This is a genomic window from Aurantimicrobium minutum (genome assembly GCF_029892845.1).
Taxonomy (GTDB): Bacteria; Actinomycetota; Actinomycetes; order Actinomycetales; family Microbacteriaceae; genus Aurantimicrobium; species Aurantimicrobium minutum_B.
This window is the reverse complement of record NZ_JARXVT010000007.1, coordinates 1-57052: the sequence shown is the minus strand read 5'-3', so window position 1 is coordinate 57052 and position 57052 is coordinate 1. Positions and strand designations below refer to the sequence as shown.

Annotated in this window: 57 protein-coding genes (1 of these 57 cut by a window edge); 34 read left to right on the top strand and 23 right to left on the bottom strand. The window is 54.4% G+C overall.

Annotated features, from left to right (window positions below; all coding sequences use genetic code 11):
• Positions 1–418, bottom strand: the 5' portion of a protein-coding gene (locus tag M2118_RS08415) for a Maf family protein (protein WP_280795502.1). 209 nt of this gene lie to the left of the window's left edge; only the first 418 of its 627 coding nucleotides appear in the window; its start codon is at positions 416–418; the stop codon falls past the left edge of the window.
• 33 nt (positions 419–451) lie between these two features.
• On the opposite strand from M2118_RS08415, the gene M2118_RS08410 reads away from it, so the two are divergent.
• On the top strand, positions 452–1753 hold the full coding sequence (locus M2118_RS08410) for a class I SAM-dependent RNA methyltransferase (protein WP_280795501.1): 1302 nt from the start codon (positions 452–454) through the stop codon (positions 1751–1753).
• Here the strand turns inward: M2118_RS08410 and M2118_RS08405 are convergent, their stop codons facing one another.
• Both M2118_RS08405 and M2118_RS08400 read right to left on the bottom strand, forming a co-directional pair.
• The gene (locus M2118_RS08405; RefSeq protein WP_280795500.1) at positions 1754–1969 is read right to left on the bottom strand and encodes an acyl-CoA carboxylase subunit epsilon; all 216 of its coding nucleotides are present in this window, start codon (positions 1967–1969) and stop codon (positions 1754–1756) included. It lies immediately after the preceding gene.
• Complete coding sequence (locus tag M2118_RS08400) at positions 1966–3564, bottom strand: acyl-CoA carboxylase subunit beta (RefSeq protein ID WP_432418402.1); 1599 nt, start codon at positions 3562–3564, stop codon at positions 1966–1968. The genes M2118_RS08405 and M2118_RS08400 overlap by 4 nt, the downstream gene beginning before the upstream one ends.
• Positions 3565–3641: 77 nt before the next feature.
• On the opposite strand from M2118_RS08400, the gene M2118_RS08395 reads away from it, so the two are divergent.
• Together M2118_RS08395 and M2118_RS08390 are read left to right on the top strand one after the other, a co-directional pair.
• Positions 3642–4451, top strand: coding sequence for a biotin--[acetyl-CoA-carboxylase] ligase (locus tag M2118_RS08395; RefSeq protein WP_280795498.1), 810 nt, complete (start codon positions 3642–3644; stop codon positions 4449–4451).
• Positions 4452–4518: 67 nt separating this feature from the next.
• A complete protein-coding gene (locus tag M2118_RS08390; protein WP_280795497.1) occupies positions 4519–5058 on the top strand; it encodes a PH domain-containing protein in 540 nt (179 codons plus the stop codon).
• On the opposite strand, the gene M2118_RS08385 is transcribed toward M2118_RS08390, so the two are convergent.
• Together M2118_RS08385 and M2118_RS08380 are read right to left on the bottom strand one after the other, a co-directional pair.
• A complete protein-coding gene (locus tag M2118_RS08385; protein WP_280795496.1) occupies positions 5055–5807 on the bottom strand; it encodes a polyprenol monophosphomannose synthase in 753 nt (250 codons plus the stop codon). The two genes, M2118_RS08390 and M2118_RS08385, sit on opposite strands and share 4 nt — an antisense overlap.
• Positions 5804–6280: a GtrA family protein gene (locus tag M2118_RS08380; RefSeq protein ID WP_280795495.1), complete on the bottom strand. Its 477-nt coding sequence runs from the start codon at positions 6278–6280 to the stop codon at positions 5804–5806. The genes M2118_RS08385 and M2118_RS08380 overlap by 4 nt, the downstream gene beginning before the upstream one ends.
• Between M2118_RS08380 and M2118_RS08375 the strand changes: the two genes are divergently transcribed.
• From M2118_RS08375 to M2118_RS08365, 3 genes are read left to right on the top strand one after another with little or no spacing between them, the layout of a single operon-like run.
• A complete protein-coding gene (locus M2118_RS08375; RefSeq protein ID WP_280795494.1) occupies positions 6279–7463 on the top strand; it encodes a 5-(carboxyamino)imidazole ribonucleotide synthase in 1185 nt (394 codons plus the stop codon). The genes M2118_RS08380 and M2118_RS08375 overlap by 2 nt on opposite strands.
• A 16-nt stretch (positions 7464–7479) precedes the next feature.
• A complete protein-coding gene (gene purE / locus M2118_RS08370; protein WP_280795493.1) occupies positions 7480–7980 on the top strand; it encodes a 5-(carboxyamino)imidazole ribonucleotide mutase in 501 nt (166 codons plus the stop codon).
• The gene (locus tag M2118_RS08365) at positions 7977–9359 is read left to right on the top strand and encodes an LCP family protein (protein ID WP_280795492.1); all 1383 of its coding nucleotides are present in this window, start codon (positions 7977–7979) and stop codon (positions 9357–9359) included. Before purE ends, M2118_RS08365 begins: the two co-directional genes overlap by 4 nt.
• A 13-nt stretch (positions 9360–9372) precedes the next feature.
• On the opposite strand, the gene M2118_RS08360 is transcribed toward M2118_RS08365, so the two are convergent.
• The 3 genes from M2118_RS08360 to M2118_RS08350 are packed head-to-tail and all read right to left on the bottom strand — an operon-like array spanning position 9373 to position 13146.
• Positions 9373–10644, bottom strand: a complete 1272-nt coding sequence (locus M2118_RS08360) for an O-antigen ligase family protein (protein ID WP_280795491.1) — start codon at positions 10642–10644, stop codon at positions 9373–9375.
• A gap of 9 nt (positions 10645–10653) precedes the next feature.
• Positions 10654–11958: an O-antigen ligase family protein gene (locus M2118_RS08355; protein ID WP_280795490.1), complete on the bottom strand. Its 1305-nt coding sequence runs from the start codon at positions 11956–11958 to the stop codon at positions 10654–10656.
• 9 nt (positions 11959–11967) lie between these two features.
• Positions 11968–13146, bottom strand: coding sequence for an acyl-CoA dehydrogenase family protein (locus tag M2118_RS08350; RefSeq protein ID WP_280795489.1), 1179 nt, complete (start codon positions 13144–13146; stop codon positions 11968–11970).
• Between the two features lie 21 nt (positions 13147–13167).
• Here M2118_RS08350 and manA point away from each other — a divergent pair, with 21 nt between their 5' ends.
• The 4 genes from manA to M2118_RS08330 all read left to right on the top strand — a co-directional run bounded on the left by manA (position 13168) and on the right by M2118_RS08330 (position 19261).
• Entirely contained in the window at positions 13168–14328 is a 1161-nt protein-coding gene (gene manA, locus M2118_RS08345; protein ID WP_348519961.1) for a mannose-6-phosphate isomerase, class I, read from the top strand.
• Positions 14329–14471: 143 nt separating this feature from the next.
• Positions 14472–14795, top strand: a complete 324-nt coding sequence (locus M2118_RS08340; protein ID WP_110232887.1) for a WhiB family transcriptional regulator — start codon at positions 14472–14474, stop codon at positions 14793–14795.
• A 79-nt stretch (positions 14796–14874) separates the two neighbouring features.
• Entirely contained in the window at positions 14875–17772 is a 2898-nt protein-coding gene (locus tag M2118_RS08335; protein ID WP_280795487.1) for a glycosyltransferase, read from the top strand.
• Complete coding sequence (locus tag M2118_RS08330; protein WP_280795486.1) at positions 17756–19261, top strand: DUF5719 family protein; 1506 nt, start codon at positions 17756–17758, stop codon at positions 19259–19261. The genes M2118_RS08335 and M2118_RS08330 overlap by 17 nt, the downstream gene beginning before the upstream one ends.
• A 7-nt stretch (positions 19262–19268) precedes the next feature.
• Here the strand turns inward: M2118_RS08330 and M2118_RS08325 are convergent, their stop codons facing one another.
• Complete coding sequence (locus M2118_RS08325; protein WP_280795485.1) at positions 19269–19703, bottom strand: metallopeptidase family protein; 435 nt, start codon at positions 19701–19703, stop codon at positions 19269–19271.
• Between M2118_RS08325 and M2118_RS08320 the strand changes: the two genes are divergently transcribed.
• From M2118_RS08320 to secA, 9 genes are all read left to right on the top strand, one after another.
• Complete coding sequence (locus tag M2118_RS08320; protein ID WP_348519959.1) at positions 19702–19956, top strand: DUF3499 family protein; 255 nt, start codon at positions 19702–19704, stop codon at positions 19954–19956. The genes M2118_RS08325 and M2118_RS08320 overlap by 2 nt on opposite strands.
• Positions 19937–21361, top strand: coding sequence for a phosphomannomutase/phosphoglucomutase (locus tag M2118_RS08315; RefSeq protein WP_280795483.1), 1425 nt, complete (start codon positions 19937–19939; stop codon positions 21359–21361). Before M2118_RS08320 ends, M2118_RS08315 begins: the two co-directional genes overlap by 20 nt.
• A gap of 58 nt (positions 21362–21419) precedes the next feature.
• Positions 21420–22907, top strand: coding sequence for an adenosylhomocysteinase (gene ahcY / locus M2118_RS08310; protein ID WP_280795527.1), 1488 nt, complete (start codon positions 21420–21422; stop codon positions 22905–22907).
• Positions 22908–22931: 24 nt separating this feature from the next.
• Complete coding sequence (gene mtrA, locus M2118_RS08305; RefSeq protein WP_280795482.1) at positions 22932–23618, top strand: MtrAB system response regulator MtrA; 687 nt, start codon at positions 22932–22934, stop codon at positions 23616–23618.
• Between the two features lie 7 nt (positions 23619–23625).
• Positions 23626–25215: an MtrAB system histidine kinase MtrB gene (mtrB, locus tag M2118_RS08300; protein WP_280795481.1), complete on the top strand. Its 1590-nt coding sequence runs from the start codon at positions 23626–23628 to the stop codon at positions 25213–25215.
• Complete coding sequence (locus tag M2118_RS08295) at positions 25215–26909, top strand: GerMN domain-containing protein (protein WP_280795480.1); 1695 nt, start codon at positions 25215–25217, stop codon at positions 26907–26909. The genes mtrB and M2118_RS08295 overlap by 1 nt, the downstream gene beginning before the upstream one ends.
• A gap of 200 nt (positions 26910–27109) precedes the next feature.
• Entirely contained in the window at positions 27110–27688 is a 579-nt protein-coding gene (locus M2118_RS08290; RefSeq protein ID WP_280795479.1) for a ComF family protein, read from the top strand.
• Between the two features lie 97 nt (positions 27689–27785).
• The gene (gene hpf / locus M2118_RS08285) at positions 27786–28232 is read left to right on the top strand and encodes a ribosome hibernation-promoting factor, HPF/YfiA family (RefSeq protein WP_280795478.1); all 447 of its coding nucleotides are present in this window, start codon (positions 27786–27788) and stop codon (positions 28230–28232) included.
• A gap of 136 nt (positions 28233–28368) precedes the next feature.
• Positions 28369–31173 carry a preprotein translocase subunit SecA gene (gene secA, locus M2118_RS08280; protein WP_280795477.1) on the top strand — a complete coding sequence of 935 codons (2805 nt, stop codon included), beginning with the start codon at positions 28369–28371 and terminating at the stop codon, positions 31171–31173.
• Positions 31174–31264: 91 nt separating this feature from the next.
• On the opposite strand, the gene M2118_RS08275 is transcribed toward secA, so the two are convergent.
• The 3 genes from M2118_RS08275 to M2118_RS08265 form a co-directional block, all read right to left on the bottom strand.
• Positions 31265–31681 (bottom strand): hypothetical protein, encoded by a 417-nt coding sequence (locus M2118_RS08275; RefSeq protein WP_280795476.1) that lies wholly within the window; start codon positions 31679–31681, stop codon positions 31265–31267.
• Positions 31674–32081, bottom strand: a complete 408-nt coding sequence (locus tag M2118_RS08270) for a hypothetical protein (RefSeq protein WP_280795475.1) — start codon at positions 32079–32081, stop codon at positions 31674–31676. The genes M2118_RS08275 and M2118_RS08270 overlap by 8 nt, the downstream gene beginning before the upstream one ends.
• An 84-nt stretch (positions 32082–32165) precedes the next feature.
• A complete protein-coding gene (locus M2118_RS08265) occupies positions 32166–32591 on the bottom strand; it encodes an Rv3235 family protein (RefSeq protein WP_280795474.1) in 426 nt (141 codons plus the stop codon).
• Between the two features lie 101 nt (positions 32592–32692).
• Between M2118_RS08265 and M2118_RS08260 the strand changes: the two genes are divergently transcribed.
• Positions 32693–33283 carry a hypothetical protein gene (locus M2118_RS08260; protein WP_280795473.1) on the top strand — a complete coding sequence of 197 codons (591 nt, stop codon included), beginning with the start codon at positions 32693–32695 and terminating at the stop codon, positions 33281–33283.
• Between the two features lie 70 nt (positions 33284–33353).
• Here M2118_RS08260 and M2118_RS08255 read toward each other — a convergent pair whose 3' ends face one another.
• The gene (locus M2118_RS08255) at positions 33354–33623 is read right to left on the bottom strand and encodes a helix-turn-helix domain-containing protein (RefSeq protein ID WP_280795472.1); all 270 of its coding nucleotides are present in this window, start codon (positions 33621–33623) and stop codon (positions 33354–33356) included.
• 99 nt (positions 33624–33722) lie between these two features.
• On the opposite strand from M2118_RS08255, the gene M2118_RS08250 reads away from it, so the two are divergent.
• Positions 33723–34343, top strand: coding sequence for an SAF domain-containing protein (locus tag M2118_RS08250; RefSeq protein ID WP_280795471.1), 621 nt, complete (start codon positions 33723–33725; stop codon positions 34341–34343).
• Positions 34343–35197 carry an AAA family ATPase gene (locus M2118_RS08245; protein ID WP_280795470.1) on the top strand — a complete coding sequence of 285 codons (855 nt, stop codon included), beginning with the start codon at positions 34343–34345 and terminating at the stop codon, positions 35195–35197. Before M2118_RS08250 ends, M2118_RS08245 begins: the two co-directional genes overlap by 1 nt.
• Before the next feature lie 87 nt (positions 35198–35284).
• Here M2118_RS08245 and M2118_RS08240 read toward each other — a convergent pair whose 3' ends face one another.
• Positions 35285–36319: an alpha/beta hydrolase gene (locus M2118_RS08240; RefSeq protein WP_280795469.1), complete on the bottom strand. Its 1035-nt coding sequence runs from the start codon at positions 36317–36319 to the stop codon at positions 35285–35287.
• A 17-nt stretch (positions 36320–36336) separates the two neighbouring features.
• Between M2118_RS08240 and M2118_RS08235 the strand changes: the two genes are divergently transcribed.
• Positions 36337–37836 carry a sensor histidine kinase gene (locus M2118_RS08235; protein WP_280795468.1) on the top strand — a complete coding sequence of 500 codons (1500 nt, stop codon included), beginning with the start codon at positions 36337–36339 and terminating at the stop codon, positions 37834–37836.
• Positions 37837–37844: 8 nt separating this feature from the next.
• Here the strand turns inward: M2118_RS08235 and M2118_RS08230 are convergent, their stop codons facing one another.
• Both M2118_RS08230 and M2118_RS08225 read right to left on the bottom strand, forming a co-directional pair.
• Positions 37845–38231: a hypothetical protein gene (locus M2118_RS08230; protein WP_280795467.1), complete on the bottom strand. Its 387-nt coding sequence runs from the start codon at positions 38229–38231 to the stop codon at positions 37845–37847.
• 5 nt (positions 38232–38236) lie between these two features.
• Positions 38237–38851, bottom strand: coding sequence for a nucleotidyltransferase domain-containing protein (locus M2118_RS08225; RefSeq protein ID WP_280795466.1), 615 nt, complete (start codon positions 38849–38851; stop codon positions 38237–38239).
• 185 nt (positions 38852–39036) lie between these two features.
• Between M2118_RS08225 and M2118_RS08220 the strand changes: the two genes are divergently transcribed.
• From M2118_RS08220 to M2118_RS08200, 5 genes are read left to right on the top strand one after another with little or no spacing between them, the layout of a single operon-like run.
• Positions 39037–40359: a hemolysin family protein gene (locus M2118_RS08220; protein WP_280795465.1), complete on the top strand. Its 1323-nt coding sequence runs from the start codon at positions 39037–39039 to the stop codon at positions 40357–40359.
• Positions 40352–41404, top strand: coding sequence for a hemolysin family protein (locus M2118_RS08215; RefSeq protein WP_280795464.1), 1053 nt, complete (start codon positions 40352–40354; stop codon positions 41402–41404). Before M2118_RS08220 ends, M2118_RS08215 begins: the two co-directional genes overlap by 8 nt.
• 14 nt (positions 41405–41418) lie before the next feature.
• Positions 41419–42255, top strand: coding sequence for an ADP-dependent NAD(P)H-hydrate dehydratase (locus M2118_RS08210; protein ID WP_280795463.1), 837 nt, complete (start codon positions 41419–41421; stop codon positions 42253–42255).
• A gap of 2 nt (positions 42256–42257) precedes the next feature.
• Entirely contained in the window at positions 42258–43508 is a 1251-nt protein-coding gene (locus M2118_RS08205; protein WP_280795462.1) for a hypothetical protein, read from the top strand.
• A gap of 33 nt (positions 43509–43541) precedes the next feature.
• Positions 43542–43952 (top strand): hypothetical protein, encoded by a 411-nt coding sequence (locus tag M2118_RS08200; RefSeq protein ID WP_280795461.1) that lies wholly within the window; start codon positions 43542–43544, stop codon positions 43950–43952.
• A 63-nt stretch (positions 43953–44015) separates the two neighbouring features.
• Here M2118_RS08200 and M2118_RS08195 read toward each other — a convergent pair whose 3' ends face one another.
• Entirely contained in the window at positions 44016–44264 is a 249-nt protein-coding gene (locus M2118_RS08195) for a WhiB family transcriptional regulator (protein ID WP_096380259.1), read from the bottom strand.
• Positions 44265–44413: 149 nt separating this feature from the next.
• On the opposite strand from M2118_RS08195, the gene M2118_RS08190 reads away from it, so the two are divergent.
• Positions 44414–44908 (top strand): hypothetical protein, encoded by a 495-nt coding sequence (locus tag M2118_RS08190; protein WP_280795460.1) that lies wholly within the window; start codon positions 44414–44416, stop codon positions 44906–44908.
• A 3-nt stretch (positions 44909–44911) separates the two neighbouring features.
• Here M2118_RS08190 and bcp read toward each other — a convergent pair whose 3' ends face one another.
• The gene (gene bcp, locus M2118_RS08185) at positions 44912–45382 is read right to left on the bottom strand and encodes a thioredoxin-dependent thiol peroxidase (protein WP_280795459.1); all 471 of its coding nucleotides are present in this window, start codon (positions 45380–45382) and stop codon (positions 44912–44914) included.
• Positions 45383–45476: 94 nt separating this feature from the next.
• On the opposite strand from bcp, the gene rfbB reads away from it, so the two are divergent.
• Together rfbB and M2118_RS08175 are read left to right on the top strand one after the other, a co-directional pair.
• On the top strand, positions 45477–46475 hold the full coding sequence (rfbB, locus tag M2118_RS08180; protein ID WP_280795458.1) for a dTDP-glucose 4,6-dehydratase: 999 nt from the start codon (positions 45477–45479) through the stop codon (positions 46473–46475).
• Positions 46475–47872 (top strand): bifunctional dTDP-4-dehydrorhamnose 3,5-epimerase family protein/NAD(P)-dependent oxidoreductase, encoded by a 1398-nt coding sequence (locus M2118_RS08175; protein ID WP_280795457.1) that lies wholly within the window; start codon positions 46475–46477, stop codon positions 47870–47872. The genes rfbB and M2118_RS08175 overlap by 1 nt, the downstream gene beginning before the upstream one ends.
• On the opposite strand, the gene galE is transcribed toward M2118_RS08175, so the two are convergent.
• The 3 genes from galE to aroA are packed head-to-tail and all read right to left on the bottom strand — an operon-like array spanning position 47873 to position 51313.
• The gene (gene galE / locus M2118_RS08170; protein ID WP_280795456.1) at positions 47873–48889 is read right to left on the bottom strand and encodes a UDP-glucose 4-epimerase GalE; all 1017 of its coding nucleotides are present in this window, start codon (positions 48887–48889) and stop codon (positions 47873–47875) included.
• A 13-nt stretch (positions 48890–48902) separates the two neighbouring features.
• Positions 48903–49937: a ribosome small subunit-dependent GTPase A gene (rsgA, locus tag M2118_RS08165; protein WP_280795455.1), complete on the bottom strand. Its 1035-nt coding sequence runs from the start codon at positions 49935–49937 to the stop codon at positions 48903–48905.
• On the bottom strand, positions 49934–51313 hold the full coding sequence (gene aroA / locus M2118_RS08160) for a 3-phosphoshikimate 1-carboxyvinyltransferase (RefSeq protein ID WP_280795454.1): 1380 nt from the start codon (positions 51311–51313) through the stop codon (positions 49934–49936). Before aroA ends, rsgA begins: the two co-directional genes overlap by 4 nt.
• A 90-nt stretch (positions 51314–51403) precedes the next feature.
• Between aroA and M2118_RS08155 the strand changes: the two genes are divergently transcribed.
• From M2118_RS08155 to M2118_RS08145, 3 genes are read left to right on the top strand one after another with little or no spacing between them, the layout of a single operon-like run.
• Positions 51404–51979: a sigma-70 family RNA polymerase sigma factor gene (locus tag M2118_RS08155; protein WP_280795453.1), complete on the top strand. Its 576-nt coding sequence runs from the start codon at positions 51404–51406 to the stop codon at positions 51977–51979.
• Positions 51979–52218 (top strand): zf-HC2 domain-containing protein, encoded by a 240-nt coding sequence (locus tag M2118_RS08150; protein WP_280795452.1) that lies wholly within the window; start codon positions 51979–51981, stop codon positions 52216–52218. Before M2118_RS08155 ends, M2118_RS08150 begins: the two co-directional genes overlap by 1 nt.
• A 9-nt stretch (positions 52219–52227) precedes the next feature.
• Positions 52228–52974, top strand: a complete 747-nt coding sequence (locus tag M2118_RS08145) for a hypothetical protein (RefSeq protein ID WP_280795451.1) — start codon at positions 52228–52230, stop codon at positions 52972–52974.
• Positions 52975–53156: 182 nt separating this feature from the next.
• On the opposite strand, the gene M2118_RS08140 is transcribed toward M2118_RS08145, so the two are convergent.
• Positions 53157–56795 (bottom strand): multifunctional oxoglutarate decarboxylase/oxoglutarate dehydrogenase thiamine pyrophosphate-binding subunit/dihydrolipoyllysine-residue succinyltransferase subunit, encoded by a 3639-nt coding sequence (locus tag M2118_RS08140; protein ID WP_432418404.1) that lies wholly within the window; start codon positions 56793–56795, stop codon positions 53157–53159.
• A gap of 152 nt (positions 56796–56947) precedes the next feature.
• Positions 56948–57052, bottom strand: a 105-nt coding sequence (locus tag M2118_RS08890) for a hypothetical protein (protein ID WP_432418403.1), incomplete at its 5' end; no start/stop codon positions are given.

Here is a 57052-nt window from a genome sequence, read left to right as displayed (position 1 = left end):
AGGAGAAGGTCACCTCAGCAACAGTGACTTCTCCCACGGCAGAGTTCAGTTGCCCGCCACGGTGATCAATCATCCAGTGGCCTGAATACAACTGTCCGGTGCGACCACGCTGTTTGTGCCAACGCTCAAGAGCAACCTCGGGTGTGTGTGGCTTGCCATAGGTGACGCCATCGAGCACGAAAGCAGAGTCACCACCGAGAACCAAGCCATCAATCTCTGCAGAAAGAACTGCTTCAGCTTTAGCTTGAGCAAGCAATTGCACCATCTCAGCAGGAGCTAAAGCGCCGCCTGCAGCTGCCTCGGCAGCGGCAACAGCGGCGTCTTCATCCACTTCGCTGGGCACGACCACTGGTTCGATTCCCGAGCTGCGCAGGGTCATCAAACGTGCGGGTGAGGTGGAAGCGAGGTAGAAGCGCACGTGCACTCCTTTCAGATATGGAAAGCTCGAAGTATGGCTCAGGCAAAAACACAACGAAATGCATCCACCTCTCGAGGATCCGAGTTTGTGGGCACACTCTGTGAGCTCGACATTACCAATGTCGCTCACGGTGGTGTTTTTGTCGCACGTCACGACGGCCGTGTCATCTTTGTTGCGGACACCCTTCCGGGCGAACGTGTTCTGGCTCGCATCACTGATGCATCCCAGAAAAGCTTCTGGCGTGCCGACACTGTTGAGGTGCTCAAGGCATCGCCAGACCGTCAAGAACACATCTGGTCTGCCGCCAGTGTGACCCGCGATCCGGCCGAGCGGGCAGGTGGTGCAGAGTTTGGTCATATCAAGCTGGCCACCCAGCGGGACCTCAAAGCTTTCGTTCTTGAAGATTCCCTTTCCCGGATGGGCAAGATTGAGCGCCGTGTCGAGGTTGAAGCTCTCGAAGGCGACAACGAATCTCAGGGCACAGGTTGGCGCACGCGTGTGCGCCTGCATGTTGATGCTGAAGGCAAGGTTGGCCCCTATGCTTCCCGCAGTCACAACATCATTGAGGTGGATGACCTGCCGCTGGCAGCATCTCGTATTGCTGAGCTAGCTCCGTTTGGTCAGCGCATCCCTGGCATTGATTTCATTGACCTGGTTGGCCCCAGCGGAGACTCTGCTCGTGCGATTGCCGGCAACATTGACAACGGCAAGAACAAGAAGCGTCCCGCTCCTGAACCCATTACTGAAATGGTGGGCAAGCGTGCCTTCAAGGTTGACGTGCGTGGTTTCTGGCAGGTGCACCGTCATGCTGCGGCAACACTGTCAGATGCCGTGAGCTCTGTCATTGACGAAGCTCTCTTTGACCCTCGTGCTGCGAACCATGACCTCTATGGCGGCGTCGGATTGTTCGCTGCCGCCGTCGGTGACCGCTTTGGTTCGACCACTCGGATGACCTCGGTTGAGTCAGATGAAATGGCTACTGAGTATGCGCTGGATAACTTGGCTGAATGGGTCGGAGTACGTGCTGTCACAGCACGTGTGGACCGCTACTTGGCCAGTGTTCTCAGTGATCTCAACGCGGTGGAGAAGGCACGTTACGCCGCAGCCACGATTGTGCTCGACCCACCTCGTGCAGGTGCAGGCAAGGACGTCGTGAACTCTCTAGCTGAGCTCTCACCAGTGCAGCTGGTTTATGTTGCATGCGACCCTGTGGCACTGTCGCGCGACGTCGCACTGTTTGCAGAACGTGGCTACCAGCTCGAAGAGCTGCGTGCGTTCGATCTCTTCCCGAACACGCACCACGTGGAAGCGGTTGCCCGCTTCGTCAGAAGCTAGCTACTTCCCGAAATCCCAACCAAAGCGGCGTGAGCCGCCCTTGATGTCTTCGCGGATCCCGCGCTGAGACACCTGCCAGGCACTCATCCCTGCGCCTTGCACCTCGTGCTCGATTGCTGACTCTTCAGCAATCTGCGCGTCGAGGATGGCGAGCACAGCAGCTTTCTCCTCAGGGGTGACACCCTGAGTGAGGAAGCGCACGTTCTCGATTGTCACAGTGGGATGTTTCCGTGCTTCTTGGGAGGCAATGATGCACGCTTGCCTCGCAAAGCCCGAAGTGCCTTGGTCACGGCAACACGGGTCTGAGCTGGCTCAATCACGCCGTCTAGCTCTCCACGCTCTGCAGCGAGGAAGGGGCTGGCCACGTTGTAGGTGTATTCGTTGGCGAGCTTGGTGCGGACGGCATTGACGTCAGCGCCTTCCTCTTCCGCCTTCTTGATCTCACCGCGGTAGAGAATGTTGACAGCACCCTGTCCGCCCATCACGGCGATTTCTGCCGTGGGCCAGGCCAGGTTGATGTCAGCACCGAGCTGCTTCGAGCCCATCACGATGTATGCGCCACCGTAAGCCTTGCGGGTGATGACGGTTACGAGGGGAACGGTTGCTTCGGAATATGCATAGAGCAGCTTGGCTCCACGACGAATCACACCAGCCCACTCCTGGTCGGTACCAGGAAGGTATCCGGGAACATCCACAAGGGTGAGGATGGGGATAGAGAACGCGTCACAGAAGCGAACAAAACGTGACGCCTTTTCACCGGCTTCGATGTTGAGCGTTCCCGCCATCTGTGAAGGCTGGTTAGCCACGATGCCGACGGTGCGGCCTTCAACGCGGGAGAAGCCGATCACGATGTTGGGCGCAAACAGGGCCTGAACCTCGAGGAAGTCACCGTTGTCTGCAACGCCACGAATCACTTCGTGCACGTCGTAGGGCTGGTTGGTGCTGTCGGGAATAAGGGTGTTGAGCTTCTTGTCTTCGTCGGTAATCTCGAGTTCAACTTCGGACTCATAGACGGGAAGCTCAGCCATGTTGTTATCGGGCAGGAAGCCGACCAGTGTGCGGGCGTAGTCGAGAGCATCGCTCTCGTCAGCTGCGAGGTAGTGAGAAACACCGGAGACGGTGTTGTGAGTCAGTGCGCCACCAAGCTCCTCGAAGCCCACCTCTTCACCGGTCACGGTCTTGATCACGTCAGGGCCGGTCACGAACATGTGGCTGGTCTTATCCACCATGATCACAAAGTCAGTCAGAGCAGGGGAGTAGACAGCACCACCGGCAGCGGGGCCCATGATGATGGAGATCTGAGGGATGACACCAGAAGCTGCGGTGTTGCGTCGGAAGATTTCTCCGTACTTACCCAGGGCAACAACACCCTCTTGAATACGAGCTCCACCCGAGTCCAGGATGCCGAGGATCGGAACACCAGTCTTGAGAGCAAGGTCCATGACCTTGATGATCTTTTCACCGGCAACTTCACCGAGAGATCCACCGAAGACGGTGAAGTCCTGGGAGTAGACAGCAACCTGGCGACCGTGGATTGTTCCCGTACCCGTGACGACAGCATCACCGTAGGGACGGTTCTTGTCCATGCCAAAAGCAGTGGTGCGGTGACGCACATATTCGTCCAGTTCGACGAAGGAGCCGGGGTCAAGAAGTTCTTCGATGCGCTCGCGGGCAGTCATTTTGCCCTTGGCGTGCTGCTTCTCAGCTGCCTTGGCACCGTTCTCAATTACTGCTTCATTGAAGCGGGCCTTCAGATCGGCGAGCTTTCCGGCAGTAGTAAAGGGGTCGATAGATTTCGCGTTTTCAGTCACGCTTTTCACTCTACTTGCCATAGGTATCGAAAAAGGGTTAGAGCTTCCCTACAAAAAACTCCTGCCAAACTGTTCTTATGGACCTTTCGCTGAGCACCCCCCTGACTCCCCGCCTACTCTGGCTGGACGAAGTGGGCTCGACCAATACCCACCTGGTTGCGGCAGTGAACTCCAGCGAAGGGCATCAGTGGGAAGACTTTTCTGTCGTTGCCACCGACAACCAGGTCGCTGGCAAAGGCAGGCTTGGCCGCAACTGGACAGCACCGGCTGGTGCATCTCTAGCGGTTTCTGTATTACTTCGGCCGCAGACCCCTGCAGGACGTCCTCTGCCTCCAGAGTCGCTGGGCTGGTTTGGATTACTCGCGGGTCTGGCTATGGCACGAGCCTGTAACTCTGTTCTTCCTGAGGGGAAGAAAGCAAATATCAAATGGCCCAATGATGTGCTTATTGGTGAGAAGAAAGTGTGTGGTGTGCTGAGCGAACTCGTCGTTACACCACAGGGGCCGGCCATCGTGGTGGGAACGGGCGTCAACATTGCGCTCGCCGAAGAAGACCTTCCGGTACCGACGGCAACATCGCTCGCTCTTGAAGGGGCACAGACAACCCTTGATGCCCTCCTTGCTGCGTATCTCACTGAGTTCTCGCGCATTACGCGGGTGTTCGTTTCGGCTGCCGGGAACGTCCGCAGCTCAGGACTCCTCGACCAGGTGACGGAAGCCTGCAGCACTTTGGGAAAGTCAGTTCGAGTTGAGCTTCCCTCGGGGGAGAACCCCGTGGGAACTGCCATCGGCATCAACGAGGCCGGGTCACTCGTGGTGGAGATGAGTAACTGTGCTGAACCGCTGGTTGTCTCTGCCGGAGATGTCACTCATCTGCGTGTGATCTAGCTCTGTACCACCCACTACCCAGCGCGTCACCGGGATCAGCCCGGTTCCGCCGACAATAATTGACCTAATGTCTAACCCCACTGTTGCTTATGAGCCTGCGCCCACAGAAGCAGCAGAACCCGTCGTCGTGCGACTTCGTCGCCACGGACGTGTTCTGTTCATGCCCACCATGGCGCTGATCGGTGTTGCAACGGCATGGGGTTTCTTCTCTGAAGGTTTTCCTGAACTCTGGATGAACTTGGTGTTCTGGCTACTCAGCGCACTGCTCCTCATTGTGTTGTGGGTATTCCCGTTGGTGACCTGGTTGGGCAACCGTGTGATCATCACCACCCGCCGCGTGATTATTTATCGCGGAATCTTCACCCGCACCAAGCAAGAGGTTCTCTTTGGTCGCATCCACGATGTGACAGTGCGCCAGAACGCTGTTCAGGCTGTTTTTGGTGCCGGTGATTTACTCCTCAACACCGGTGCAGAAGCTCCCATTCGACTTTTTGATTTACCTAAGGCAAACCTGGTTCTGTCTGCTCTGTCCGAGTTGGTGGATTCTCAAGCACCGCTGTCTGCGCAGCTGCGCCGCGATGACCAGCGCTGGACGAATGAATACTAAGAAGCTCTAGAAGTCTTCTTGCCGAAGCGGCGTTGCCAACCCCACGCGGTCACGCTCTTCATCGCTTCGATCACGATGTTCTTGCTCATCTTGGATTCTCCTGTTTCGCGTTCTTTGAACTCGATGGGCAGCTCCACAACGGTGTAACCTGCATCGAGAACGCGCAAGGTGAGATCAACTTGGAAGCAGTAGCCGTGAGAGTTGACTTGTTCGAGGTGGATTCCGCGCAGTACTTCCGCGCGGAAGGCGCGGAACCCTGCAGTGGAATCTTTGACGTCGATGTTCAAAGCAATGCGGGCATAGGAATTTGCTCCGCGACTGAGGAATAAGCGGTGTGCTGGCCAGTTCACGACCGATCCACCCGCGACCCAGCGAGAACCAATAGCAAGACCTGGGTAGTGAGCACCAGGAACGGTGGGGGCAGAGACCGCACCGATTAGTGCACCGAGACGATTGGCAGGGTGGGAACCATCAGCATCCATCTCGACAATGATTTCGAAGCCATGCTCGAGCGCCCACTCGAAGCCAGCGAGATAGGCATCGCCGAGACCAGTCTTCTCAGCGCGGTGGAGAACGTGAACAAACGGATCAGCACTGGCTAACGCATCCGCTTTGGCGCCAGTGCCATCAGGGCTGCTGTCGTCCACGATCAAAATGTTCGCTTCAGGGACTGCTGCACGAACTGCTTTCACTGCCTCCGGCAGCGTCTCGAGTTCGTTATAGGTCGGAATGATGACGACGGTGCTCATCGCTTCACGTTCCAGACCCACCAGCGATAGAGAGCAAAGCGAACCAGGGTTCCAAGACCCAGACCAATGACGTTGGCAGAAATATTGTCAGCCAACAATGAATCAAAACCGAGAACGTAGTGCGTGAACCAGAGTGTGGCCAAGGTCACGAGCATGCCGGCAACAGAAGCCAGAACAAATTCAACGAGCTCACGAACAACATCAGAACGCTTGTCGCGGCGGAAGGTCCAGTAGCGGTTGCCCAACCAGTTGACCACGATAGCCACCGAGGTGCTGATGAACTTTGCCTGTAGAGGCTCTGACCACCAACCGGTTCCAGAGAGGGAGAGTAGATTAAAGAGAGAAACGTCGACAACTAAGCCGACCAAACCGACCAGTCCAAACTTGACGAAGTAGCCCAACAGGCCTCTTCGCAAGCGAGTAAACAGGCTCGGGGAAGACTCGGTTGCGATTGCTCGCTCCGATGTGGTCATGTTTCTCCCCGTAAGTGCACTCTCAAACCCGTTCAACCACGCGAAAGATGAGCCGTTGACAACTGTAGTTGGCGTTATAGGTGGCGGCCAATTGGCCCGCATGATGGTGCCTCCTGCAATCAATCTAGGCCTAGATATCCGAGTGCTGGCTGAGAACGAAGGTTCCTCCGCACAGATCGCCGCAACCATGGTGGGCGACTACACCGACATTGACACCGTCCTTGCTTTTGCAGCAGGCTGCGACGTCATTACCTTTGACCACGAACACGTCCCGGCACATGTTCTGGCAGAGCTGATCACACGCGGCTACTCGGCCCAGCCAGGTCCTCACGCGCTTGAGTTTGCTCAAGACAAACTCCGCATGCGTGAACGCCTCGGTGAACTCGGTATCCCTGTTCCAGGCTGGACGCAAGCGTCCACTGCAGAGCACGTCACTGACTTCTTGGCTGAGTGGGGTGGCCGTGCCGTGGCGAAGACGGCTCGTGGCGGCTATGACGGTAAAGGTGTTCGTGTCATCACCGCAGTTTCAGATGTGGCGGACTGGCTTGATCTTCTGCAGCCCGGTGAATCACTGCTCTTGGAAGAATTCGTCGAGTTCCGCCGTGAGCTTTCACAGCTCATTGCTCGTCGCCCCAGCGGTGAAATGGCGCTCTGGCCTGTGGTGGAGAGCATCCAAGCAGATGGTGTCTGCAGCGAGGTTATTGCTCCAGCTCCTCACTCGCAGGGCAAGATAGCTGACATGGCTGGCTCCATAGCCACCCAAATTGCAGCGGAGCTTGATGTCACCGGCGTGATGGCTGTGGAACTGTTCGAGACCACCGATGACCGCATCCTGGTCAACGAACTTGCCATGCGTCCTCACAACTCCGGCCACTGGACCCAAGATGGCAGCACCACCAGCCAGTTCGAGCAGCACTTACGTGCTGTGCTCGACCTGCCACTGGGTGCTACAGGGTTGACTGCACCATTTACGGTGATGGTCAACATCTTGGGTGGCCCTGCCTCTGGCGACATGCTTTCTCCTTTCCCCCACGCGATGGCAGATCACCCCACCGTGAAAATCCACACCTATGGCAAAGAACCACGCCCAGGCCGCAAGGTGGGGCACGTCAACGCATCTGGTGATGATCTGCCCGAGGTTGCCTATCAGGCGCGTGGCGCAGCAGGATTCTTTCAGGTCTGAGCCCTAGCCTTGAACAATGGCTGAAACGCACCCACTCGTCGCCGTTGTAATGGGCTCTGACTCTGACTGGACTGTCATGAGTTCGGCCGCCAACGTCTTGAACGACTTTGGCATCCCCTTCGAGGTTGAGGTGCTTTCTGCGCACCGCACGCCAGAGAAAATGATTGCTTTTGGTAAGGCAGCTGCAGGCCGTGGCCTGAAGGTCATCATCGCTGGTGCCGGTGGTGCTGCGCACCTCCCCGGCATGCTCGCGAGTGTGACCCCACTTCCTGTTGTGGGAGTGCCTGTTCCCCTGTCCAAGCTCGATGGCATGGACTCTCTGCTGTCGATCGTGCAGATGCCTGCCGGCGTTCCCGTGGCAACCGTGTCTATCGGCGGTGCCACCAACGCGGCGCTTCTGGCTGTCAAGATTCTTGCCACCAGTAACCCTGAACTACTCAGGGCCGTGGAAGCGTATGCTTCCGGCCTTGCCGACCTGGTCGAAGAAAAGAACAAGGCTCTCAAGTCTCAGTTATGAGTCAAACCAGCCCACTGAGGTATCCCGACACCAGTTCGCAGAAGGTCATGACCACCCGCGCCTGGTGGTTGGTTGTACTCAACTTCGTGCTGCCGGGTTCGGTGCAGGCATTGGCTGGAAACAAGCGCTTGGGCAAATTTGGTCTGGGCGCCACGTTGGTCCTTGTTGGATTCCTGCTTATCACAGGCCTGATCGGACTGCTGTGGCCAACGGCAGTGTTCTTCCTTGCAACCTGGGGTCCTACGTTGTTTGTGGGCCAGATTGCGCTGTTTTTTTACGCCATATTGTGGGCAGTGCTCACTCTGGACACCCTGCGTTTAGTTCGCGTTGTAAAGACGGGTCCTCGTGCCAGGTGGTGGGTTGCTGGCGTCACAGTATTGGCCATGGTCTTCATTTCTGGCGGAGCTGCCTATGCAGCCACATTGACCGGTAGCTTGAACAGCGCATTAGGCAAGATCTTCGTAGCTGGTCCTAGCCAGCCACCGATTGACGGTCAATACAACTTCTTGCTTCTCGGCGGTGACGCAGGAGAAGACCGTGACGGCTTGCGTCCAGACACAGCTCAGGTTGTCAGCGTCAATGCAGATACCGGTGCAGCCACCATTATTGGTATGCCTCGTGACCTGCAGGCCATTCCATTCAATGAAGACTCACCGATGTATTCGGTCTATCCCAACGGGTACACCCAGGAAACCGGTGAATACTGCACCCGCTGGGCCTGCTTGAACACGGTCTATGTTGCCGCAGAGGTTGACCACCCTGATCTCTATCCCAATGCCGCAGCTGAAGGTAGCTCACCCGGTATTGAAGCAATGCGTGATGCAGCTGAAGCGATTACCGGACTGGACATTCAGTACTACGTCCTTATCGACATGCAAGGTTTACAGAACCTCATTGATTCTCTAGGTGGGGTAACAATCAATGTGGAAGAACGCATCGCTATTGCTGAGCCTGAGACGCCGGAAGAAGAAGTCGGTGAGTGGATTGAAATTGGCGAGCAAGCTTTAGACGGCTACCACGCCATGATGTACATGCGCTCACGCTGGTCGGGCACAGGTGACTACGACCGCATGGCTCGTCAGCAGCAGGTTCAAGAAGCTTTGCTTCGTCAGATGAACCCTGCCAACGTTTTGACCAAGTTCCAAGAGATTGCGGCGGCTGGAACGCAGGTTGTGAAAACTGATATTCCTCAGTCGATGCTCGGCTACTTTGTGAACCTTGGTTTGAAAACTAAGGAACTGCCAATTAACCACGTTGAGCTCACTCCCTACTACGAGCCCTTCCCGGTCGACACCGAATACCCTGACTACGCCGGTATTCACGGTTATATCAACTCTGTGATCCACCCACCAGAGCCCACTGAGACTCCTGTTCCGTAAGGAACAGTCAGAGTTAGTCCTTGGTGCGGCGCCAGCTCAGCTCAGCTGAGCTTCGGGCCACAATTAGGACAACAAAGAACCAACCCCACTCAGTGAGGGCAGTGCTTTCTGCAAGCCCTGAGACCAACAGAAGACTCAGCACAAGTGGAGACCAGAGATAGATCTCACTCTTCTTTGACGTGGCCAAGCTCCAGCTACGTGCAAAGGCAAAGCCCAAAAGAATCAGCAACAGGGCTAAGCCCACGATGCCAACCTGAAGCCACGCATCCAGGTAGATGTTGAGTCCAGAGTTGTGAATGTCACCACTGCCGGAATTCATCACCGTGAATGGTTGAGTCTTGCGTGGCCAGAGGCCAACCCAGCCCCAGCCTTCGAGGGGCTTCATCGTGGCCAAGCGAAGTTCTTCGCTCCAGAGGGAGAGGCGATATTGCAGAACTGGTGAAGTACTCAGCGCCTCAAGAATGCTTCCGCGCAATGCCCAGGCAACGATCAAACCCAGACCAGCAGCACTCGCTGCAGCAATTTCGGTTCCTCGACGAACGGCGGGTTCCATCTTGCGCAGGGAAGCTAACAGCACCGCAATCACAGCGACGGCAATTGCGGTTACAAATCCCACGGGGGAGGCGGCTAACAGGACACAGAGCGCAGCTCCCAGAACAGACCAGCCTGCAACCTGCCGGGTCACACTCTTGGTTCGCCATTCAATGAGGAAGGTCACAAGCGCGATAAGTGAGACAAGCATGAAAGCATTACGCGAGCCAAAGACTCCCTGTATTCCTTCGCCAGTAACCAAGTTCCCTCGGATGCCCAGGAATTCAATGGGACCATCAATCAAAACCCCGGCAACAACCTCTAGAGCTAAAGACGCGGCAAGAAATACCCGGAGGACATCACCAATGGCGCGGATGAGCTGAATGGTGTCACGCGTGGACGAGATGGCCAGCGCCAGCACAGCGAAGCTGAGCTGGGATGCGATGCCAACCAAACTGGCCTTGGGGTAATACGACCAGAAATAACTGACTGCACACCACACTAAAAAGACAGCCAGCGAAATAGGCAGAAACGCGTTCCAGCGCACCACGCGTCGGCGGGCAATCACCATCAGAACACACAGCACCAGCTCGGTGACCACGATGGCGGTGAGACCTGCAGTTCCCGTGAGGGAACGCAAAAGGTGTGTGCCCAAGGCAGTAGCGATCGCAAGAATGCTCATGGCCCGAGCAAAGCGGGCATGTGAGAAGAAAGCGTAGGCAGCTTCTGCGACGGTGGCAGTTGTTGGACTCATGGTGAGGGCCTAGTTCAGAGCTTTAGTAATGCGAGTGGGAACCATCACTGTCAGTGACAGAATCACTACGAGTGCCCAGCCAGATTGAACAACCAGCTGGCTTTCAGAAAAGCTCTGGGTCAACAGCGCCACGGTCACGAGTAAAGGCAAGAGCGAACTGGCGCTGTAGGGACGAGTCTCTACGAGGTCCCACTGTGGACGGTCAACGGCTATGAACCAGGAGCGCGAAAGCAACGTAAACATGGCCACAGCGAGAGCAATCACACCAACATAACCGAGCTGCATCCAGACATCCAGCCAGACATTGTGCGCCTGGAGATAGTGCACGCCTGAGCGCACTGCAAGGTTGTTGAAAGGTTCGAGCCAGGGAACCCAAGGGCTTAGCCAACCCCAACCGAAGACAGGGCGTTGTTCAGCAAGAGCAGTCACGGCTGCCCAAATTTCTGTGCGACCGGTCAGGTCAGAACCTTTACCCAGCAGGGAAAGTAACTGCTCACGCGCGACAGAAATCGTTACGATGCCGGCAACTCCTAGCCCCAACATAGTGAGGTAGACAGGGCGGCGCTGTGTGGCCGGACGTGCACGCAACCAGAGTGCGAACAAGGCAACTACAGCGACGGCAAGTAATGCAATGAGGTCTGTGGCTGAACGAGTGAGGCCAATCGTTGCCACAGCAATAACGACCCAGACAATGCCCCAGTTATGCCAGACCGTTTTCTGTGCGAGCTGAATAGAAAACACGATGAGTGCGATGACGGCAATAAATCCCAGTTGGTTCCGGTTGCCGACAACACCTTGGATGGGCCCGCCTTCCATCAAGAGGTTGCGGCTCCACTGGTAGACAGCAGGAACTTTGTCGCCTGAGGTGTCAATAAATACCGGGTAGATGGCGTGACCGACAAACACGCTGACCCACAGTTCAAACAGCAGCGATGCTCCAAGAATCCAGCGCAGTGTCGTGCCGAGGGCGCGGATGAAGTCGTTCCACGGCAGTGTGAGTGCGATACCCACACCCCCAATTGTCACCTCAATAAAGGGCCACAGTGTCAGCGCTGTATTGGCAGGGGAGTATGCCCACGTGACAGAAGCCACAGCAAAGAGCGCGAAGAAAGCTAGCCAGAAGGGAATGCTGCGCCAGTGAATAAGGTGGCGAGCGCGAATAATGACCACGACATAAATCGCAGTGATGAGCACACCCAGCCCCATGAAGATTTCCCAACCAAGAAGGTTGCGAATGGCTTCGCCAGCAAAGAGCATAAACAGCGTGACAACGGCAAGGCCGGTCTTCGCTTTTCTATATTCTTTGGTGGGCATGTATCAAGGCTAGACGAATGCGGCGTGGCCTGTGATGGCCCTACCCACAATGAGGGTGTTCATCTCCCTTGTGCCCTCGTAGCTATAGATTGCCTCGGCATCGGCAAAGAAGCGTGCCACGTCATAGTCGAGCACAATTCCGTTGCCGCCCAAGATCTCTCGACACCACGCAACAGACTCACGCATGCGGGCAGTGGCGACCGCTTTAGCCAGAGCTGCGTGCTCGTCTTTCAGCTTGCCAGCATCCTGCATGCGCGAGGTTTCTAGCACGAGTGAGAGGCTCGAGGTGATGTTGCCCAAGCTCTTGACCAACAGGTCTTGCACCATCTGGTGGGCTGCAATGGGCTTACCGAACTGAATACGTTCCTTGGCATACGCCAGGGCAGCCTCATAGGCGCCAACCGCAATACCTACTGCTGCCCAGGCAACCTCAGCACGGGTGAGGCGGAGCACGGTGGCGGTGTCCGCAAAGCTCTTAGCTTTCTGCAGGCGGTTCGCTTCAGGGATGCGCACATCCGTCAGCGTGATGTCGGCGTTTTGAACAACTCGAAGAGATTGCTTGCGCTCGATCTTGGTGGCGACATAACCCTGAGTGTCGGTTGGAACAATGAAGCCCTTGACCTGACCATCTGCAGTGTCTTTAGCCCAGACCACACAGATATCTGCCCACGTGGCATTACCAATCCAGCGCTTGGAGCCATTGAGAATCCAGTCGTCCCCGTCGCGGGTGGCCGTTGTGCGCAGGCCCTGTGCAGAGTCAGAACCAGAGAGTGGTTCTGTCAGACCAAAGGAGCCCACAATTTCACCGGAGTGCATCTTGGGAAGCCAATATGCACGCTGCTCGTCGGAGCCACAGACGCCGACAGAGCCCATGGCCAAACCGTTCTGCACGCCCACATAGGTAGCAACACTGGCATCAATGCGAGCCAGTTCAAGCGCCACCCAACCACGGAAGACAGCAGTGGTCTCAAATGGCTGTGTTTCAGCCCACGCCATACCGATCAACTTTGTATCAGCTAGGCCCTTGACCAGTGTCTTGGGGAACTCAGCACGGTCCCAGTGATCATTGATCACAGGTTTGATCTCAGTCTCGAGATAGGTACGCAGTTCCATCAACTTGTCGAGTTCAACAGGAGACAGACTCGCCTCAAGGTGGAAGAAGTCGCTTGGCAGGGTCTCAAAGGTCATGTGGATAGGCTAATCCTCGTGATGATTCGTGTCGATAACACCCCGAGAGATTATGCCTGGGGTTCTTTGACCGACATTGCCGAACTCCGAGGAAAAGCACCCTCTGGAAAGCCAGAAGCAGAGCTCTGGCTGGGTACACACCCAGGATCACCCACGCAGATCGTGAATCCTGAAGATGTTGCTGGAGCAGCAACGATTGCGGAGTACCTCGAAGCACGTGGAGAGCAGCCTCTTCCATTTTTGCTCAAGGTACTTGCGGCAGCGCACCCGCTATCTATTCAGGCACACCCGTCACCAGAGCAAGCCGAGGAAGGTTTTGCTCGCGAGAACGCTTTGGGTATTGCCCTTGACGCACCGAACCGCAACTACCGCGACGATGCACACAAGCCAGAACTGATCTATGCCCTCAGTGACACTTTCGAAGCACTCTGTGGTTTCAGAGATGTTGACCACACAATTTCAGAACTAGAAAACTTGGCTGCAGCAAATGCGCAGGCCTGTGCTGCGACCTCCGCGCTCGCCGAATTCACGAGTCAGCTCAGCAGCCGGGGGGATGGTGCCATCCGTTGGGCACTGGACTGGGCACTGACAGGCGAAAACGCAGCTGCACTTGTTGCTGAAATTTCTCTCGCGGGCAAGCTCGTCAAGGATGCACTCCTGGTCGAACTGGCCGAGGACTATCCCGGTGACCCGGGAATTGTGGTTGCACTGCTACTCAACCGAGTGACGCTGACTAAAGGCCAGGCGCTGTATTTGCCTGCCGGGAATATGCACGCCTATATCCGTGGACTCGGTATTGAGCTCATGGCGGCCAGCGACAATGTGCTGCGCGGGGGACTGACCTCCAAGCACGTCGATGTCCCAGAACTACTCTCAGTTGTCAGCGACAAAGTTGTTCCCGTGCCCATCCTTGAACCACGGAATGTTGCTCAGGGCATTGATCTTTTCGTTCCTGATGTGCCGGACTTTGTGCTTGCACACGTCGTCGTCACAGCTGGCATGAGTCAATCTGACTCACTTTCACTGACACGTCACGCAATTGTTACGTGCACGGCAGGAAATGTGACAGTAGAAGGTTCTGACAGCTCTGTCGAGCTTGAACAAGGCCAAAATGCCTTTATTTCCGCGGAAGAACGGTCACTTTCCTTCGCTGGTGAGGGCGAACTCTTCATTGCTCTCTAGGGGATAACCCCTTATTTGTTCGCAAAGTCTCCAGCGCGTCTTCAAAGTTTTCAAATCTCGACTTGACGTAAACGAATGACAACGGTGTAATTACTTAGACACGCCATGGTGGCGTGCGTAAGACACCGGGGTGGGAGTTCTTTATGGCACCGGAATATCGCGCAAGCGTTCCAGAGAATTGGTTTGTAGATCCAGTTCGATTGGGAGTTCCAGGAACCCCTTCTTCTCGCAACATTGATGTTGACGACAACCCCCTCGCATGGCAGGCAGATGCACTCTGTGCACAGACCGACCCCGAGTCCTTCTTCCCTGAAAAGGGTGGCTCCACTCGCGACGCCAAGAAGATTTGCACCTCCTGCGAAGTTCGCAGCGAATGCCTCGAGTACGCCCTCTCTAACGACGAGCGTTTCGGTATCTGGGGTGGCCTGAGCGAGCGCGAACGTCGCAAGCTCCGCCGTCGCGCCTAAGACACAAACTCCCTGAGTTTCCCAGCCACGCCCGCCCAATTGGGCGGGTTTTTGGCTTCTCCTGCCTAGGCTGGCAAGGATGAAAACGAGAGTTACTGCGATCATCGTTGCCCGCCAGGGCGGCGAGCACCTCGCGCGAACCCTCGACGCCCTGTCTAAGCAAACCAGGCGTCCAGATATCGTCCTTGCCGTCGACAATTCATCCAAGAACAACGCAGCTGCGCAGCTGCAAGCATTCGGTGCCAGCCAGGTCTTGACCGGTGGCGGTCGTCTCAGCTTCGGTGAAGCTCTCGACGTGGCCGCCAGGGCATTCCCTGCCGTATCGGGACCTGACGAATTCTTGTGGTTCCTCGCCCAGGACAGTGCCCCAGAACCTACTGCTCTGGCAGAACTAGTTGGTGCGCTCGAAGTCTCTCCTTCGGTAGCGGTCGTTGGTCCTAAGCAAATGGACTGGGAACGCCCCGACTACATCCGTGAATACGGTTTGACCCTGGCACAGGGTGGTCGCACGATTTCTCTCGTCGTGGACGAGCTCGACCAGGCACAACATGACCTCGTTTCTGACGTGATGGGTGTGGGCGCCAACGGCATGCTGGTGCGTCAGCAGGTATGGGAAGAACTCGCAGGTTTTGATCACCACCTCCGCGTTGTTGATGACGCTTTAGATTTCTGTGTTCGGGCACGCCTTGCTGGACACCGCGTTTCTGTGGTTCCCACCGCACGGGTATTGAACGCTGGCGATGGTGTCATTGGTCCTGTTGGAACCGACAGTTACCGTGCGCGTAAGAAGCGTGCTCGTCAGTATCGCTCCGCGGAGCTGTATCGCCGCTTGGTCTATTCCAACGGTGGAGCTTTGTTCTGGCATTGGCTCGGGCTCTTGCCTTCGGCCGTCCTGCGCTCAATGGGTCAACTCCTTGCCAAACGTCCAGGTGCGGTCTCGGGTGAATTCCGTGCTGCTTTGTCCGCAGCGTTCTCTGGTGGATCAGTAGGGCGTGCACGCAAGCTTCTGAAATCAACCCGAGTGGCATCGTGGGGCTCGCTTGCCTCACTTCGTGTCACCCGTGCTGATGTTCGTCGCCGTGAGTCCCTCGCACGCGAAGCTATACAGTTGCGCGTGCATGGTGAAAAGAAACCATTGCACTTCTTCTCCTCTGGTGGCGCCTGGGTCACGTTGATTTTGGCCTTCCTTTCTGTCGGTGGATTCTCTACCTTGGTGGGTGCCAATGCCATTGCCGGTGGTGCACTTCTCCCACTGGGAACTTCGGTTTCTGAACTGTGGTCACAGGCCCTGTGGGGTTGGCGTGAAGGGGCCTTTAGTGTCGTTGGTCCTGCTGACGGATTTGCTGGCGTCGTGGCAGTTCTCGGAACACTGACGTTCTGGCAGCCCAGCTTCTCACTCGTCATGTTGTGGTTCTTGGCCATGCCATTGGCAGGACTTGGTGCGTGGTTGCTGGCAGCGCGTCTGACCCAACGCTCCGGTATTCGTGCCTTCATTGGTTTGGGTTATGGACTTAGCCCTGCATTGCTCGGAGCACTCACTGAGGGTCGTCCCGCAGCCGTCATTGCTCACATCCTTCTTCCCTTCCTCTTCTTCGCAGGTATTCGTGCTGCACGATCCTGGTCTGCCTCAGCAACAACCGCGCTGCTGTTCGCTGCGATTGTTGCCTGTGCTCCGTCTCTGACGCCAGCGCTTCTGGTGATGTGGATCGGCACGCTGCTCCTGACCGGACGCTACGTCCCCCGCTTCCTCGCCATACCCATCCCCGCACTCGCGCTTGTTGCACCCATTGTGATCATTCAGGTCTTTGGCCTGAACCTCTTTGGTCTCGCAGCGGATCCTGGTCCAGCCGTCGACAGCGCGGTCGCTCCACACTGGCAGCTTGCTTTGGGATTCCCCACAGAAGGTCTCGGCGGTTGGCCGCAAGCTGCAGGATTCTTACCCTGGGCTAATCCTGTCGCCAGTGTCTGGGTTGCAATCCTTGTTGGTGTTCTTGTTGCTTTGGCCTTTGTTGGTTTGTTTTCGCAATACCCCATACGAGCTCAACTGGCTGTTTTGGTTATGGTGCTGGGCATTGTCACCGCAGTCTTTGCCTCGGGTCTCTTCGTCTCGTTCAACGGTGGTGAACCAGTTGCAGTGTGGCCAGGTAACGGACTCAGTTTGGCGTGGCTAGGTCTCATGGTTGCCGCTGGAACCGGCGCATCCATCTTGCGTCGCTTCTCCTTCTATCCCGCGGTTGCCGGCATTGCAGCTGTGACCTTGCTGGCATTGCCTGCGCTGGCCGCTTCTAGCTTGGGAAACTCGAAGGTTGTTCCCGGAAATGGCCAGACCCTTCCTGCCTATGTCGTTGCACAGGCTGCTATTGATCCTCAGGTTGGAACCCTCGTTCTAACCCCACAACCAGATGGTGGGCTTGGTGCTGTCCTGGTTCGTGGAACAGGAATGACGCTGGAAGCCACGTCCACATTCGTCACCACCGGTGCTGGCTTTGCTCCTGAGGAGAAGATCCTCGCTGACACCGTGAGTAACTTAGCTTCCGTCAGCGGTAATGACTCAACCGAAGAACTCACTTCGCTTGGTGTTGCTTTCGTTGTACTCACCCCCTCGCTTGCTGAAGTCGGCGAGAAGGTTTCTCCTCAAGCGCAGAACATGTCAGCGCGCGTGAAGGCCACACTGGATGCCAATGCAGGTGTGGAAATCGTGGGAAAGACCGATGCAGGTTTGCTTTGGCGTTTCCCTGGCTATGACGCAGCTTCCATAGTCCCACTGCAGTCGGCAATGCCTCTTGAGCCCTGGCGCATCATGTTTGCGTCCGTACAGGCACTTGTGATCATTCTCACCTTGCTCTTGGCCATCCCCACCGGAGCTGTCATGCCTGACGCTCGCCCTAAGCGTTACCTCCCCGGCCTCATCGAAAGCGATGACGAACTGGCAAACATCGACCCTCTGGCAGGTGATCAAGATGTCGAAAACAACTAAAGCTCTGCGTGCAGGTGTGACAGGTGTCACCGGCATCGTCAGCGCAGCTGCTGTGGCGCTGGGCATCGCTGCGCTGGTGACATTGCCACTCCCCGAATATGTCGGTACGGCTCCTGCTCTGAGCATTGCCCCCGTTCCTGCAGTGCAGCAGCGTGTGTGTCCTGGGCCTCTGGTTGAAGTCTCCCCACAATCAACCGAAGACATTTCCTTCTACTCAACCGGTCAGGCTCAATACTCGGAAGAATCCAGCGAGAAGAACTTCGATACCTCCTGGCTAGATGCGCTCGATAACCAGAACGACTCCCTTTCCGCAGCTCCCAAGGTGATCTCTGTTCCACCAACCTCTGATTCAGAGGCTGCCCCACTGCTGGCGGGCAACCAGGTGGAGCAGGCTGCAACTGAGGCCCTTTCGGGCCTGGCAGCTGCTGCCTGCACCGAGCCTGCAAATGATTTGTGGCTCGTGGGTGGCTCCACTGAAATTGGTCGTACCACGTTGGTGACGCTGGCTAACCCCACGGACGTGACATCAACCGTCACTATCGAAGTGTTCTCCGAGAAGGGCTACATCGACGCAGTTTCTTCCGAAGGCATCATTGTGATGCCCGGTGAACAGCGCATTGTGTCCCTGGCTGGATATGCGCCAGATGCGATTGCCCCGGTTGTTCGCGTGATGAGCAACGGTGGTCAGGTTCTAGCGAACCTGCAGCAATCCGTCACTCGCACGCTGATGCCCTCTGGCGTTGAGTGGGTAGCACCCGGCTCAGGCTTGGCAACACAGCAAATCATTCCAGGCGTCTTTGTTGCAGGTCAGGCAGAACATGATCGTTCTGAAGTCGGCAACGTGGTCAGTGACCTCGAGCCTGCTATTCGCGTTTTGATTCCTGGCGAGAAGGACAGCAAGGTCAATGTGACCCTGCTCTCAAGCACTGGCAAGACGGTTGAGTTCAACGCCACCCTCAAGGCCAAGAAAGTTACTCAGCTTCCTCTTGCGGGAGTCAAGGACGGTACCTACACCGTCATCCTGACCGCTCAAGAGCCACTTGTTGCCGGCATCCGCACCATTCAAGGTGCTGATTCAGCAACGGCAGTTCCCACTGCACCTGTTGACCCCGCGGCACCAGTTGCCCCTGTTGCACCTGGTGCAGCTGAAACAGGCGGGGACTTCACCTGGTTGAGCTCAGCTAGTTTCTTGACTGACCAGATCTTGATTCCTGTTCCAGCCGGCCCTGCGCCCACAGTGACTTTCTATAACCCTGCCAACAGAACAGCCGAGGTAACCCTCTCTGCTCAAGGAAAGAAGGACATCACACTCAAGGTGAAGGCTGGAGAAATGGTCACCACGCCACTTGTTGCAGATGCCAAATACACCGCAAAGGGTGTTGAAGGTCTGGTGGGTGGTTTGACTTTCACCGGTTCTGGAATCGGTTCTGCAATTGCGTTGAACCCAGCCAACGTGTTGGGCTCCAGCATTACTGTTTACCCGCGCTAAAAAGCTATTAGGGGCGCAAGCGCTCAGGGCCAAGATCCCAGGGGTCTTTACCAAGGAGTTCTGCCACTGCCCTGAAAACAACGCTTTCAATCATCATTTGACGGTGCAGCGGGTCATCCTTGTGGAGCTTGCTCATGCGCTGGATGGGAACGCGATAGAGAACAATGCGTCGACGTTCGTGGTCAACTTTCCAGCGCTCCACCACTCCGTTGACTTCAACACGAGGAGGGGTGGGGGCCACATCAAAGTGCACATCAGCCAACTCTTCTGCCCACATGCTGCGCAGGTAATCCACGGTGTGAGCAATGGTGAGCATGAAGGTTTCGTAACGCCCGCGAAGCTGAGGCAGGTGGGGGCCGGTGACCGGTCCACGCATTCCTCGGCCGTGACGATCACGGCTCAAGCCACGGTTAGGAACCGTCGTGGGGAATGTGCTGTCCATGCGCCCATGCTACCTCCGCGCTACCCTGAAAACCATGGAACGTGTCTGCACCAAGGGCCGCTGCAAGCAGCCGGCTCTCTTCACGCTGACCTATGACTATGACGACAAGCTGGCTGTCCTGGGTCCGCTCTCTCCGGAACCAGAGTCAGCAGCCCATGATTTGTGTCGAAAGCATGCTCTCGGTTTCACTGCGCCTCAGGGCTGGAACGAGATGCGCCATTTAGACTTATTGAATGAGCAAAAACGCAATTGAGAGCCTTCGTTCCATCGTTAAGGCATATGACGTTCGTGGTTTAGTGGGCGAACAGCTCACCGAAGAGATGGTCGAAGCACTCGCTGCCGGCTTCATCGATGAGATCAACGGCGCTGGTTCAGAAGTTGTTGTCGGTCACGATATGCGTGACTCGTCACCTGGCTTTGCCGCCGCCTTTGCCCGCGGTGCTCAGGCACGAGGTGCAAACGTAGTCAACCTCGGTCTCTGTTCCACAGATGAGACGTACTTCGCATCAGGTTCCTGGAATGCCCCTGCTGCCATGTTTACGGCAAGCCACAACCCTGCCGCCTATAACGGCATCAAGTTCTCCCGCGCGGGAGCTCAAGGCATCAGCCTGGACACTGGCTTGGCAGCTATCCGTGACCGTGCCTGCGATTACCTCGAGAACGGACTAGAAACAGTTGCAACCCCTGGTTCTTACCGCGAGGTAGATGTCCTGGCCGACTATGCCGGCTACCTGCGCACACTGGTTGATCTCTCCGGCATCAAGCCCATCCGCGTTGTTGTTGATGCGGGCAACGGCATGGGCGGTATGACCGTTCCTGCCGTGCTCGGAACAGCAGCAGGTCTTCCAGCTCTTCCCATCGAGATCATTCCGATGTATTTCGAACTGGACGGCAACTTCCCCAACCACGAAGCCAACCCTCTTGAGCCCAAGAACTTGGTCGACCTGCAAAAGGCAGTCGTTGAGCACGGTGCTGATCTGGGTCTGGCATTTGATGGTGACGCCGACCGTTGCTTCGTTATCGATGAGAAGGGTGCTCCTGTCACTCCTTCGGCAGTTTCGGCCATTGTTGCTCTGCGTGAGATTGCACGGGCTAAGGCAGCAACTCCGAATGACGAGATCTTTGTTATTCACAACCTCATCTCTTCGAACATTGTGAAAGAGACCATCCTTGGTGCGGGGGCTACGCCAGTCCGCACCCGTGTGGGTCACTCACTGATCAAAGACCAGATGGCTGCCACCGGTGCTGTCTTCGGCGGAGAGCACTCTGCTCACTACTACTTCAGTAACTTCTGGGGTGCTGATAACGGCATGCTTGCCGCTATGCACGTGCTGGCAGAGTTTGGTCACCAGCCCAAGTCGCTCTCTGCCTTTGCGGCAGAGTTCATGCCCTATGCCAGCAGCGGTGAGATCAACTCCACCGTCAACGACGTGAAGGCTGCAACGCAGCGCGTGCGCGAAGCGTTTGCTTCCCGCGGTTCGGAAGATGGTCTGGATGGCATGACTATCACCGGGAACACCGCAGAAGGCGATGCCTTCTGGTGGTTCTCAGTGCGCCCCTCCAACACTGAGCCTCTGTTGCGCTTGAACGTGGAAGCAGCGGATGAGCAGACGATGTCTGCCATCCGGGACGAAGTCCTTTCTCTCATCCGTTCCTAGATCTCAGCGGCGTTTTGGCTAGCAGATCCGGCTCTAAACTTGAGTCATGACTGTGCTGATGCCCACTGCAACTTTTGATGCTCGTTCCGGCCTGGAATTCAAGGTCGCTGACCTGAGCTTGGCCGAAGCTGGCCGTCATCAGATCCGTCTGGCTGAAAATGAAATGCCTGGCCTGATGGCTCTGCGCGAAGAATTTGGCCCAACCCAGCCTCTCAAGGGTGCTCGCATTGCCGGAAGTTTGCACATGACAGTGCAGACAGCTGTTCTCATTGAAACCTTGGTTGCACTCGGTGCGCAGGTTCGCTGGGCAAGCTGCAACATCTTCTCCACCCAAGACGAAGCAGCATCTGCTATTGCAGTTGGCCCCACCGGAACAGTGGAAGCACCTGCCGGTGCTCCCGTATTCGCGTGGAAGGGTGAAACCCTCGACGAGTACTGGTGGTGCACAGAACGCATCTTTGATTGGTCAACCGAAGCTTCAGCTGCAGGTGCTGACTGGATCGGCCCCAACCTCATCCTCGATGACGGTGGCGATGCCACCCTTTTGGTCCACAAGGGTCGCGAGTTCGAACTCGCTGGTGCTGTTCCAGCAACTGCTGCATCAGACAGCCACGAATATGGCGTCATCCTTGAGCTCCTCCGCAAGACTGTGGCTGAGACCCCGTCACGCTGGCAGACCGTCGCTGGTGAACTCATCGGTGTCACCGAAGAAACCACCACGGGTGTTCACCGCCTGTATGAACTCTTTGCCAAGCAGGAACTGCTCTTCCCCGCTATCAACGTCAACGACTCAGTAACCAAGAGCAAGTTTGATAACAAATACGGCATCCGTCACTCCCTGCCAGATGGTCTCAACCGTGCCACCGATGTTCTCATCGGCGGCAAGATTGCCTTCGTTGCCGGCTATGGCGATGTGGGCAAGGGTTCTGCTGAGGCATTGCGTGGCCAGGGTGCTCGCGTGATTGTCAGCGAGATCGACCCCATTTGCGCTCTTCAGGCAGCCATGGACGGCTACCAGGTCGACACTCTTGAGAACGTTGTGGACCAAGTCGACATCTTTGTCACCACCACTGGCAACAAAGACGTGATTCGTCTTGAGCACTTGCTGGAGATGAAGCACCAGGCCATCGTGGCCAACGTGGGACACTTCGACAACGAAATCGACATGGTCTCACTGGAGAACCTTGCTGGTGCAGAGAAGGTCGAAATCAAGCCTCAGGTTCACGAATGGCGCATGCCTAACGGTCGCAGCATCTTGGTGCTCTCCGAAGGTCGCCTGATGAACCTCGGTAATGCAACAGGTCACCCCTCCTTCGTGATGAGTAACTCCTTTGCGAACCAGGTGCTTGCGCAGATGGAACTCTTCGTTCGCCGTGAGAACTACCCGGTAGGTGTTTTCGTACTCCCCAAGCACCTAGACGAGAAGGTGGCGCGTCTGCACTTGGACGCTCTCGGAGTAAAAATGACCACCTTGTCACCTGAGCAGGCTGCCTACATTGGCGTGCCTGTCGAAGGTCCTTACAAGGTTGACCATTACCGCTACTAGTCCTTGGAGACTAGGCTCTAACGCATGAGTGCACGCATTCTGGTTGTAGACGATGACGCCGCGTTGGCGGAGATGGTCGGTATCGTCCTGGAAGGCGAAGGCTTTACGCCTTCGTTCTGCGCCGATGGCGCAGAAGCACTTGCTGCATTCCGCGAACATAAGCCTGACCTCGTTCTACTTGACCTCATGCTTCCTGGCTTTGACGGTATTGAAGTGTGTGGTCAGATTCGCCAGGAATCTGGCGTGCCCATCATCATGCTCACTGCCAAGGGTGACGCGGCAGATGTTGTTGCAGGTCTTGAAGCAGGTGCTGATGACTACATGGTCAAGCCCTTCAATCCAGGAGAGCTAGCCGCACGTATTCGTACGCGTCTGCGCTCCATGGCCCCTGGCGTGACCACAGCGCAGACTCTGCGTATTGGTGACTTGAGTATTGATGTGGATGGCCACGAAGTGAAGCGTGGAGATTCCACCATCAACCTCACACCGCTGGAGTTTGACCTGCTCGTTGCCTTAGCTTCCAAGCCTCAGCAGGTATTCACGCGTGAAATGTTGCTGGAGAAGGTCTGGGGCTACCAATACAAGGCTGATACTCGCCTCGTGAACGTGCACGTCCAGCGTCTGCGCAGCAAGGTTGAGTTTGATGCGGACAACCCCACCATCGTGACAACCGTGCGCGGCATCGGTTACCGTGCCGGAGCTGTGATCTAACCTCGCAATGAAGGTTCGACGCTTCGACATTCTTGGGCTTCCAGCGCGCGTGACGCGCGTGTGGCGTCGCTCCCTGCAATTTCGAACCGTCGTGGCCTCGATGGCACTTTCAGGCGTTGCCATCATCTTGGTCGGTATCTATATGTCGTTCTCGATCAGCAATGACCTCTTTGCTTCGCGTCTGAACCAAGTCCTTTCCGAATCACAACGTGCACAGGTTGCTGCACAAAGAATCTTCGACTCATCTGACGCCAGCGACCAAGCATCGATGCAGTCGGTGATGAACGCTGCTCGAACCGCTATTCGTGATGCGTCCTCGAGTGGTCTCGTGGCTGTGTACCGTGTTCCCGATCAGGAACCCAATGCACTTGCTCCGCAAAACTTCTCGAGCACAGAACTAACCGGTGGTGTCATCACCACCGAGCTCAAAGATCAGGTGATGACCACTCCTGACCAGCAGTTCTGGCAGTCCGTTGAGCTTCCAGTCAATGGTTCAGTTGTGCCCGGAGTCGTGGTGGGCTCTCAACTGGATATCCCAGGAGCTGGCACCTACGAACTTTTCATTGGCTATGACTTTGAGCAGTCGGAACAAACCTTGCTGTTTATTCAGCAGGTGTTGTGGTTCTCAGGTCTGGGCCTGTTGATTCTGGTCGGGGGTGTGGCCTGGTTCGTCTCCCGCATGGTTGTCTCGCCTCTGAAGAATGCGGCAGAAACGTCGCAAAAGCTTGCTGCCGGAGACTTGGCCGTGCGTATCCCGGAAAAGGGCGAAGATGTGGTGGCCACGCTTGCCAGGTCATTCAATGACATGGCAGGCAGCATGCAGCGCCAGTTGACGGAGCTCGCAGACCTTTCCGTCATGCAGCAACGCTTCGTCTCCGACGTCTCTCATGAGCTCCGCACACCACTCACCACCATCAAGCTCGCAGGAGATGTTCTCTTCCAAGAACGAGAGAGTTTTGACTCCAAGACCCGGCGCAGCACCGAACTCTTGAATGCTCAGGTGCTCCGCTTTGAGAAGCTTCTGGGTGACTTGCTCGAGATCAGCCGCTATGACGCGGGAAGCGTGAACCTCGAGCCTGAGCCCACCAATGTTGCCGGACTCGTACAAGATGTGGTGGGCACCATGACGACATTGGCCGAACAGCACGGTTGTGATCTGTCGCTCACCGCCCCTGGTGGTCACTTCGACGCAGATATTGATCCACGCCGCGTTCGCAGAATCTTGATGAACCTCATTGGTAACGCTATTGAACATGGTGAGCAAAAGGCCATTGATGTTGCCGTGGACTCCAACGCCACCGCTGTGGCGATTAGCGTTCGTGACCACGGTGTCGGTATGGATCCTGAACAACTGGAGCAAGTCTTTAGCCGCTTTTGGCGCGCTGATCCTTCACGCCAACGTACCTTAGGTGGCACAGGTCTCGGTCTGGCGATCTCTTTGGAAGATGCCCGCGTTCACAACGGACAACTCGATGTGTGGGCAGCTCCGGGTGAAGGTGCTCTGTTCCGTCTCACGCTGCCCCGGGAACTTGATGTTCCCATTGCTTCTTCACCGTTGCCCCTCGACCCCACTGATGAATCAGGCAGGGAGTCGTAATGTCACAGAAGCTAACGCGTGGAACAGCTATGGCGCTGGCCATCTTGTCTGTATTTGTGCTGACTGCGTGCTCAGGTATCCCTCGGAGCAGTGGTGTGAATCAGGGCTCTGCGGTCGTTCCTGTGGAAGACGATGCCATTGAGTTCTTGCCTTCTGGCCCCGTTCAGGGCGCCACCATTGAACAGATTCTCCGCGGCTTTGTTGAAGCGTCTTCCTCACCGGTGAGCGACTATGCCATTGCCCGGCAGTTCCTTACCCCTGAGTTCGCTGCGAAATGGGATGCCACCACAGGTGTGAGCGTGGATGCAGGTCTCCGCACGGTGACCCAAACAGCAGAAGGTCAAGGCCAACTGACCTATTCACTCAATGCACTGGTTGACTCCCAGGGAAATTATGTAGATGTTTCTCCACCCCAATCCATCACGAGCGACTACTCCTTCCAAGAAGTAGAAGGACAATGGCGCATCAGTGCCGCACCGAATGGCGTCGTGATGGACCGCTTCACCTTCGACCAGGTGTACCAAGCACACCCGTTGTATTTCTTTGACTCCACCAACTCCATGCTGGTTCCCGACGTCAGATTCTTCCCCAACGGCGCATCAGCCAGCACACGCATTACCAAGGCGCTGTTGGCTGGGCCATCAGGATGGCTGTCAGCCAATGGCGCCGCCCACACCAGCTTCCCTGCCGGAACTGCACTTGTGGCAGACACTGTCCCTGTTTCTAAGGGAACAGCAACCGTTGACCTCAACTCAGCTGCGCTTTCTGCGGATCCCACGATTATTCGCCAGATGAAGCAGCAACTTTCTGCCAGCTTGCAGTCAGTAGACAACATCACTGCGGTGAACATGTTGGTGGATGGTGCTGTTCTCAACAACGCCATCTCGAGTTCGATTGACTCCGTATTGCCCAAGCCTGTTGATTCCAGGCCACTGGTGTTGACGGATAAAACTTTTGGTTACTGGACTGGGTCCAAAGTTGAAACAGTGACTCAGCTCTCACCGGTGTTGATGGGGCAAAAGCCTTCTGCCATTACGACCTCTGCTGGGAACACCTTGGCGTCCATCCTCACGACAGAGGGAGCGTCTTTTGTTCGAAATGGTAACGCGCAGTTGGTGGATACACGTACAGCTTTGATCGCTCCGGCATTAGATAACTTTGGCTATCTCTGGTCTGTTCCTGCTGATCAGCCCAGCAAGCTCTTCGTTATCTCCACTGACGGCAAGCAGCAGCAACTCGATGTTCCCTGGACTGGAGCGGACAACATCCTTTCCTTGTCCCTCTCCCGAGACGGTTCCCGCGTGCTGGCGCTCCTGCAGTTTGGGGACACCTATCAGCTGGTGGTGAGCGCTTTGGTCCGCGGAGAGAAATCAGTGCCTTCTCAACTGGGTGTTCCTCTCACACTCTCCCTGGCAGCCGGAGTCCCCATCACCGCAGCGTGGGTGGACTCCACCACGGTGGTAAGTGTGTCAGCCGCAGCTAATGGTTCCTCTCATGTCCGAACGCAGGTCATTGGTGGACAGGGTCTCGATCTTCCGGTTGTGACAACAGGGACTCCTCTCTCGGTCGCCGGGGCAAATACCGTTGCCGGTATTCGAATCCTCACTTCCGATGGTCAGGTGCTCACCCAGCGCAGCAGTGCCCAGTGGCAAAGCACGGTCACGGGTGTGACAACGCTCGCCGTTCAGCAATAACAGCCTTGGCCACAACTTATCCACGAATAAGTGGAAAGAGCCACAGGGCCTCCAGCGACTCCGGCACACTCCCTAGCATGTGGAGTTTTCAGGAATTCAAAGAACACTGTGCGGATGCCCTAGCGCTAGCACTGCCGATTAGTTGTGCGGGGTGTGATCGCCCAGATCGGAATCTCTGCCAGGAATGTCGGGCTCGTCTCGTGGCAGACCTCCAATACCGGGAACTCTTTGACGCGGAAAGCCTGCAGCGACTTCCTCTGTGGTTCGCCATGGAGCTCGGAGAGCCCCTCAGTGGCGTTCTGCATCGATTCAAGGAGCAGGGGCGAACATCCGTGAGTAAGCATCTGGCAACACCTCTGAGGGAGGCAATGAAGGCCAGCTATGACTCGGTTCGGTCACAAGAGCTGCCCCTGCGCATCAGTTGGGTAGTGCCGCCGTCCAGCAGGGCCAGTTTTCGTCAGCGCGGGTATTCACCGATTGCTCTGCTGGCCACAGCGGCAGGTGTGCGACCAGAGAAGCTCCTTGCAATCAATCGCACTAGAGCAGACCAATCGCAGCTGGGACGAATGCAACGATTCAGCAATATGAAGGCTGTCTACCGGGCTTTGCCTGCGGCGCAAGGAAAGAAAGTCATCCTCGTCGATGACGTCCTCACAACTGGTGCAACCCTGCTGGAATGCGCCCGGGCACTGCGTGCCGGGGGCGCGGACGTGGTGGGATCTGCCGTCCTTGCCTACACTCCCAAAAACTTTCAGGACACTCGCAGGGAAAATGCGTGACATTTTGCTCTAAACAGGACTACATTTTCTACAACATCGATTGGCGTGAAAGGATCGCCCAAAAGTTGGGCGTAAACGCCAACTACGGGAGGTCGTCATGGAACTTAACTTCATCACCCGCCACATTGAAATCACTGACCGATTCCGTAATTACGTGACCGAGAAGGTCGACAAAATAGAACTTCTCGCAGACCGCCCCATTGAGTTGGACGTCACCGTCAGCAAGCACCACGGCGGCAAAGGCCTCGTCGGCGGTGACCACGTCGAACTCAAGCTCGTTGAAGCAGGTCCCGTCCTTCGTGCTGAATCAGACGGCGAAGACAAATACGCCGCCTTTGACCTGGCGATGGGTCGTTTGATGGAACAGTTGCGTCGTGCCCGCGATAAGAAAAAGATTCACCACCACGGTCACCAGAAGCCCCTGTCTGTGCACGAAGCAAGTGCTGAAGCTTTTGCTCAGCTCGACATCGTGCCAGCTACCCCCGAGGATCTCGAAAAAGTAGCTTCAGACCTGCACGCCATCAGGCCGTCTAACGCCGCTTAACAGACCATTCTCACCCCGCCTGCAGCTCGCGCACAGGCGGGGTGAGCTCATTCCCGGTAGCATTGAGGGCGGTCTTGCGCGCAAGCGAGCGGACCACCCTGAGCGCTTACTGCGCACCATCATTTCGGAGATATACGTGGCAAACATTCTTGACAAGGTCCTACGCGTTGGCGAAGGTCGCACCCTTCGCAAGCTAGAGAATCTGGCAAAGGCCGTCAACGAACTCGAAGATGGATTCATCAACCTCACCGATGAAGAGCTTCGTGCTGAAACCACCGATTTCCGCAAGCGTTACATCGAGGGTGAATCTCTCGACCACATGCTTCCTGAAGCCTTCGCTGCTGTCCGTGAAGCAGCTCGCCGCACCATTGGTCTGCGTCACTTCGACGTTCAGCTCATGGGTGGTGCTGCACTTCACTTGGGCAACATTGCGGAAATGAAGACCGGTGAAGGTAAGACTCTGGTCGCGACCCTTCCCGCATACCTCAACGCCATCGCAGGCCGTGGTGTTCACGTTGTTACCGTGAACGACTACCTCGCCAGCTACCAGTCAGAGCTGATGGGTCGCGTCTTCCGCGCCTTGGGTATGACCACCGGTGTCATCACCGCGGGTCAGCAGCCTGCTGTTCGACGTGAACAGTACCTCTGCGACATCACCTACGGCACCAACAACGAGTTTGGTTTCGACTACCTCCGCGACAACATGGCCTGGAGCGTTGCTGACAAGGTTCAGCGCGGACACTTCTTCGCCATCGTCGATGAGGTCGACTCGATCCTCATCGACGAGGCTCGCACGCCCCTGATCATCTCCGGTCCTGCTTCGGGTGAAGCTAACCGCTGGTTTACCGAGTTTGCCAAGATCGCCACCACGCTGGTTCCTGAAGTTGACTACGAAGTAGACGAGAAGAAGCGCACCGTGGGTGTTCTTGAGCCCGGTATTGAAAAGGTTGAGGACTACCTCGGTATCGACAACCTCTACGAATCAGCAAACACCCCACTGATTTCGTTCCTCAACAACTCCCTCAAGGCCATCGCCCTGTTCAAGCGCGACAAGGACTACGTCGTGATGAACGGCGAAGTGCTCATCGTGGATGAGCACACGGGCCGTATCTTGGCTGGTCGTCGTTACAACGAAGGTATTCACCAGGCCATTGAAGCCAAGGAAGGTGTTGAAGTTAAGGCCGAGAACCAGACCTTGGCTACTGTCACCTTGCAGAACTACTTCCGTCTTTACGAGAAGATCTCCGGTATGACCGGTACGGCTGAAACTGAAGCCGGCGAATTCATGAGCACCTACAAGATTGGTGTGGTTCCTATCCCCACCAACAAGCCCATGGCTCGTGTTGACCAGCCTGACCTGGTTTACAAGAACGAGGTCATCAAGTTTGAGCAGGTCTCTCTCGACATTGCTGAGCGTCACGCCAAGGGCCAGCCTGTCCTTGTTGGTACTACCTCCGTTGAGAAGAGCGAATACCTCTCCAAGCTTCTTGCCAAGAAGGGCATCAAGCACGAAGTCCTCAACGCGAAGAACCACGCCCGTGAAGCAGCAATTGTTGCTCAGGCTGGTCGCCTCGGTGCTGTCACCGTAGCCACCAACATGGCCGGTCGTGGTACCGACATCATGCTCGGTGGTAACGCCGAGCACCTGACGGTCACTGAGCTTGCCTCTAAGGGTCTGAACCCAGCAGAAACTCCAGAAGAGTATGAAGCAGCATGGGAAGCCACCTTCACCAAGGTGAAGGAAGGCGTCCAGGCTGAAGCTGACAAGGTTGTTGAAGCTGGTGGGCTCTATGTTCTCGGCACCGAACGTCACGAGTCACGTCGTATCGACAACCAGCTGCGTGGTCGTTCCGGCCGTCAGGGTGACCCCGGTGAAAGTCGTTTCTATCTCTCGCTGACAGATGACCTCATGCGCATGTTTAACTCGGGTGCTGCAGAAGCCATCATGACCCGCAGCAACATTCCTGATGACACCGCGATTGAGTCAGCGATTGTCTCGCGCGCGATTCGCTCGGCACAGTCGCAGGTCGAAGCTCGTAACGCTGAAATGCGTAAGAACGTTCTGAAGTATGACGATGTTCTCAACCGTCAGCGTGAAGCAATCTACTCTGACCGTGCACACATCCTCGAAGGTGATGACCTCAAGGATCGCGTCCACGCTTTCCTCGAAGACGTTGTTGACGAAGTCCTCTCCGTTCACACCGGTGAAGGTAACGGAGATGACTGGGACTTCGACGCTCTCTGGGCAGAGCTCAAGACCATTTACCCCGTGGGAATCACCATCGACGAGGTTATCCAGGAAGCTGGAAACAAGGGTCGCGTGAACAAGGAGTTCATGCGTCGCGAAATCCAGTCAGACGCTGTTGTTGCCTATGAACGCCGTGAAGAATCACTGGGCGCAACCGCCATGCGTGAGCTTGAGCGTCGTGTTGTTCTCTCCGTGGTGGACCGCCGCTGGCGTGACCACCTCTACGAGATGGACTACCTCAAGGACGGCATTGGTCTGCGTGCCATGGCACAGCGTGACCCACTGGTCGAGTACCAGCGTGAAGGCTTTGCCCTCTACCAAGGCATGATGGCCGCTATCAAGGCAGAGTCTGTTGGCTTCTTGTTCAACCTCGAAGTCCAGGTGAACGCTGCTGAAGGCGATCCAGAACACCCCAGCATCGCCGCTAAGGGCCTCACTCCAGAGAGTGCAGCCCAGCAGCACCTCAGCTACACCGCGCCTTCTGAGGACGGTCATGTTGAGGTTCGTGACGACAAGGGTCGTGTTGAGAAGGCAGAAACAGCCCGTGCTCAGCAGGCAGAAGATAACGGTCGCCAGATTGTTCCAGAAGACAACCGCCCCGTGAGCCCAACCGGAAACGCACGTGGTGCATTCGGTCAGTCCACGAACGGTGCTCCTGCTGCGAACCGCGCTGAGCGTCGAAAGAAGAAGTAGCTGCTCAACTTTTATTAGGGAAGATCAGTACTAAAACCGATTTTGGCTATTGAGCGAGATCAGGCAATAGTTTTTCTGCAGCCTTTTTGGGTTAGCTGTATTCAAAAACCTGTTGGTTAGTTTGGTATTCAGCATCGAAGTCACGATCTGAGAAGGTAAGACGGAGTGACTTGCTGTGACTTTTGTTCTTTTTGCTCTGCTGGAGGAACAGTCCAATTGACATTGAGTTTGAGATTGGCATCTCGACAATCTCACCCTCAGGCGCCTGAGCGGTGAGAGGGAAAACCACAACTTTTCTGGGGAAGGCCACCACAATATTTGCAGTCCCACCAGCTTCATGAAGTCTTTTAACAACATCCTGCATTGGCTCATGAGGAAGAGCGATGACCAGTGGGGTCTCTCCCTGATCGTTCGTTACGAGATTCATATTTCGGGATTGGAAGCCGATAGTACTCATTACGTACTTGACGCGCTTGCGATACGTAGCACTTGAAAGAACGTCAGTCATCGTTTTCTCCAATCCAGTCCAGGCAGTAATCTGTTGCTTCATCTACGGCTTGGAGAAATGCTTTATCCAAGTCACCCTCAAATACTAACTCTTTCAACACCGTATAGTCCGTGTGGTTGTTGAGGTGCTTATGTACATTGCTTCGGTGGCAATTATCAATGCACAAGATTTCGCGTTTCCCCTCCCGCGTTGTTTCAGAAACAACAACGGCAAATTCCACCAACATTCCTTTTGGTTCAAGCCTGATCTCACGTTGCGTGAGTAGGAACTGGCCTAGATAGAGAGTCGACGTGGTTTCAGATGTTGGACCATCTGGTGCTACCCAAGGCCGATCTACTTCACCAGCACGATTTGACGCTCTGTTTGTGCGGCGGCGATTTTCTCTGCCGTATTTGCTCACGAGACGAAACTACAAGCTACTACTGACAATCTGTTCAAATCCGAAATGTTTGTCGAGTTCTTTCAAGAAGAGCTGCTGGGAGTGTCATAGAACGTGAATAGCGGTTGCCCTCCAGCGACCATCCAAGCCTTCGAGGCGGATAGCTATCGAACGCGTGCGGGCTTTGCCATGCACAATCACGACCGACTCCACCACCCCATCAACAGGGTGGGTAATGATCGTGCGACCTAAGCCAAAAGTCGGCAACACAGCCACCTGTTTCTTCACGGCACGAGCTCGTCGTGAGATGTGAACGCGCTGAAGAAGGTTTCGATACACGTCATCAGTGACCCAACGGGAAATCTGATCCAGATCGCGGCAACCTGCAAGTATCTCCATCACACTGCGGGCTAGGTTCTCCACCAAGGGCTGGGGATCTGGCAAGGCAGAGGTTGCAGTGGGTTGCTGGTCGAAGAAGTCATCGTTAACAAAACCAGTGCGCTTGGTGGGGAATGCAGGTGCGGTATTCATGTGAACACTGTGACATGAGAAATAGACCGAAAGTCAATTTCTCAGGAAACATGTGGATAACTCCAGCACATTCTCAGGTTCGGCTCTTACCTTCGCTGACTATGGACTTCGACACTCTGTTTCAAGATTTAGAGAATCAGCTCGAGCGAGAGCTTGATGCTGAGCTCATCAACCGCTTAGAAGATGAAGAGCGCGACAGGCGCGCAAAGCTGACGCTTCGTGACCGCCTGCGTGCACTGCATCAGACAAACCCTGCAACGGTCATGACTGCAATCACGAAAGATGGACGCAGGTTGACCTTCCAGCTCAAGAACGTGGGCAAAGACTGGGCAGCTATCGAGGTTCATGAACCGGCAGACATAGGCGGGCCCCTCATTCTGGGATTACATGCGCTCACAAGCGTGAACATTCCGCTGGAGAGCGTGAAGGAGAGTTTGGGCACACCAGTGGGAGAAGTCTCTGATCATGATCTCAAGGCACTATCAAGCAATGCTCGCCTAGCGGAGAAAGTGAATCTAGCTTTCGTGCTGCGCGATGTGAGCAGGAGGCGTAAACACGTCATGATTCACACCCTTCTTGGACAGTTACAGGGCACCATCGACCAGGTGGGCGCTGATCACCTCGACATCACCACTTCGTCGGGAAGGCACATGATTTCGCTTCGAGAAGTTCTGTTTGTTCAGATTCAGTAATTACTTAAAGCGAAATAAACGTAAACAAGGCTCCTGTGATTTGAAATCACAGGAGCCTTGTTCGTGTGGTTTAGAAGTCAGTGATGTTGTTTGCGGAGGCCAATGAGGGGTTATTCCACATTGCGCTTCGGCGGGACTCTTCATATTGCTGGGCAATGAAGAGCTCGAGAATCTCGTGTTCGATGCGCCACGGACCTCGCTTTCCTACCTGAAAGCCTTGAAGCTCACCTGAATCGATGAGTTCGTGCACGTCAGCCGCAGAAACTTTGAGGAGTTCTGCTGCTTCAGCAACGGTGAGAAAACGGTCCATATTCACATCGGTAGAGTCAAATTCATTCATATCCACACAATAGGAAACCTTCAGGGGTTAAAACCTTGCGAGAAGCAATCTGTGGATAACTTCAGCGGACTCTTGTGAGCATTCGAGAAGATGCTTCTCATGACTCACACCACCACACGTCCCTCTTCGCGACGACTCGACCTCCGCCTCATCATTGGCCTCGCCATAGTCCTGATTACTGCTCTCGCAGGATTTGCTCTCGTCTCAGCAGCAGATAACACCACCTCTGTTTATGCAGCTGCAAAGTCTCTGGCTCCAGGCCATGTTCTGCAGAAGTCAGATCTTGTCCTCACCGACGTGAAGCTGGGGAAGTCATCTTCGGCATATCTCGCTGCAAGTGGACTCACCTCTGGAGCAGTTGTCACTAAAGCGGTAGGCGCAGGGGAATTGGTTCCTGTCAGTGCAGTGGGAACGGCCAAGCAGGTCGCCACCACGAACGTGGTGGTCCAGCTTGACGTTCCGCTCTCCTCAGATGCCGTTGAGGGCTCAACCGTTGATGTGTGGGCCTCCATGGCTGCAGGTCAGGGAGTATTCGGCCCACCTGCAGTGATTATTTCAGGAGCACAGATTGCCCACATCACTGAGGCCACAGGTCTTGCAGCTTCGAACGGCGGCGTTCGCGTAGAGATTGTTGTTCCCCAGTCCAAGGTTGCGGCACTCCTGGAGTCTCAGGCAAATGGTGATGCCATCTCACTCGTTCCCAGCAGGGGCAAGGCCTAATGTCCAAGCTCATTGCTGTCTGGGGTCCAACCGGAGCTCCAGGTCGCACCACCGTGGCAATCAACCTGGCGGCAGAACTTGCTGAGCAGGGTCAACGAGTACTTCTCATAGATGCAGACAGCTATGGGGGAGCCATAGCTCCGCTCCTTGGCCTGGTTGATGAAGCAGCTGGCTTCGCAGCTGCTTGTCGTCTTGCTGAGTCGGGAGCCTTGACTCAAGATGAACTCTTACGTCTGAGCCATGCCATACCCACAGGCGCTGGAGAGCTGGATGTGCTCTCTGGAATCGTCCGTTCTGATCGCTGGCCAGAGCTCTCTGCTGAGCGAGTCAAGAAAGTCCTAGCTCTCGCAATGGAACATTGGGATGTGGTTGTAGTGGATGTGGGATTCAACCTGGAGACCGATGAAGAGATCACCAGTGATCTCTTTGCCCCGAGGCGTAATGCGGCAACCCTCACTCTTCTCAAGCAGGCTGATTGCATCATTGAAGTGGCGGGCGCAGATGCACTGGGCGTTGCCCGGTTTATTCGTGCACACGATGTCTTGGTCGAGAACTTCCCAGAGTCACTCCGGGTGATTGTGTTGAACAAAGTGCGTTCAGGACTCGATGCCCGAGGCGCAGCACAAGCGGCAGCTACGCTGAGCCGCTTTGCTGGCCTGCACGAGGTCTATGAGCTCCCCTTTGACGACAAAGCAATCAATGCGTCCTTTGCCTCTGGAAAACCGCTCAGCACTGCAGCAAAGAACAGCAAGTTACGCAAGCAATTCGTGAGCCTGGCCGCGATTTTCCAGCCAGTCAGCGAAATTACTGCTGCGAAGCAGAGTAGATTCAGACTTTCGAAAATTTCTGCTTAGGGAACTTTTAGTTAGCTAGGATTAATGCAATATCCCCCAACGTTTCGTCGTTGGGCCTAACGCCCCGAAGAACACTCGGGGCGTTATTTATTGTTCAGAACCGATTCGTTCGTTCAAGAAAGCAAGCGTCTCCGTCAAAGCAGTCTGAGCTGCATCAAGATTCAGCTTGAACTGATACTCATGGGGGAGTGCTGGTGTGTAGTCAGCAGGCCAGAACAGCTCAGTGACATTAACTCCCAGTGTTTGCAGCTTCGCTGCAAAGGGCTTGGAGTTCTCAGCTGTGAGGGGGTCAGCATTTCCACCGGAGATATACGTCACGGGGAAGTCAGCTGTCACGTGGTTAATAGTGGACATCTGTGCCATGGCGGGGGACGTCGTGATGTCACGATCTCCGGTGTATGCCCAGAGAGAGACATCGTCGCCCCAGCCCAGTATTCCCTTGACACCAATCAATGACGTGAGTTGGTAAACACCGCAGTTGAGAACAACTCCCTGAAGCTGTTCAGGGGAGAGCGCTGGAGCGAAGTCCATTTCCTTGGCAAAGTCTGGGTTGGTAATCAACGCAGCTAGTTGGCTAGAAAGTTGTGCTCCAGCAGAGTCACCTGCCAAAACAATCTTGGTGGGGTCAATGTGGAATTTCTCCGCGTTATCAAGTAAGAACTGGTGAGCTTGGTTGAGTTCAAAAACAGCAGTGGGGTACTGAGCTTCAGGACCGTAGGTGTAGTTCAGACCCACCACGGTGTAGCCCTTGGAGGCCAAGATCTCAAAGTAGCTGCGGTCGTTTCCCTTGTTGCCTGAGATCCACGCACCACCGTGAGTCCAGATCACTGTTCCCAGCTGAGTGGTTGTACCTGTGGGGTAGAACACATCCAGCTGTGTGAAGTCACTGGCCTTGACGTGAGACTGTGTTGAGTCCGTGGCGTACTGAACATCCAAGACCGAGTCCACACCGCTGGTAGGGGCGTAGGGCGCCATGATGGCGGCAGTCTTCTTTGCGCCATCTTGGAAGACCTGGCGAATAATCAAGGCACTAGGCCAGGGGCTCACGGTAAACACGAGAACAGTCACCACCACTAATCCGGCTATGACAACCAGTGTCCACCACAACCACTTCTTACGCATGACTCTAGGCTAGAGGTATGTCGACCCTCAGCAACATCATGGAATCTCAAGGCATTGGCTCTGCAGCCGATATTGAATGGCTCCACATGCTTATTGGGGACTGGCAGCTCATCGCAGACCTCGCCTTTGCTGACATCGTGCTGTGGGCACCCACCCAGGATGGCTCCTTCGTAGCTGTTTCTCACGCACGCCCTTCTAGCTCTGCCACCCTCTTCTACCGCGACTTTGTCGGCCAAAAAATTAAGGCCGAATGGCGTGCACAAGTAGGCGAAGCCTATGAAACCGCAACCATCATCGAGTCCTCCTCTCCTGCCTGGTATGAAGAGACCCCCACGCGTGTTCGTGCTGTCCCCGTCATCCGTCGCGTAAGACAGGGCTCTACTGACTCAGCACCCAGCAGTCCCATTGCCGTCATCTCTCTCCACACCAACTTGTCAGAGAGCCGCTCACCCAGTCGTCAGGAAATGACCTTCAACTCCTGTGCTAACGATCTCTTCGACATGATCGCCTCAGGTGACTTCCCAGACCTTGATGCCGCGCCTTCACCACGTCGCGGAGCACCGCGTGCAACTGATGGTTTGATTCGTCTGGACGTGGACGGTGTTGTCACCTTTGCCAGTCCCAACGCGTTGTCTGCCTTCAACCGCATCGGTTTCGCCGATGAGTTGGAAGGTGAATCTCTTGCAGAAGTCACCACCCGGGTTCTCACCGGCAAGATCAACGTAGATGAATCGCTTCCTGTCGTGGTCACGGGTCGAGCACCCTGGCGAGCTGACATTGACGCCCGTGGTGTGACTGTATCGCTGCGCACAATCCCTATTCGCCACCTTGGTGAGCGAACCGGCGCGATTGTGCTCTGCCGTGACGTGACAGAACTGCGTCACCAGGAGATGGAGCTCATCACTAAGGACGCCACCATCCGTGAGATTCACCACCGCGTGAAGAACAACCTCCAGACAGTAGCCTCCTTGCTGCGTATTCAAGCCCGCAGAACCCAGTCCGATGAAGCACGAGAAGCTCTCACGCAGGCCATGCGCCGTGTTGCCTCCATTGCAGTAGTTCACGACACCCTCTCTGAAGGTCTCACCCAGAATGTGGACTTCGATGAAGTGTTCAACCGTGTTTTGATGCTGAGTGCTGAGGTAGCCGCTATTCACGGCACCACGGTTCACCCACGCTTGACTGGAAGCTTCGGAGTTTTGCCCAGTGGCTATGCCACTCCTTTGGCTCTGGCGCTGACTGAACTTGTTACTAACGCCGTGGAACACGGCCTTGCAGGCCGTGAAGGCACCGTGGTGATTGAAGCCAATCGCTCAGAAGAACTTCTCACCGTCCACATCATGGACAACGGAACTGGATTGCCTGAGGGTGCCATCGGAGATGGCTTGGGAACTCAAATCGTGAAGACCCTGATTCAGGGTGAACTGAGTGGATCCATTGAATGGAATGCCGCCGCAGACGGCGGCACCGATGTGTTCATTGAGATCCCGCTACGCTTCGCGAATGTTCCTGAATAAAGGGTTTTCTAGGCCTGCTCAGCGATAGTCAACAATTTCTTGTGCGTACTTTCGGCAGTGCGCACTTCCGACGCAGTCACGGCACGATGGCCATACGCTGACTTGGTTTTCATACTGAGCAATTTGCTCAGTAGTGCGGCGGCTTCCGCGTTTGCTTTCTTGAGAAGGGCAACAGCCGCTGAATGAGATTCCCCTGCAGAATATTCACTCAATTTGGATGCACAAATGACATCTGAAGAAGCAATCCCCGAATGAATTGCCATAGTGACATATACGTCACCATGGTCTGAATTTCTCGTCGCGCCATCAAACAGCAACGCTGCGATCTCGGCGAATTCCCGGGCTTTATGCAATCGACCAACCTTGAATGTTGAATCAACAACCCTGGGGTTCATAATGCCTACTTCATCAAGTTCACAAATGTTTGGCGTTCGCCAAACACTGGAATACCTTCCACCGCGATGAATTCAAACACAGGTTCCGTTATACCTAGACGTCGAATTTCGCTTTCTGTGTATAACAATGGGCGAACCTCAGCGCCAATCCACCGGGTGGCCTTCGCTGTCAAGTCCTGAACTTGAGTGTCCCAGAGTGCTGCCGAGGTTTCATCGGGTTGTATGACAAAAAGATCCACATCGCTCTCACGTGACATCTCATCTCGCGCTGCGGAACCAAACACAGATGCAAATATGGGCGAGATGGCCCAATCACTCATCTCGGCATGGAGGCGTGTGAAAAACACTTGTTTGAGAGACGCCATCTGAACAATGAGCTCTGCTCCCAGGTGGTCGCGGTTGAGTCGATAAAGATACGCTCTGCCAGCCGATAGTTCTTCAGCAATGCCGACGGACACCAGCCTCTTCAGTGTTTTTCGGATTCCTTCGTCGGAGCGCCCCGGGGTTAATTCGCAGATGGTGTTCACAGAGAACCAGTCGATTCCCCCAGCGAGCACGCTCAACACATCTCCGTCAAGCGTGGGTGTCACAATTTCGAAAGGGTGCTGCAGACGCATCATTACTCCAACTATTATTGGTTATAACCAACTATAGTTTGTTTTCTGCTCACTTCCCCAAAGCAAATTGAACTACGAGGAATCGATCGTTCTCAATCGCTATGCTTAGAGGGAAATGGACGACCCCCCGCCTGCCCGAACCAGTGACAAATCTTCGTCACTGATGATTCTTGAGCGTGGTGAATCTCATGCTCAGTGAGTGGTTAGCCTTTGCGGCAGGTTTAGTTCTCACGATAGGTACCGGTTTCTTCGTTGCTGCTGAGTTCGCTTTGGTCAATTTGGACCGTCCCGAACTTGAGGCTCAACGCGACCGCGGTGTTCGAGGTCTAGGTCTCACCATCAAGGCTCTGACGATTACCTCCACCCATCTCTCCAGCGCTCAGCTGGGCATCACTCTCACCACACTGTTGACCGGTTTCCTCATGGAACCTGCGCTCTCTGCGCTGCTTTTCCAGCCTCTCTCTGGGCTTGGGTGGAATGACGCTGTCATTCACACCGTTGCCGGTGTGAGCGCAGTCGTTATTGCAACCGTGCTCTCCATGATTGTGGGAGAGCTTGTGCCAAAGAACTTTGCTTTGGCTTTGCCGCAGGCAACCGCCAAGGTTGTCATTCCTTTTCAAACTGCTTTTACGCTTGTATTCAAGCCCGTTGTCCTGGCACTGAACGGTTTATCTAACTCAGTGCTTCGAGGATTCGGCCTCGAGCCCAAAGAAGAACTCTCGGGAGCTCGTTCCGCAGAGGAGCTCTCCTCACTCTTGCGGCGCTCCGCAAGTGAGGGCGCCCTCGAGAGTGACACCGCAACATTGTTGGGCAAGACCCTGGCGTTTAGTGAGCTCTCTGCCAGTGACGTCATGACCCCACGTTTGCGTATCGAAGCGTTAGAACCCGGTGACTCAGCTCGTGCCGTCTTGGAACTAGCCCGAAAGACAGGCTTCTCTAGATTCCCAGTCACCGAAGATGGTCTCGATGACGTGGTCGGTATCGTGCACGTCAAGAACGCGATCTCTGTGCCGAGGGAACGTCGTAACGACGTTCCCGTCTCGGCACTGATGATTGAGCCTTTACGTGTTCCTGACACCATGTCTCTGGATGCATTGCTTGCTGAACTTCGTGGCAAGGGCCTTCAGATGGCCATCGTGGTGGACGAATATGGTGGCACGGCAGGTATTGCCACTCTGGAAGACCTCGTAGAAGAACTTGTCGGTGAAGTTGCGGACGAACACGACCGCACACGTGCAGGTGTGGTCAGCTCAGCTGATTACCTCACTTTCCCAGGTTCACTGCGCCCAGATGAACTTGAGGAACGTGCTGGCATTACCGTCCCTGAAGATGACAATTACGAAACTGTTGCCGGTTTCGTGATGAGTCAACTGGGGCGTATTCCAGAACAGGGCGACGTTGTCACTGTGCCAGAGGGTGAATTCAAGGTAGTTCGGATGGACGGTCGACGCATTGATCGACTGCGCTTCACTCCAGTAGTTCTATCCGAAGTAGGTGAGAACAATGAGTGATTGGTCTGGATTGATCTGGCTGGTCATCCTTCTTGCGGTGAACGCCTTCTTCGTTGCCGCTGAGTTCGCCGTTATTTCTGCACGCCGTTCGCAAATAGAACCGCTTGCTGAGAAGGGGAGCACTGCAGCAAAGACCGCGCTCTATGCAATTGAGCACGTCAGCTTGATGTTGGCCACGAGCCAACTGGGTATCACGGTTGCCTCTTTGCTGATCTTGAATGTCTCAGAACCATCTATTCACCATCTCGTTGAGCTGGGGCTGGCAGGAACAGGGCTAGCTGCAGGCTGGATCAGCGGAATTAGCTTTGCTGTTGCCTTGATTCTGGTCACGTTCCTGCACGTCATCTTTGGTGAGATGGTTCCCAAGAATGCCTCTTTCTCAGTTCCTGAGAAAGCAATTCTTCTGTTGGCCCCGCCACTGGTGTTTGTTGCACGTGTAGTGAAGCCGGTCATCTGGGCTATGAACGGTGTAGCTAATGCCACACTGCGTTTATTCAAGGTTGAGCCTCGTGAAGAAGCCAACAGTGTCTTCTCCCTCAATGAAGTGGCCACGATTGTTTCTCACTCCACGCGTGAGGGAATGATCGAAGACTCCTCTGGAACCCTTTCTGCAGCCTTTGAGTTCACCACCAAAAAGGCTGGGGATATCAAGGTTCCCCTAGAGAACTTGGTCACCTTGCCTGAAGCGGCGAGTGTGAGTGATCTTGAAACTGCTGTGGCTAAGTATGGTTTCTCCCGCTTCGTCATTAGTGACTCAGAGAATGAACCAATCGGTTATGTTCACCTCAAAGATGTCCTCACATTTGATGACGACATCTCTGAGGCCGGAACACACACAGGCCCCATCAAGGCCAAGCGCATTCGCCAGCTGGCAACGTTGACGGAATCAACAGACCTCGAAGACGCATTGGCTGAGCTACAACGCAGTGGAATTCACATTGCCCGGGTTGTTGACCTCCAGGGCAACACCACCGGAGTGCTGTTCTTGGAAGACATCATTGAAGAACTCGTTGGAGAAGTCCAGGACGCTACCAGGCGCAGATAAACGGGGAATAAGTCATGACGGAACAGATACGAGAATGGGGAGCTGCTGACGCAGCGCGCCATATTCGTGTTCCTGGACCCCAAGACAACAAATACACCCACGGCGTTCTAGGAGTTGTCACGGGTTCAGAGAAATACCCAGGCGCTGCTGTGCTCGGTGTTGAAGCAGCTCACCGAACGGGCATCGGAATGGTTCGGTTTCTAGGGGAGAAATCACCAGCTGAACTCGTCTTGGCACGCCGGCCTGAAACGGTGACCGTTTCTGGGGACGTCGATGCTTGGTTGGTCGGTTCTGGCATGGAAGCTTCACCAGATCTCAACCCAGATCTGCCAGCTCTCGCCCAAGCTGTTCTTGGATTACAACCTGTGGTTCTCGATGCTGGCGGTTTAGGTTTCCTTGGCCATGTCACAGCGCCAGCAATCATTACTCCTCATGAGAGGGAGTTAGAGCGACTTATCCCACAAGGCGACCAAACGAGACAAGAATGGGCCGCGAGAGCTGCAGATCATCTTGGTGTCGTTGTTGTGCTCAAGGGACATGAAACGCTTGTTGTTACGCCAGAGGAACCTAGCGGCGGAAGATTCATGGTGAAAGTGACTTCCCCCACTTCCTGGCTCGCAACCGCTGGCACAGGCGATGTTCTTGCAGGAGTAATCGGAGCAGTAGTTACTACTCACTCCGTGAAACGAATCCCGTCGATGCAAGAACTTGCAGAGTTAGCTGCGACAGGTGTGTATCTCCATGGCAAGGCAGCTGAGCTTGCATCTGAAGAGGGGCCATTCCCTGCACTTGATGTTGCGGAGAAGGTTAGCCAAGTGGTTGTTGATTTGCTCGCTGGAAGCGATAACTAACCATGAATCCAAAACACTTTGGATACAACTCTGTGTTGTTATGGATGGCCTTTGGCGTTCTAAGTATCTGGCTAGGTTGGCAGGGCTACATTGCTGAAGCCGTTCCCTACGGCGATGTCAGTTTTGTTTATGAGTTTTGGGCAGGCCAAGCAGCTGGTGGTGCAGGAATTGTTGGTTTGGACACGCAGTGGGTATATCCGGCTGCCGCATTGATTCCAATCCTTCTGCCTCTAATTGCGGGCCCAGGACTATATGCCTTCGGCTGGATCATGTTGGTCACTCTGATCAATGCCGGTGCCTTCGCCTTCCTCATGTATTCAGCTGGCGGGACCAGGAGAAATGAACTTCAACGCAAAGCTGCCTGGTGGTGGTTAGCTTTCCTACTTTTGCTGGGGCCTATTTCTGTTTCTCGGTTGGACAGCATTGTCACCCCGTTAGCGGTAGTTGGACTTCTGGCTGCTGTTCAGCGCCCTGCTGTTGCAGGGGCTCTGCTGACCTTCGCAACCTGGATCAAAGTGTGGCCTGCTGCACTTATTGCGGCAGTACTCGTTGCAGTCAACAAGCGCAAAACAGTTTTGATTTCGGTAGTCGTCACGTCTACTTCCATAATTCTGATTGCGATCATCCTGGGCGGCGCTGCAAACATTTTCAGCTTCCTGGGGGAACAAACTGGCCGCGGACTTCAGATAGAAGCCCCACTTGCAACTCCATTCCTCTGGCTTGCTGCATTCCATGAGCAGGGTTATGCGGTTTACTACGACAATCTCATTCTGACTTTCCAAATCATGGGGGATGGAACAGGAATTGTTGCAGACCTTTCCTCAGTCCTCCTCGGACTGGGATTCCTCGGAACCCTCGGGTGGGGAATCTGGCTCCACCGGAAGGGCACAAGTCCAAGCCATGTTCTTCCTGCCGTTGCGCTGACGTTGACCGTGGTGCTCATCGTCTTCAACAAAGTGGGATCGCCCCAATACATCGGCTGGCTGGCAGCACCAATCATTGCTGGGTTAGTACTAGAACAAAAGCGGTTCTTGGCTCCAGCTGTCATTGCATTGGTATTAGCAGCTCTTACTCAAGCGTTGTACCCGTACCTCTACAACGGACTGCTTGAGCTTCACCCTCTGGAAATGAGTATTCTTACTTTTCGCAACATTGGTGAACTACTAACTCTAGGAATTTCAATCAATTTGCTGATAATTCCGAGTGGTGAGGGAAATAATCAGTCTGCAAAGAATCTTGTCCGCCGCACTTAAATTCAGCCAGTTCGAAGGAAACATGTGTAATCGTTGAGTGTGAACAAAATTCTTTTTCCGGTTGGCATGCTAGCAATTACGCTCACATTGACTTCCTGTGGAAACTTTCCAGCCGGGAAGCAGGCAAATTCTCCAAACCCTGCAGAAACTATTTCAGAAGCAAAGGCTTCGATTGCAGCAGAGAGTTCAGCTACGCCTAGTCCGGCAAACTCTTCTTCGCCATCTCCTTCAGCCGCACGAACCGAGGTCATTTGGGCGGATTATGACCCAGGAACTCAGGGTGAAATTGATCGTATGACTAATGCCGGAGACTGTGTCGGCATCAATAGCTATTTTGGTATGGCAACAGCAACTGAGGAGTCTGTCAAAGCACGCACAGGCCATGGCAATGAAGCACTAACAAAATACTTGAATGAATCTTTAGCGCTGGCTCAGTGCAACTAATGCTTGGTTAACAACGAAACCCCCTCCAGAAATACTGGAGGGGGTTTCGTTTTGGAAAGCTAATTAGCTCGCGCGACGTGCACGTGCTGCGCGACGCTTGAGCGCGCGACGCTCGTCTTCGCTGAGGCCACCCCATACGCCGGAGTCCTGACCGGTCTCAAGCGCGTACTGAAGGCACATCTCGGTGACGGTGCAGCGAGAGCACACAACCTTTGCCTTGTCGATCTGGTCGACGGCGGGGCCTGTGTTGCCTACTGGAAAGAACAGCTCTGGGTCTACCGTGAGGCAAGCTGCGTCATTACGCCAATCCATGGGGATACTCCTTGTTTGTGGGCATGGGAAAACCAAGTGAAGATGCATTCGGACTAATAAACGAATGCGTGTCGAGAGCCAGTCCCAAACAATATTCAGAGCGAATATTTGCTTGCCCACAACGACGTAGGGGCTTATCGACTTAGATAATGGTTACACGCCTTCAAGTTAAGGTCAAGACTTTTTTCAAAGAAATGCTGGATATGACAGAAAATATGCCTCAAAACCCCACAAACTCGGGCTCAAATGGTCACGAGCAGACGCGCCGTAGCCCCTTAGTTGCGTTGCTTGGTGTTTTGGTGAGTATCGAAGCATTACTCGTTACTGCTGGCGCTATCTATTTTCTGAGCAGAATCTTCTTAGAAACCCCGGAGAATCTCTCTGGTGCAATTGTGATCTTTGCCATCACGTTAGTTATCGCCATTGGCCTTGTTGCTACAGCAATTGGGACATTTAGAACACAGTCGTGGACTCGAGGGGCAATAGTGACCTGGCAGATCCTTCAATTTGCAGTTGCAACGTCATTCATTCAAGGAATTCAGGATTGGCAGCCGGTGGGATGGCTGCTCATAGTCTTTGCAGTTGGCACCGCTGTTCTGCTGTTTACTCGCCCCGTCATCACTGCGATGACAGCAGAGAAGTAGGTTCTAAGCCAGTCCCAGCTTGCCCTTGAGGCTTGCGACGTGACCGGTTGCCTTCACGTTGTAGAGGGGAAGCTCGATCTTTCCTGCTTCGTCAATGACGAAGGTTGAGCGAATAACACCCATTACCGTCTTTCCATACATCGACTTTTCACCGTAGGTGGCATATGCCTTGTGGACGGTGAGCTCAGGGTCGCTCAGAAGAGGGAAAGTAAGGCTTTCGTTGGTTTCGAACTTCTTCAACTTGGCCGGTGCATCCTTGGAAACACCTAGCACGACGTAACCGGAAGTTGCTAGTGAAGCAAGGCTGTCGCGGAAGTCACATGCCTGCTTGGTACAGCCAGGGGTCGACGCTGCGGGGTAAAAGTACAAGATGACTTTCTTGCCTGCATAGTCAGAAAGGCTGACGGGGTTACCGTTCTGGTCTGGAAGTGTAAACGAAGGAGCCAGTTGTCCTGCTTCAAGGCGTGTAGTCATAAGAACAGGTTATTCCTCATTTGCTGAGCGTTCTAGCCATCTTGTCCAAGATAAACTGTCATTTCAGACGTATTGAGTAAGTTGAGGTGTTTTTGTGAGCAAGATTCTCGTTACAGGTGGAGCAGGCTTCATCGGTTCTAACTTTGTGCACTACCTCATGGACAACACTGACCACGAAGTCACTGTTCTTGACTCCCTTACCTATGCAGGGAACAAGGCGTCTCTTGTTGATCTTCCTTCGAACCGATTCGCTTTTGTTCATGGAGACATCCGTGACGCTGAGCTAGTAGATGAACTGTTTAGCAAGAACGACACAGTTGTTCACTACGCAGCTGAGTCTCACAACGACAACTCGTTGGATAACCCACGTCCATTCCTTGAGACCAACATCATTGGTACTTACACGCTGCTCGAAGCAGCGCGTAAGTATGACACCAGACTTCACCACATCTCGACGGATGAGGTTTATGGCGACCTTGAGCTGGATGATCCGGAACGCTTCAGCGAATCCACCCCATACAACCCTTCTAGCCCTTACTCTTCAACTAAGGCAGGCAGCGACCTTCTTGTCCGGGCTTGGGTTCGTTCTTTTGGTGTTCGAGCAACGATTTCGAACTGCTCGAACAACTATGGGCCTTACCAGCACGTTGAAAAGTTCATTCCTCGCCAAATCACGAACGTGATTCGTGGTGTTCGACCCAAGCTTTATGGAGCAGGGGAGAACGTCCGCGACTGGATTCACGCTGATGATCACTCGAGCGCAGTGATGACCATCGTGGACAAAGGTGTGCTCGGTGAGACTTACCTCATTGGTGCTGACGGAGAAAAGAACAACAAAGACGTTGTTGAACTCATCCTCACCACAATGGGGCAGCCAGCTGACGCCTATGACCACGTCACGGACCGCCCGGGTCACGACCTTCGTTACGCCATTGATTCAACCAAGCTCCGCACGGAGCTCGGCTGGAAGCCAAGCCACGCAGACTTCGAGTCAGGTATTGCGGCGACCATAGATTGGTACAAATCAAACGAAGCATGGTGGGCGCCTACTAAGGACGCTACCGAGGCTTTCTACGCTTCTAAAGGCCAGTAATGACCGAGTTTGGCAAAGCACTAGGAATCCAGGAGACCAGCATTCCTGGTCTCCTAATTCTTGACCTCCCCGTTCACGGAGACTCTCGAGGCTGGTTCAAAGAGAACTGGCAGCGAGAGAAAATGGTTGCTGCAGGTTTGCCTGACCTAGGCCCGGTTCAGAACAACATCTCTTTCAACGATGAAGTTGGAACTACTCGCGGCATCCACGCGGAGCCCTGGGATAAGTACGTTTCTGTTGCTACAGGCAAGATATTTGGTGCGTGGGTTGATCTTCGTGAGGGAGATACCTTCGGTGCTGTCTTCACAGCTGAACTTGATGCATCAAAGGCGATCTTTGTTCCTCGTGGTGTTGCAAACTCCTACCAAACTATGGAAGCAGACACTGCATATGTTTACTTGGTCAATAACCACTGGAGTCCTAGCGCTGAGTACACTTTCCTCAACTTGGCAGACGAAACCGCAGCGATTCAGTGGCCGATTCCACTAGAGAATGCTCTTCTGTCTGAAAAAGACCAGGCACACCCTCGTCTTGAAGCCGTAGTCCCTATGAAGGCAAAGAAGACTTTGGTTCTGGGGGCAAATGGTCAGCTTGGTTTGGCTCTCCGAAAAGCCATGCCTGAAGCTGACTTCCTTACACGTGCAGAGTTCGATGTGACTGATGAAGCTGCATACAAGAATTTCCCTTGGAAGCAGTATGCAACAGTCATCAATGCCTCTGCTTTCACCGCGGTTGACACCGCGGAGAGCGCAGAGGGAAGAACCGCTGCATGGCTAACAAACGTCACAGCAGTCGGCTGGCTTGCCCAGGCTTGCACTCAAAATAGTTTGACGTTAGTTCACGTTTCCAGCGATTACGTGTTTGATGGAACTTCCCCCTCGCCATATGGAGAAGATGTAGCGTTTAGTCCGTTGGGCGTTTACGGGCAAACTAAGGCCGCAGCAGATGCCCTCGTCGCAACCGTCCCTCAGCACTACATTGTTCGAACGAGCTGGGTTATTGGCGAAGGCAACAACTTTGTGCGCACTATGGCTTCACTCGCAGAACGGGGGATTAAGCCATCAGTAGTGAACGACCAGATTGGACGTTTAACCTTTACCCAAGATCTCGCGGCTGGAATCCATCACTTGCTCAGCGAGAAGCCTGCCTGTGGAACATACAACCTCAGCAACGAAGGCCCAGCTTCTAGCTGGGCAGATATTGCAGCACAAGTTTATGAGCTGACAGGGCACAATCCTGCAGATGTCACCGGAGTCACTACCGAAGATTACTTCGCAGGAAAAGAGGGAATTGCTCCTCGTCCGAAAAACAGCACGCTTGATCTGTCAAAGATCACAAGCACAGGATTTACTCCAGCCACTTGGCAAGAGAGACTTCAGCAGTATCTTTCTAGCTGATTAGTAACCTTGAGGGTTTTGGGACTGCCATCTCCACGCATCCGCACAAGCTTTTGAAATATCACGAGTTGAAGACCAACCCAACAGCTTCTTTGCCAATGAAGTATCTGCATAACACTCAGCAATGTCGCCAGGTCGACGTGGAGTGACTGCATAAGGAATAGGGCTTCCAACTACAGCTTCAAAGGCCGTGAGGAGTTCAAATACGGTTGTTCCTTGTCCAGTTCCAAGGTTAATGGCGTGGAACCCTGGTTCTGAAACACCTAGTGCAGCTACGTGACCTTCGGCAACGTCCATCACGTGGATATAGTCGCGAATACCGGTGCCGTCTGCAGTGTCGTAGTCGTCACCGAAGACGGAGAGTTCAGAGAGCTTCCCGGATGCCACCTGGGTAATGAAGGGCGCCAGATTGTCGGGAATCCCTGCTGGATCTTCACCGATCCTGCCGCTTTCGTGGGCACCAATGGGGTTGAAGTATCGCAACGCAATCGCCTGGAAAGCAGGATTGGCGGCAACGGTGTCTGTGAGGATGCGTTCACACACAAATTTTGTGTAACCGTAAGGGTTGGTAATACCATCGCCGGTCTTGGATGTTTCGGTTAGAGGGAGTTCTGTTGAACTTCCGTATACCGTTGCTGAAGAGCTGAAAATCACTTTTGGGGGAGATGTGCTCGTCGAGGCATTGATTGCTTTGAGAAGCGAAACAGTGGATCCGATGTTGTTTTTGTAATATTTCAACGGGTTGGCAACTGATTCACCGACTGCCTTAAATCCAGCAAAATGCAAGATGGCATCAAATGATTGCTCCCGCATAAACGAATGGAACGCGTGCTCATCGCATAAATCAATGTTGTGAAACTCAATTGGTTTGCCTGTGATCTCAGAGACTCTGTTCAGGGACTCAATTGAACTGTTGCTCAGGTTGTCAACGACGACAGGGATATGTTCTTGTTCTAGCAGTGCTAACACTGTGTGAGAGCCAATGTACCCGGCACCACCTGTTACTAAAACTCTCACAATTCCCCGAACTCTAAAGAGATTTAAACGTCATAAGCAGGCGCTGTAACGAATCAATTCTGTGAGCGCCTTTAGCTCCAAGTATTCCATCTGCAAGAGCTTCATTAAGTGCGCAATCTGGAGCGTCAGAAAGGTGCGAGCATCCACGTGGACATTTCTCAACTAGTTCAGTTAAGTCGCTGAAAGAGCCCAAGATGTTGTCAGGGTTGACGTGCCCGAGGCCGAATGAACGAATACCGGGGGTGTCAATAATCCAGCCGTTACCGAAAGGGGACTCCAGCTTGAAACAGATACTTGAGCTCGATGTGTGACGACCGCGGCCGGTCACTTCGTTGACATGGCCAGTGGCGCGGTGTGCTCCCGGAACAAGCACGTTGACCAGCGTGGACTTACCCACACCTGAGTGGCCCACAGCCACTGTTGTGTGACCTGTGAGGGCCTGCTGGAGCTCCTCAAGAGGAACCTGGTCAGTGCCACTTCGGAAGATAGGAACATCAAGTCCAGCAAAGTTGGCCAAGAACTCTGATGGGTCTTGAGTATCGCACTTCGTGATGACAATAAGTGGCTTAATTCCTGCATCAAAAGCAGCAACGAGATAGCGGTCTACCAAACGAACCCGAGGCTCAGGGTTAGCTGCAGCAATCACAATGAGAAGTTGGTCTGCGTTAGCAACAATGACGCGTTCTACCGCGTCAGTGTCATCTGCACTTCGGCGAAGAATGGTGCTTCTGGGTTCTACGCGAACAATGCGTGCAAGGCTGCCGGGCTCACCGGTGACATCGCCAACGACGTTGACGAAGTCACCAATAACAATGGCATTCTTACTGAGTTCACGGGCTCGAGAGCACGTGACGGGAATCTCATTGATGAGCACGGTATATCTGCCACGGTCAACGCCTGTCACCATTCCGGTGACGGCGTCCGCGTGGTCGGGACGGGTTTTTGTTCGTGGCTTGTTTGCTTTGGGGTTCGGACGAATCCGAATGTCTGACTCGTCGTATTGCTCACCGAGTGAGTTCTCGTCAGAGTTTGCAGACCACCAACTCATGATTGAGAAGACTCCGCAAGGCCAGTCCAGAGTTCAGGGAATTCGGGCAACGTCTTGGACGTAGTGCCGATGTTCTCAACTTCAACACCAGGTACAACTAGACCAATGATGGCTCCTGAGGTTGCCATGCGGTGATCTTCATAGCTCAGCCACACACCGCCATGGAGTTCGGCGGGTTCAATTTGGAGCCCGTCTTCGAGCTCAGTAACCTTGCCACCTAGTTTGTTGATTTCGTTGGCAAGTGCAGCAAGGCGATCGGTCTCGTGGTGGCGAATGTGCCCAATGCCAGTGATCGTGCTGGGAGTAGTTGCCAGAGCAGCAATTGCCACGATTGCAGGGGCAAGTTCGCCGCCAGTAGTTAGGTCTAGTGTGATGCCGTGAACCACAGGGTTTCCTACTTCGTCACGCTTTCCCATGACGGTCACCTTGTCACCATTGCGAGAGACGGTCGCACCGAAGAGTGGCAAGATCTCAAGTAAGTCATTGCCCACCTGAGTAGTTTCGCTTGGCCAACCAGAAATCGTGACAGAACCACCAGTCACAACCGCAGCTGACAGGAAAGGAGCCGCGTTGGAGAGATCTGGCTCAATATGAACATCAACGGCAGTAATGGGTCCAGGCTTGACTATCCAGCGGCCAACTTCAGGGCTGTCAACCTCGACTCCACGAGCACGGAGCACCTCAATAGTCATCTCGATGTGGGGGAGGCTGGGGAGTCGCTCACCAGAGTGAGTGAGATCGAGTCCATTCTCAAAGCGAGCGGCAGAAAGCAAGAGGCCTGAGACAAACTGGCTGGAACTCGAGGCATCAATGGTGAGTGCACCGCCGGCTACGTTCCCAGTTCCATGAACGGTGAACGGCAAGCTTCCGCGGCCTTCATCTGCGACGTCAACACCGAGTGCACGCAAAGATGAGATGGTCGTTGCCATCGGGCGTCGACGAGCACCTTCATCGCCGTCAAAAGTGGTGGGACCCAAGGCTAAAGATGCCAGTGGAGGCATAAAGCGCATGACGGTTCCAGCAAGACCACAATCAATGGTGGTTGATCCAATCAATTCACCAGGGGTGATCTTCCAATCGGGGCCGAAAGCACCTTCTCCTGGTACTTCTAAGATTTCCGCACCTAAAGACTTGAGCGCTTCAATCATGAGTCGACTATCTCGGGAGTGAAGCGGGCGCTTGATTGTGGAGGGACCGTCTGCAAATGCTGCAAGAACAAGTTCACGGTTAGTCAACGACTTGGAACCCGGGATTTGAAGCTCACCTGTGACAGGGTGGCCTGCCAAGGGGGCCTTCCAGTGGCCTGTATCTCCGTCGGGGACGTCGTTTGACCCGTAAGGGTCAAATTCAGGCCGGGAATAAGGAGAGGTCAACATTTGTTCTAGGTTATCGAGGATTTAGCAGAGGAGTGGGCGGTTATGGCAGGTTCCGTCACGTTGGACAGGGCAGGCGTAGGCTTACAACAGATGACTACCGCACCCTCTGCCAAAAGCGCACTGTTTGAAGAACAGGCCATGGAGCATATTGACAAGCTCTATGCCCACGCCATGCGGAAGACAGGTAACCGCGTAGACGCCAATGATTTGGTGCAAGAAACCTATCTCAAGGCCTTTGCTGCCTTTGATCAGTTCCAACAAGGAACAAACATCAAAGCCTGGCTTCACCGCATTCTTGAGAACACCTACATCAACCAATACCGCAAGCTCCAGAACCAGCCCTTTTACTCACCACTTGAGGAATTAGAAGACTGGCAACTCGCAGATGCAGAGAGCAGAACGGCTACTTCCAGCCGTTCTGCCGAGGCAGAAGCAATTGATCACTTGCCTGCAAGTGCGGTCAAAGATGCTTTGCAGGGAATCCCAGAAGACTTCAGAGCTGCTGTCTATTTGGTTGATGTTGAGGGATATAGCTACCAAGAGGTAGCAGACATCATGGACACTCCCACGGGAACGGTCATGAGCAGACTTCACCGCGGAAGAAAGCTTCTCCGCGAACAATTAGCTGATTATGCACGTGAGCAAGGCATTGGAAAGGGCAAGTAATGGGTGACTGTGGTTGCGAAAAGGCCAAGAAGGACCTTGAGGAGTATCTCCACAACGAATTATGTAGCGAAGAAGCTTCAGATATTCGGGCACACATGGAGAATTGCGTTGATTGCTCAGACGAGCACCGCGTCGGTGTTGTGCTGACCGAAGCTGTGAAGCGTGCGTGTGAAGAGACGGCACCAGAAGAACTGAGACGTGAAGTTCTCGCCAAATTACGAAGAATCCAGCAACACTAGTATGAACTTGTGAATACAGATTCATTTATCGTCTTAACTGCAGCGGTAAATCCTCGTAAAGAAGTTCCATTCGTTGCCTTAACGCCCGAAGTGCGACTGAGCTTGTACAAACCAGCTCTGAAGAATTGGTTGTCAGTTGCTGAACAAATAGGTTCAAAATTAGTTGTGGTTGAAACCACAGGAGAGCCACTTTCTTCTTTATTTGACGTTCTTGATCAAGATAAGGTTCTTTTTTACTCATTCACACCACCGTCAGAACTCCACAAGCTGGGCAAGGGCGCGCTTGAGTCGGCATGCATGGATTATGTTGTCAATCAACTTGAAGTACTTGTAAATGCCGACGCCACGATACATAAAGCTACTGGCAAGCTAATAATTCCTAACGCCGAGAAAATATTAATTACCCAAAATCCAAACAGCATCACAATAAGGCGCTCGATGGATAGGTCTACTTCCGATACAAGAGTTTTCTCTACAACTCTCAAGACGTGGCAACAAAATTTCACGTCAATGAGTTCCGAGACCGATGACGCAGATCCGCAACGCTATTTAGAGCATGTTCTCGGGAACCGGATAATTATGGGGGAGTATTCAAAACAACTTAGGGTTCAAAGGTTCAGAGAAATTCCGAAAATCGAAGGCGTATCTGGCTCAGATGGTACTCGCTACGGTGGATTCAGCAAAGATGGACTGAGCAATTTTCTCAGCTATATCGAGGCGAAATTTCTTCCGCACTTCACTCGAAGAAAGATCTAGCTCGCCTTACTCGGCTTGAGCGGATAGCTGTTGAGGTTGCCAATATCGGACCATCTACTTAGATGAGGTTTCTGGATAGGAATTACCCAGAACTGATTCTGAGATGATCAATATATTTCCGGAAACTTCACGAAAAGCTGGCTCTCCTAAGAAACTTTCCTTGATTTTCGGAAGATAAATTACTAGAGCTGAATTGCTCTTTGGAGAATCTCTGCAGCTTCAACAGCGTGACGCTTCGCAGATCCCACAGCAGGAGATGCTGAAGCGGGGCGAGAAACGTTACGCAGAACGCGACCTTCAAGACGTGGTGATACTTCGAGAAGCATAAATGGCCATGCACCCTGGTTAGCAGGCTCGTCCTGGTACCAGACCAACTCAGCGTTGGGGTAGGTCGCAAGAACTTCGTTGAGCTGCTGCATAGGAGCTGGGTAGTACTGCTCGAGGCGCACGATAGCGATTGCTGGGTTTGGAGACTTCTCCAACTCAGCAACGAGGTCGTGGTAAGGCTTACCAGCTGTGAGTATCACGCGCTTGACTGCGTTGCGGTCAAGCTGGCGTGGGTCATCCAGCACTGGCTCGAAAACACCGTTGGTGAAGTCTTCAACATTGCTGGATGCGCCGCGGAGGCGGAGCATGGCCTTGGGGGTGAAGACAATCAGTGGCTTACGTGGCTTGCTGTATGCCTGACGGCGCAGCAAGTGGAAGTACGAAGCAGGTGTTGAAGGACGAGCCACAACCATGTTGTCCTCAGCACAGAGCTGCAAGAAGCGCTCAATACGTGCTGAGGAGTGGTCAGGACCCTGTCCTTCGTAGCCGTGGGGAAGAAGCATGACGACGGAGGAACGCTGTCCCCACTTCTGCTCGGAAGCAGAGATATATTCGTCGATTACTGTCTGAGCACCGTCGGCAAAGTCACCGAACTGTGCTTCCCACATGACCAAAGCATCTTCACGCTGGACTGAGTAGCCGTACTCGTAGCCGAGAACCGCATACTCGCTGAGGAGTGAGTCGTAGATCCAGAAACGGCCCTGGTCTTCGCTGAGGTTGAGAAGAGGCAGCCATTCCTGACCGTTCTCACGGTCGTGGAAGACGGCGTGACGCTGAACGAAGGTTCCGCGGCGCACATCCTGACCGGTGAGACGAACAGGCTTTCCTTCAAGAAGGAGAGAACCAAAGGCTAGGAGTTCACCAAAGCCCCAGTCGATATCGCCGTTACGACTCATCTCAAGGCGCTTTGCTAGGAGCTGCTGGAGCTTGTTGTGGACAGTGAAGCCTGCAGGAACGTTGTTGAACGCGTCACCAATGCGGTGAATGACTGAAACATCCACACCAGTGGTGGTGGGAGCAAGCACTTCGTTGTCGAGCAGGTTGCCACCAGTCACGGTGTCATTTGCGCCGACAGTGGACATGGTTCCGGTCTGGGCAGCGTGAGTTTCAGCAAATGCCGTCTCGAGCTGGCCCTGGAAGTCACCCTGTGCCTTGTCGAACTCATCCTGAGTGATATCACCGCGGCCAACGAGGGCTTCGGTATAGAGACGACGTACGGAACGCTTGGCCTCAATCAGGTTGTACATCAATGGCTGCGTCATCGATGGGTCATCGCCCTCGTTGTGACCGCGGCGGCGGTAGCAAACAAGGTCAATCACAACGTCCTTGTTGAAACGCTGGCGGAATTCGAATGCCAAGCGTGCGACGCGGACTACAGCCTCGGGGTCATCACCGTTGACGTGCCAGATAGGAGCCTGGATGGTCTTGGCGACGTCCGTTGCATACACAGAGGTGCGTGATGCTTCGGGCAGGGTGGTGAAACCAACCTGGTTGTTGATCACGATGTGTACGGTTCCACCAATGCGGTAACCGCGCAGCTGTGACATCTGCAAGCCTTCAAGTACAACACCCTGACCTGCCATTGCTGCGTCACCGTGAATCAACACAGGAAGAGTGGTGAAGGTTCCGATGGGTTTGAGGTCCTGCTTGGCGCGGACAATTCCCTGAAGAACAGAGTTCACAGTCTCGAGGTGCGAAGGGTTCGCAGCGAGAGAGACAGGAATCGTCTTTCCTTCTGCGGAAGTGAAGACACCTTCGGTTCCGAGGTGATACTTCACGTCACCGGAGCCTTGAACACTCTTGGGGTCCTGGGTTCCTTCGAATTCGCGGAAGATCTGGCCGTAGGTTTTTCCTGCGATGTTGGTGAGAACGTTGAGACGACCACGGTGGGCCATACCAATGCCGACGCCGTCAAGCTCAGCAGTTGCTGCGTCCTGGAGGATTTCATCCAGCAGAGGGATAACTGACTCTCCACCTTCGAGGCTGAAGCGCTTCTGGCCTACATATTTGGTCTGGAGGAAGGTTTCGAAGGCTTCTGCTTCGTTGAGCTTGCCCAGAATGCGCATTTGCTCATCGTGGCCAGGCTTTTCGTAGGGTCTCTCGACCTTTTCTTGAATCCACTTGCGCTGTTCGGGGTCCTGGATGTGCATGTATTCCAGACCAACAGTGCGACAGTAGGAGTCACGCAGGATTCCGAGAACCTTACGCAGGGGAGCGGTGCGGGTTCCGCCAATGCCACCGGTAACAAATTCACGGTCAAGGTCCCAGAAGGTCAGGCCGTGGTTCTCAATTTCGAGGTCCGGGTGAGTGCGCTGCTTGTACTCAAGAGGATCGATGTCTGCCATGAGGTGGCCACGAACGCGGTAGGCGTTGATGAGCTCCTGTACACGGGCAGTTTTGTCGATGGCTGAACCACGGTTAACGCTTACGTCAACGCCCCAGTGGATCGGGACGTAGGGGATGCGAAGTGCAGCAAAGATGTCTTCGTAGAAATTCCGTTGACCGATAAGCAACTCGTGCACAATCTTGAGGAATTCACCAGAACCGGCACCCTGGATGACGCGGTGGTCGTAAGTGCTGGTCAAGGTCAAGACTTTGCTGATGGCCATCTCGATGAGAGTTTCTTCACTCGCACCTTGGAACTCAGCAGGGTAATCCAAAGCACCTGCACCAATGATGCAGCCCTGTCCACGCATGAGACGAGGAACCGAGTGAACGGTTCCAATTCCACCTGGGTTAGTCAGAGAAACGGTGATTCCCTGGAAGTCTTCAGCAGCAAGCTTGTTGGTGCGAGCCTTGACCACTAGGTCTTCATATGCGGCAAGGAACTCGCCAAAAGTCATGGTGTCAGCACGCTTGATGCCAGGAACCATCAGGGCACGAGAGCCGTCTGGCTTGGGCACGTCCACAGCAAGCCCGAGAGTGACGTGCGCTGGGGAAACAAGTGCAGGCTTGCCATCAACTTCGTCGTAGTAAACGTTCTGGCTGGGGAATGCCTTGAGTGCCTGGACCAGTGCCCAGCCAATGATGTGGGTGAAAGAAACCTTGCCGCCACGGGTGCGCTTGAGGTGGTTATTGATAACAATGCGGTTATCAATGAGGAGCTTGGCTGGGATAGCGCGAACGCTTGTAGCTGTGGGAACCGTCAACGACTGGTCCATGTTGGTTGCCAGAGCCTTGGGCATGCCCTTGAGGATCGTCACAACGTCTTGTTCAGCTGATTCTGCAGCGGCGAAATCCTGCGCGATAACAGGTGCATCAGCAGGGATAGGTGCTGATTGAGCTGGTCGTGAGGTAGTGGTAGCTACAGGTTGAGTTTCGGTGCCTGGTGTTGCCGTGACGGGAGGGGTAGTTACCGGTGCTGCGGCAGAAGGTGCTGCGGCAGCTGGCGCAGTGAAGCCTGACTTAGCAGCGTACTTCTCCAGTGTTGGCCACCAGTTGGGATCAACTGAGTTCTTGTCAACGACGAAGCGCTCATAGAGCTCTTCGACCATCCATTCGTTAGCGCCGAACTCATCGGCGGCTCCGCTATTCTCCGTCTGGTTCGACACAGCTAAAGTCGCCCACTCTCCGTTGATTGATTGGTCAAATTACGTTGTATACAAAGCCAACGATATCCGTGAATAAGCCTAAACCTTTTTGAAAGCTATTGGACTCGTGCGACTCCGTTGGTGACGGTTACTGTTCCGCCTTGGAACGTTTGAGTGTATGTAGTCGAAGTGTTGCTTGGATCGCTTGTCGGATACCCAAG

Coding starts and splice junctions, on each gene's coding strand:
- M2118_RS08235 (WP_280795468.1), top strand. CDS start 36,337: ATGTCGACCCTCAGCAACATCATGGAATCTCAAGGCATTGGCTCTGCA.
- aroA (WP_280795454.1), bottom strand. CDS start 51,313: ATGTTGACCTCTCCTTATTCCCGGCCTGAATTTGACCCTTACGGGTCA.
- M2118_RS08150 (WP_280795452.1), top strand. CDS start 51,979: ATGGGTGACTGTGGTTGCGAAAAGGCCAAGAAGGACCTTGAGGAGTAT.
- M2118_RS08225 (WP_280795466.1), bottom strand. CDS start 38,851: ATGATGCGTCTGCAGCACCCTTTCGAAATTGTGACACCCACGCTTGAC.
- M2118_RS08275 (WP_280795476.1), bottom strand. CDS start 31,681: ATGACTGACGTTCTTTCAAGTGCTACGTATCGCAAGCGCGTCAAGTAC.
- M2118_RS08320 (WP_348519959.1), top strand. CDS start 19,702: ATGCGCCCATGCTACCTCCGCGCTACCCTGAAAACCATGGAACGTGTC.
- M2118_RS08265 (WP_280795474.1), bottom strand. CDS start 32,591: ATGAATACCGCACCTGCATTCCCCACCAAGCGCACTGGTTTTGTTAAC.
- manA (WP_348519961.1), top strand. CDS start 13,168: ATGATTCGTGTCGATAACACCCCGAGAGATTATGCCTGGGGTTCTTTG.
- M2118_RS08395 (WP_280795498.1), top strand. CDS start 3,642: ATGGACCTTTCGCTGAGCACCCCCCTGACTCCCCGCCTACTCTGGCTG.
- M2118_RS08390 (WP_280795497.1), top strand. CDS start 4,519: ATGTCTAACCCCACTGTTGCTTATGAGCCTGCGCCCACAGAAGCAGCA.
- M2118_RS08195 (WP_096380259.1), bottom strand. CDS start 44,264: ATGGATTGGCGTAATGACGCAGCTTGCCTCACGGTAGACCCAGAGCTG.
- M2118_RS08155 (WP_280795453.1), top strand. CDS start 51,404: ATGACTACCGCACCCTCTGCCAAAAGCGCACTGTTTGAAGAACAGGCC.
- M2118_RS08410 (WP_280795501.1), top strand. CDS start 452: ATGGCTCAGGCAAAAACACAACGAAATGCATCCACCTCTCGAGGATCC.
- M2118_RS08140 (WP_432418404.1), bottom strand. CDS start 56,795: ATGGTCGAAGAGCTCTATGAGCGCTTCGTCGTTGACAAGAACTCAGTT.
- hpf (WP_280795478.1), top strand. CDS start 27,786: ATGGAACTTAACTTCATCACCCGCCACATTGAAATCACTGACCGATTC.
- bcp (WP_280795459.1), bottom strand. CDS start 45,382: ATGACTACACGCCTTGAAGCAGGACAACTGGCTCCTTCGTTTACACTT.
- M2118_RS08260 (WP_280795473.1), top strand. CDS start 32,693: ATGGACTTCGACACTCTGTTTCAAGATTTAGAGAATCAGCTCGAGCGA.
- M2118_RS08175 (WP_280795457.1), top strand. CDS start 46,475: ATGACCGAGTTTGGCAAAGCACTAGGAATCCAGGAGACCAGCATTCCT.
- M2118_RS08340 (WP_110232887.1), top strand. CDS start 14,472: ATGGCACCGGAATATCGCGCAAGCGTTCCAGAGAATTGGTTTGTAGAT.
- M2118_RS08380 (WP_280795495.1), bottom strand. CDS start 6,280: ATGACCACATCGGAGCGAGCAATCGCAACCGAGTCTTCCCCGAGCCTG.
- mtrA (WP_280795482.1), top strand. CDS start 22,932: ATGAGTGCACGCATTCTGGTTGTAGACGATGACGCCGCGTTGGCGGAG.
- M2118_RS08295 (WP_280795480.1), top strand. CDS start 25,215: ATGTCACAGAAGCTAACGCGTGGAACAGCTATGGCGCTGGCCATCTTG.
- M2118_RS08240 (WP_280795469.1), bottom strand. CDS start 36,319: ATGCGTAAGAAGTGGTTGTGGTGGACACTGGTTGTCATAGCCGGATTA.
- M2118_RS08250 (WP_280795471.1), top strand. CDS start 33,723: ATGACTCACACCACCACACGTCCCTCTTCGCGACGACTCGACCTCCGC.
- M2118_RS08245 (WP_280795470.1), top strand. CDS start 34,343: ATGTCCAAGCTCATTGCTGTCTGGGGTCCAACCGGAGCTCCAGGTCGC.
- M2118_RS08360 (WP_280795491.1), bottom strand. CDS start 10,644: ATGAGTCCAACAACTGCCACCGTCGCAGAAGCTGCCTACGCTTTCTTC.
- M2118_RS08190 (WP_280795460.1), top strand. CDS start 44,414: ATGGTTACACGCCTTCAAGTTAAGGTCAAGACTTTTTTCAAAGAAATG.
- M2118_RS08315 (WP_280795483.1), top strand. CDS start 19,937: ATGAGCAAAAACGCAATTGAGAGCCTTCGTTCCATCGTTAAGGCATAT.
- M2118_RS08215 (WP_280795464.1), top strand. CDS start 40,352: ATGAGTGATTGGTCTGGATTGATCTGGCTGGTCATCCTTCTTGCGGTG.
- M2118_RS08230 (WP_280795467.1), bottom strand. CDS start 38,231: ATGAACCCCAGGGTTGTTGATTCAACATTCAAGGTTGGTCGATTGCAT.
- M2118_RS08220 (WP_280795465.1), top strand. CDS start 39,037: ATGCTCAGTGAGTGGTTAGCCTTTGCGGCAGGTTTAGTTCTCACGATA.
- M2118_RS08365 (WP_280795492.1), top strand. CDS start 7,977: ATGAGTCAAACCAGCCCACTGAGGTATCCCGACACCAGTTCGCAGAAG.
- M2118_RS08205 (WP_280795462.1), top strand. CDS start 42,258: ATGAATCCAAAACACTTTGGATACAACTCTGTGTTGTTATGGATGGCC.
- M2118_RS08330 (WP_280795486.1), top strand. CDS start 17,756: ATGTCGAAAACAACTAAAGCTCTGCGTGCAGGTGTGACAGGTGTCACC.
- M2118_RS08210 (WP_280795463.1), top strand. CDS start 41,419: ATGACGGAACAGATACGAGAATGGGGAGCTGCTGACGCAGCGCGCCAT.
- M2118_RS08355 (WP_280795490.1), bottom strand. CDS start 11,958: ATGCCCACCAAAGAATATAGAAAAGCGAAGACCGGCCTTGCCGTTGTC.
- purE (WP_280795493.1), top strand. CDS start 7,480: ATGGCTGAAACGCACCCACTCGTCGCCGTTGTAATGGGCTCTGACTCT.
- rsgA (WP_280795455.1), bottom strand. CDS start 49,937: ATGAGTTGGTGGTCTGCAAACTCTGACGAGAACTCACTCGGTGAGCAA.
- M2118_RS08325 (WP_280795485.1), bottom strand. CDS start 19,703: ATGGACAGCACATTCCCCACGACGGTTCCTAACCGTGGCTTGAGCCGT.
- M2118_RS08350 (WP_280795489.1), bottom strand. CDS start 13,146: ATGACCTTTGAGACCCTGCCAAGCGACTTCTTCCACCTTGAGGCGAGT.
- M2118_RS08335 (WP_280795487.1), top strand. CDS start 14,875: ATGAAAACGAGAGTTACTGCGATCATCGTTGCCCGCCAGGGCGGCGAG.
- mtrB (WP_280795481.1), top strand. CDS start 23,626: ATGAAGGTTCGACGCTTCGACATTCTTGGGCTTCCAGCGCGCGTGACG.
- M2118_RS08385 (WP_280795496.1), bottom strand. CDS start 5,807: ATGAGCACCGTCGTCATCATTCCGACCTATAACGAACTCGAGACGCTG.
- ahcY (WP_280795527.1), top strand. CDS start 21,420: ATGCCCACTGCAACTTTTGATGCTCGTTCCGGCCTGGAATTCAAGGTC.
- M2118_RS08375 (WP_280795494.1), top strand. CDS start 6,279: ATGTTTCTCCCCGTAAGTGCACTCTCAAACCCGTTCAACCACGCGAAA.
- M2118_RS08255 (WP_280795472.1), bottom strand. CDS start 33,623: ATGAATGAATTTGACTCTACCGATGTGAATATGGACCGTTTTCTCACC.